The following is a 57,671-nucleotide window of genomic DNA, read 5'->3' on the forward strand; positions in this document are numbered from 1 at the left end:
TAATTGGCATAATAACGATGGATAGCGAAAGTCGCTGCAAAGGAGCGGGCCCTTTCTTCATTCCGGCTGGCTACCGCCTTTAACTCCCCGGTGTCTGAGGCCACTATCGCTGCCGCGATGACTTCAGAGATAAAACTCGTTCCCAGAATACCCCAGTTTAAACGTCTGACGACCATTGTCACTCCTTTCCCTGTATTAACTGGCTGCACGCCCGCATCGCAATTCCTGTCTATTAAGTCATTGCAAAGGATGGCAGTATACCTTCTTAGGCTGCCCGCCACTAGCCAATTGAATCACGTAAACTTTATTGAAAATAACTATGGTTATTACCTGCATTTTTTGCTAATCTTCGCAATTCAACGATGGTGGCCCTTTTGGTCCCCTCGCGACGATAGACTGTGAACCCCGTCAGGCCCGGAAGGGAGCAGCGGTAACAGTTGATTCGGGCGCCGGGGTGTGGCTTCTAGGGCCGCCGCCCTAATTGCGAATGTCAATATGAGCTACCTAGCACTAGCACGTAAATGGCGGCCACGAACTTTTTCTCAACTGGTTGGTCAAGACCATATTAATCAGGCTTTGGTGAATTCCCTTAATCAACAGCGTTTGCACCATGCCTATTTATTTACTGGTACCCGCGGCGTAGGTAAGACCAGCGTTGCCCGGCTCATGGCCAAGGCCTTGAATTGTGAACGGGGCGTTAGTGCAGAGCCCTGTCTGCAATGTGAACCCTGTCTTGCCATTGAGGAAGGACGGTTCATTGACTTAATTGAAGTCGATGCCGCCTCCAAAACCCGGGTCGAAGACACACGCGACCTTCTTGATAACGTCCAATACGCGCCCACCAGCGGCCGCTTTAAAATTTACCTTATTGATGAAGTGCACATGCTGTCGCAGCATAGTTTCAATGCCCTGTTAAAAACACTGGAAGAACCGCCGGCCCATGTTAAATTCCTTTTGGCAACGACCGATCCGCAAAAATTACCCGTCACGATTCTGTCCCGCTGCCTGCAATTTAATCTTCATCATCTATCACCTGAATTAATCAGTCAGCAATTGCAATCCATTGTCGACCAGGAAAAGCAACCCTGCGAACCGCAAGCCCTTGCCTTACTGGCCAAAGCGGCGAAAGGCAGTATGCGGGATGCCTTAAGCCTGCTTGATCAGGTCATTGCCAGCGCCGATAACCTGCTCACAGCCCAAAAGGTGAGGTCGCTTCTGGGTTATACGCAACAAGATTATGCCCTTCAGCTTTTGCAGGCATTGATTCACCATGAGGCCCCAGCTCTGATTCAGTTAAGCCGCACCATTGCGCGCGAAGGCGGGCATTTTTCTTATGTGCTGAATGAGATGCTGGACTACCTGCATCAGATGACCCTGTGTCAGGCTCTTGCAGGCGAACACCCCCTGCTGCAATGCCCTGAAACCATCAAGACATTGGCGCAAGAGGTATCGGCAGAAGATACCCAACTGTTTTATCAAATCGCCCTGAAAGGCCTGGAGGATATGCCGCTCGCGCCCACGCAAACCATAGGCTTTGAAATGACGTTGCTGCGAATGCTGGCCTTCAAGCCGGCAGGCAAAAGCCCTTTGCCTCCGCTGGCTCATGAGATACCCACTGCCTCAGAACAGCCGCTAGCGGTGATCGACCCGGGCAGCACATCCGTCGTACAGACCGCCCCGCCCCTGTCGCTGGAAATCCCGCCACTGTCTCCGTTTGAAGACAAGCCGCCTGTTCCTGATGAGCCGTCTTTTGATCAAGGCATGCCAGTGGTGAATGAAGTGGCCGCAACGGAAGAACCGCCATCGACAGAATCCAGCGACGTACGCTGGGACACGATTCTGCCGCGCTTAAAATTAAGCGGTCTTGCGCAAAACGCAGTGGACAATGCGGAATTGATCAGTAAGAATGGCCGCGACCTTGTTTTGCGGGTGGATAAGGGCCATCAATCGCTGTTTACCCCCGCCATTCAACAACGCATTGAGCAGGCCTTATCCCAGTTTTACGGTGAATCCATTAAGCTGACCCTGAATACAGACAGCCCTACGCAAGCCACGCCAGCCCAAAAAAAACAGCAGGCTCAGCAAATGCGCATGGAGATGGCCGAAAACAGCTTGCAGAACGATCCCTTTTTACTTGAGCTGCAACAGCAATTTTCAGCGGAAGTGGTTAAAAATTCTATTGTGCCCGCTGAAGATCCATTATAATTAAATTTACAACACGATTGAGAGGTAACGATGGATATTAATCAAAATCTGGGCAACCTGATGAAAGAAGCCCAAAAAATGCAACAACGCATGCAGGAAGCCCAGCAGCAATTAAGTCAATTAGTTGTTGAAGGGGAATCCGGCAGCGGCTCATTGAAAGTACGGGTTAAAATGAATGGCCGCCACGATGTGACCGAGGTCCGAATTGGCCAGGCGCTGATGGAAGAAGACGTTGAAATGGTAGAAGATTTAGTCGCAGCCGCATTCAACAATGCTGTCCGCAAAGTTGAAGTTGCTTCTAAAGAAAAGATCAGTCAACTCACAGCCGGGCTTAACATCCCTACTGACTTTCTGAAAGACAAAGACGGGGAATAATCGGCGTCATGAGTGCGTTGAATCGTCTAATCGATGCATTACGCTGCCTGCCGGGTGTTGGGCCAAAATCCGCGCAGCGTATGGTCTATCATCTGCTTAGGCATCAAAGGCAGCGCGGGGTGCATTTGGCCGCATGCCTGGAAGAAGCCATGCAGAAAATTAGCCACTGTCAACGCTGCAACAATTACACCGAAAACACGCTTTGCCACTTGTGCACCAATTCCAGTCGCGATTTCAGCCAGCTTTGCGTGGTTGAAAGCCCTGCCGATGTATCCGCCATTGAACAAAGCCATGCGTTTAGCGGCGGTTATTTTGTCTTGATGGGAAAAATTTCGCCGCTCGATGGCTTAGGGCCGGATGACATCGGTTTACCAAAACTCGTTGATTTAATCGCGCGTGAAAAGATTAATGAAGTCATCCTGGCATTAAGCCCCTCGGTGGAAGGACAAACCACGGTGCATTTTATTCATGAGTTGCTTAAACCCATTGGGGTGCGGATCAGTCAATTGGCGCATGGCATTCCTTCAGGCGGAGAACTGGAATTTCTTGATGGAAATACCATAGGTAGTGCCTTAAAGAATCGGGCAGCCGTGCATGTCTAGACTCAAAACCGCAGTCTCTGTGTGTTATTTTTTAATTTTTTGTACATTCAGCACACAGGCAGCGTTTAATAAAAATCTGTGGCCCATCTGGGAAGTTAATAATCCTCTCTCGACGGCAGTCATTGATCACAGCGACTGGCAAACCCTGCTGAATCAATGCGTCGTAACCAACGAAGAAGGAATTAACCTGGTTGATTATGCTCACCTGACACCTAAACAGCATGAACGGCTAAAACGCTACATTAATCAATTATCAAAAATCGATATTGACGCCTACAACCGCGACGAGCAACTGGCTTTCTGGATTAACTTATACAATGCCCTCACCGTCAACATCGTGGCTGATTACTACCCGGTAAGCAGCATAGAAGACATTAACATATCTCCGGGCCTGTTCAGCATTGGTCCCTGGGGGGCAAAGATAATTACCATCAACGGAACCCCCCTTTCTCTGGATGAAATTCATAATCGCATTATCCGTCCCATCTGGAATGATCCGCGCGCACATTACGCCATTAACAATGGCTCCATCGGCGCTGCGAACTTAAGTAAAAAGGCCTACCTGGGCAAAACCATTGAACAGCAGCTTAATAATGCCGCAACGGAATACATCAACTCCCTGCGGGGCGTTCAGGTCATCGAAGGCAAGCTCATCGTCTCGAAAATCTACGAATGGTTCAGTGATGATTTTGGGGGCACCAAACTGGATATCATTAATCACATTAAATACTATGCTCGCGAACCCTTAAAGAGTCAGCTAAAGCATGTCAATACCATTGAGAATTACATGTATAACTGGCATCTTAACAGCACAGTCGACCCATCGTGAAGAGAACAGACCCAACCGCGTATTGGCATTATTTCAATCATTTCTTTCTTTTTAATTTAGTCTTTTTAGGGTTGCAGTTTGCCTATATTTTAAGCCTGGGCAGCAGTTTTTTGCATGCTATCCCCTTGCCTTTCCAGGTCTACTTTGAAATGGCGCTTACAGGCGTTCTGCAAGTGGCGCTGCATGCACTGCTGGCTTTACTTCAGGCTTTCTGGCTATGGGCTATCCTGGCAGGCAAACGTCTGGAGGATAACCACCGTCTGCTCATGCTGCTCTACGCCCTGACCATTCTCTGGGTCCTTTGCCTTAATTGTTATTTCTTCCCTTTAAGTGAGTTCAGCCGCCTGTTTTTACCGCCCATCCCCCTGGCATTGATTCGAGGGCTGCTCCTTGCCTTGTCTGCTTTTTTCCTGCTGTTAACTTTGCTGGGTTTGACAAGACTCATCCGAAAACAGCCGCGCATGGCAGTTGCCTTGCTGACAACGGGGGTAGCCTTCTCACTTTTTATTTTTCTCCCTGAACATGAAACGGTCGCCGAAGGCCCCACCAGCACGCGACCGAATATCATTATCATTGGCGTTGATTCCTTCAGTGCTGAACGTCTCAATGCAACAGAAACACCGACGCTTTTTCATTTTATTAATCAAAGCGTACATTTTACTGACACCATCAGTCCCTTGGCCCGTACCTACCCCGCCTGGTCAAGTATTTTAACCGGCTTATACCCCATTCATCATCAGGCAAGAGAAAACTTAACGCCCGCCAAATTGGTTAACAGCTCGGCCAGTATTGTCTGGTCATTGCGGCAGGCAGGCTATTACAGTATTTTTGCCACGGATGACCGGCGGTTTAACACCCTGGATAAGGAGTTTGGTTTTCAGGAAATCATAGGCCCCAAAACGGGGATTAATGATGCGCTGATTGGTACGTTTAATGATTTTCCCCTGAGTAATCTGTTGGTTAATTTTAAATTAAGCCGCTGGCTTTTCCCCTACAATTACTTAAACCGTGCCAGCCATTACACCTATTATCCGGCCACTTTTGATAAGGCCCTGGCGGAACGCATTGAAGCGGCACAAACCCGGCAACCGGTTTTTCTGGCGGTGCATTTCACGCTGCCGCATTGGCCCTATGCCTGGGCACCGTCTTTACCAGCCGAGGTCGGGGACGAATACAGTGTCTTGGAGCGGGGTAACCTTTATCATGCCGCCGTTCGCCAGACTGATCAGCAAATCGGACGATTATTTGCACAGCTTCAGAAGGGGGGGTATCTTAAAAACAGTCTGGTTATTGTCTTAAGTGATCATGGCGAAGCCCTGTATGAAGAAGGCAGCCGTAAAACCAGTCTTGAGGGTTACCAGGGTAAAAAGCCCAGCCTGCTGGCCAGTTATTTTTCCCGCAAGACGTCAACCGAGTTGCAACGCAGTGCCGGTCATGGTTCGGATTTACTCAGTCCCTCCCAATACACCTGTCTGCTCGGCATGAAAATAATGAAAGATAACCGCCCCCTGACTCAGGCAAAAACCATCAGCACCCGTGTCGCCCTGATTGATTTAGCCCCAACCATTGCCGCCTTTGTCGGCCTGCCTGAAAAACTGAAAACAGATGGCCTTTCCCTGTTACCAAGCCTGTTAAGTTCCAGTGAGCCTCCAGCCAATCGGGTGTTCATGCTGGAAAGCGGCATGCTTCCCAATCAATTCATTTCTCGGGAAAAAGCAAGGCAATACGGGATTCTGTTATTTCGCGTTAATCCGGTCAATGGCTTGCTGGAACTGCGCGAAGACAAGCTTGAAAGCATTAATGCCATGAAAATATACGGTGTTATCCAGGGCGATTGGCTATTGGCCTTATACCCGGATGACCGACTTTATATACCGGTGCTTTTGCGCTTAAGTAATGGACAATGGACGGATAGCCTGCAGACACCTTTTGCCAAAGCCTCCCCTGCCCAGTCCCTGCTGCGGCAATTGCTGCAATTTTATGCTGACGATTTGGCAACTTACCCTGAAACCAGACCTAGCCTTCCACTTCCTTAAACAGGGCTTCCAGACGTGGGTTAATACGCGGTGAAGGTTCGGCATACAAGCTGATGACCCGTCTGAGCGCCTGCAAATTGCGCCGCCCCGGTTTCACCTTTTTTAACCCCACCTGGCGCTCATAAGGCACGGTGGTCATGCCGCGTTCATCAAGTGCTTCCCGCAGTGCCTCCATGATGGTTTCAAGCACACTGTAAACATAAAAAACCGTGTCCCTTTCCTGAAGCGTTAAAGGGGGAATATCATTAATCGCCTGCCCCTGACAAGCCGCATTCAGCGTACGCATCAGATAGGAACTGTCCTTATTGGCAAAATAACCGTACAAATCCAGGCAGTCAGTGGTCGACAATTGCTGATACAACTGCTTCATTTGTTGATTAAACAGCACATTCCCCTGGGTAACCGGAAAACCGCTTGCCAACGAAGCTTTAAGCGACATGGCCGCGTCAATGAGGCGATTGGGATTAAACCAGTATTTGTAAGCACGAAAAATGTCGAACAGCTTAGCCTGCCCCAAGCGTCCCTCCTGCTCAAGCCAGTGGGTTAGACGCCAGTCCTTGATGACCTCGGTAATCAATCCCTGGTATTTTTTTTCAGCTTCCACGGTTATTCCTTCCGGTAACTCGCTGCCATGAAATAGAAAATCGTGACCGCTGTGAATACCGCGCTGCCGCAAGGCCTGCAGTAATTGCTGATGAAAAAAAACAATGAACTGGTACAGGGTATTGAACCGATTTCTGACCGAAATCATTTTTTCCGCATGCAGTGAAAAATCATAGAGATGGCCAGGATTAATCCAATAATAAAAAATGCTGTTAATGAGTGACCGGAACTCCGGCAGAGCCAGGCGATGATCCAGTTCAATCAATTGCTGATCGTCAAGATGTAAAAACAGACTGCCTGACACCGTGCTTTTTTCACCCGCCGTGTTGGCAAACCGTGTCATCGCCCACAACCAGTCAGCTGGTGAATCAGCTCTTGTAATCTGGTCAAATAAAGTCAATAAAGGCAAGTGATCAGGCTCGTTTTCAGCGGGAGTTGCCTGCCCTCTCCCCGCGAGTAGACTGACCATGTCAAGGTAATGCCTTTTTACCCGGGCAAGCACAATCATTTCCTCGCTTTTTGTAGCCGGGGAAAGAAGCTGTTGCCTGCACTTAAGCAGGTGCAGATAGCTTTCTGAAACGGTTACACTGACGTTGGATGCTTCCCTGTCTTCAGGGAAGCTTCTATCAGGGGCCGCCATCAAAGTCATTAATTCATCGTAAAGCGCAGCCAATTGCTGGCAGGATGACGCAATGACTAAGTAACGCTCAGACGACAGATGTCCGCGGGTCATTAAGCGGTGCAACCTGACCTCGCCCTGACGAATAGTAAATTTAATCTTTGCTTTGTTGCGGCTGGCATTATCCACCAACCAGGTCAAACCCAATCGATTAAAAAGAGGCATCCCGTTCCTCCGGCATCTGATAAGGCTTAAACGCTCGCAGCGCGTTAATTTCATCATAGCAGGAAATGATTGGATTTACTTCCCATCTTCTTCTAGGATCTAAATAAAGCTGGCAGAGAAAAGATAAATGAACATGAAGCCCCCACGATTTGAGGAGTTTTTGGCCAAAAAAGTAGCTAACGGCCAACTGGCTCCGGAATTACTGCCCGAACTCGTTGGTAAGGAAAGTGCCAATCGCATCCTGGATAACAGCATGAATGCCCAGGGAGCACCGGCCATAGGCGGCGGACACATTGCCGTTCAACATGGTGCCATCAGTGAAATACTGGGTAAAATCCCGGATCAAAAAGATCGATTAAGCATGGAAAAGGAACTCGTGGATACTCTCAATCTGGAATCGTTTAACACCCAACAGGATAACCTTGAATCCACCCTTCAAAATCAGGATCCGGTTTCCGAGAACCTTGAGAATGAAGACAACGTAGACGATCATCAGTCGAAACCGCGCTAGCACCGGTTTAAAAAAATCGCCAAATAAAAACCTTCCGGTATATAATCGTGTCCGAAACAAAACACATCAACGAGATAGTACGGATGGAGAGATTGCATGCTGCCGCATCGTAAATACCTGCTGATTATTGACGATGCTCCCAAAGACCCACGACTGGAGGAGTATTTTGCCAAATTTAACTTCAGTCTGGTTCAGTACAGCGATACCCGGCAACTGGGTCAGGAAAACGAACCGCCGGAAGCCCTGCTTATTAACTGGCGGCTGCTTAAAGACAATGCCTTAACGATTGATATGCTCTACCACCGTTACCCGGCGCCTATTTTAGTCATCAGCGATAAAAGCAATGAAGAGATGTGTGTCAAAATGCTCGAAGCCGGGGCGGATGACTTTTTGGTAAAACTCATCCACCCGCGGGAATTGCATGCGCGCATCAGCGCCATCAGTCGCCGCGTGCAGCGCTTTGCCGATGAGTCCGAACAGGAAAAAGAAGTGCTGGCCTTCGCCAACTGGCGTCTTTACCCTTCTTCCCGGCAAATTTTTGATGAACATCACCAGGAACTGCAACTCAGCGCCGGTGAATATGATTTATTGCTGGCTTTTGTCAGGCAGCCGCAGCAGATCCTCGGCCGCGAATTCCTGCTGCAGATTACCAAAAACAGCGATCTGAACCCCTTTGACCGCCGCATTGACGTGCAAATCAGCCGCCTGCGTCAGAAAATCGAAACCGATGCAAAAAAGCCTGCACTGATAAAGACCATCCGTAATGGCGGCTACCTGTTTACCGCGCGCGTGCTGTCGCTTAAGGAAGGGACAGAAAGTAAATAATCCCTTCCTCACCGCGCAAGTCGGTTAGTGAGTCATTGCCGGTTGGCTGCCTTTTTCCAGACCCAACTGCTCCTTCAAATTATAACGGCCACCGACTTTCACCGTCTGAGTATAAACTACACCCATCTGCTCACGTGCTTCCATAAGTATCTCATGGAGCTCACCCAGCTGATCGACCACGCGTGCTTTCTTCTCAAAACAATTTAAATTGTCTTCTATGGCATCAATTAATGCCTGAGCAAAATGTTGCGGTGTGTCAATCGTATCGCCATTTTTGGCTTTGCGATCGTTATCCACCGGCGTGCCTGTTCCTTCACGGTCGCACAGCTGATAACGCTCAATTTGCATCAATAACCTCGAGGCGATAGCCACTCGGGCTTCCTGCAGATCCTTGTTGTAAAAAAATCCACGGTTAATCACCTGATAACGTTGTGATACGTCGCCGCCCTGGTCGTTTTCTGTCACAACTTCGTCCAACAATCGGGCGCGGCGGCTTAAATAATCTTCAAGTCTCACGATGAGCTGCTCTCTTACGTTTTCGAGCTGGAAAGCAGAGCCCACGTGATTTAAACTGGTTCCAAGATTCAGCTTCTGGCTCGCAAAGACTTTAGGGATATCTTCTTCAAATAAATTACATATGGCCGAATCCGAGATCTTTCCTTTGGTCACCACACCCAACTCCGTAAAGACGCGGGCACTGTACGCTACGGAGGCAATGACAGCGGAGACGGTTTTGGCGGACATGATCAGGTGTTGCGTTTGGGTTAGCAGTTGTTTACAGTCCCTCTGCTTTTCTACAGCCACTTTTTCAACGAGTTTTTCTTGACCCAACTGCTCGACGACGGCTAATTTTAATTCCATCAGTTTTGGGGTCGAGACATGATTAAACGAGCGCGATAACAGTTCTTTATCAGCTCGATAAAGATGTTCAAAGAGGGTGCGTCCAGTATTCATTCGCTCACCCATGGCAATCGATTCCAGATTGCTATTTTCCATCGTTAAATCAACCTTATGGTGCTTATAAAAAGCGTCATTGGTCTTTCTAACCAAATGAATGGTCAGATTATTGTCGCTCTTGAGCATGGGTTTTAATTTTTCCTCCAACTGCAAAAACGCCTCAAGCGATTTGGATGACGTATGGATTTTAGGCTGCAATTGTTTTTTGAAGGTGGAACGTGAAGTAAAAACATTGGGAAAATAGCGCACTTCACGGCTTTGAAATAATTGAAACAGGTTAGTCATTAATAGATCCATCTGATAAAGGGAAACCTATTCTACAAAACTTACGTGCAGCCGGCGAGCATGTTAACCAATTGACAAGTTGATCTGATTAATACCAGTTTCATTTTGTGGTAAACTACCTCCTTTCCAACTGGATGATGGCAAAATCGTGTTAAAAATCCAATGGCATCGCATGGTGCGTTCGCGGTATTACTGGCAAAAGGCAGCCCTGATCCTGTTGATTGCTGCACTTGGCATTTTTTCTTTTCGCGCTCTGTTTCACTCCAAAACCTCTGCTGAAGCGCCTGCCAATAAACTGGTCGAAATCGAGGTCGTAAAAAAGCAGACACTCAGACAAACCATTCACCTGTTGGGCACCATTCATCCTCAACACAGCACCGTGCTGGTGGCCAAAGAGTCCGGAATGCTGGATGCCCTGGTTCCTACCGGCCAAAAAATCAGCAAAGGCACCTTGATTGCCAAAATTGCCAATCCCGATCGTGAAAAAAACCTGCAATTGTCCACAGCGGCGGTTGAACTGGCCAAGACACAATATGAGCGCATCAGCCCCTTAATTAAAAAAGGCTACGTCAGCGCCAAAGAGGCGGAAGAAAAAAAGCAGCTCTGGATAGATGCCCAGAAAGAATTGTCCAAAACAAAGATTGAACTGGATAACTCCCGTTTTTATGCCCCCTTTGACGGCATCATTGGTGCCTACAAAAAACGTGAAGGGGCAGAGGTCAATGCCGGTGAAGCCGTCGTGAGCCTCTATGATCCCTCCTCGCTGATTGTGGATGTGGATATTCCCTGCAGTAATTTAAGCGGTATCCATGAAGGTCAGGCCGTTTATGTTCAGGGTAAAACCTACGCATTAAGCCATCTGCAAAAAATGCTCGAGGAAGACACCCACATGTGCCCTGCGGATGTCGCGATCCAGTGCGACGAGTGCCTGGTAGGCTCAACCGTTGACGTCGACTTAGTGGTGGCTGAAAAAAAAGACACCGTGGTCATTCCCTTTCAAGCCCTCTTTTTAAGAAACAGCAAACCTTTTGTTTACGTGGTCAAACAAAGCCGTATTGAGCTGGTTGCGGTAGAAACCGGACTTAAGCAGAAGGATCAAATTGAAATTGTCCAGGGATTAAAACCCGGACAACGACTGGTTATCCGAGGTCAGGAACGTCTTTACCCGGGCATGACTGTTGATGTTGTAAAACCTTCTGACGCCAAGGCCAGTGAGCCATCATGAAACTGACCAGTTATTTTATTAAACATCCCGTCATTGCCATCGTCTTAAACAGCATGATTGCTGTTTTGGGCCTGCTTTGTCTCTATAATCTTTCCGTGCGTGAGTACCCGGATATCAGTTTTCCCACCATCACGGTGTACGCAAGCTACCCCAATGCCAGTCCCGATCTCGTCGAAACCTCAGTGACCAACATTCTTGAAGATCGCTTGGCCGGGATTGAGGGTTTGGAAACCATTACCTCCCAATCCAGCGCCGGCAGTTCACAAATCACGCTGGTGTTTCGGCCCAATACATCCATGGACAGGGCTTTAAGTGCCACCCAGGATGCCGTCGGCCTGGCCAAAGCCCTGTTACCGGCCGAAGTGAAATCGCCCTCGGTGGAGCGCCAGCGCAAATCCAATGGTTTACCATTCATTGGCGTGTCTTTAGAATCCTCTGTTCGTGATTTCGGTGAATTAACCCATTACGCCAATCTTAATTTAAAAAATGTGTTTCGCAGCGTACAGGGCGTGGCAACTGTCGACGTCTGGGGACAGCCCTATACCTACAATATCAGCCTTAAGCCGGAAAAATTATTTGCTTTCGGTGTAAATACCGATGACGTTGTTAATGCGCTTGCCAAAAGCCGTATTTCTTTGCCTGCCGGAAATTACCGCAATAAAATTCCCAGCACCTTAAATTCGACGCTTACTACGCGTGAAGACTATGAAAATCTCCTGGTCAAAGCCCACCCCAAACACCCGGTTTTTTTAGGATCCTTAGCCGATGTGGCTCTGGAAACCGATAACAGCCAAATGCGGGTTCGAGTCAACGGCCATGCCGGACTGGTCTTATCCATTAATCGCGCTAATGATGCCAACCCCATTGAGGTATCCAAAGAGGTGCGCAAAGTCCTTCACGGCATCCAGCAGAGCCTGCCCGCGGATTTACAGGTCAAAGTCATTATCGATCAGTCGGATTTTATTAATGCCTCCCTGAAAAATATTCGCTCTGCCATTGGCGAGGCCATTTTTCTGGTGTTGATTATTGTCTTTTTATTTTTACGTAACCTGCGTGCCACCGTTATTCCACTGATTACTATTCCTGTTTCCCTGCTGGGCTCCCTTCTCTTTCTCAAACTCTTTGGCTTCTCCATTAACTTAATGACCCTGCTGGCCATGGTGTTGGCTATTGGGCTGGTCGTGGACGATGCAATCATTGTTCTTGAAAACATCTGGCGACATATTGAGGCAGGCTTATCGCCTTTCGATGCAGCCATCAGAGGCGCTAAAGAAATTGGTTTCGCCATTGTGGCCATGACCTTTACCTTAGCCAGCGTTTATCTTCCCATTGCGTTTATTCAGGGCATGCTTGGGCAATTGTTTATTGAATTTGCAGTGGCCCTGGCAGGCAGCGTTTTTATTTCAGGCCTTGTGGCTTTAACGCTCTCACCCTTGATGTGCGCGCGTTTCTTAAGTAAAGACGCCAAAAACTGGTGGCCGCAGTTTGATGTGTTTCTTGAAAAATTAGCTGCGCATTATGGCCATGCCCTTGAATTTATTCTGCATCGACAGAAGCTCACCTTTGCCGCCGCCTTAGTCTCGATTCTCGCCTGTGTGGGTTTTTATCAGTTAATCCCCCACGAAACCGCACCAAAGGAAGATCGCAGCCTGATTGGCATCTATACCCCTCCTGTTGCGGGTGACGATCTGGCCACCCTGGATAACAAGATTGCCAAACTGGAAACCAAAATTAATGAACTTCCGGAATCCACCAATCGTCTGACCTTCATTGGTGACTGGGGAGGCAGCATTGTGTTGCCTTTAAAACCCCACGCACAAAGGCATCGTACTGCCAGCCAACTGGTAGACGAGTTACGGCCTGCCTTTAATCACTACCCATCAATTGATCCCCATGTGTGGAGCTGGGATACAGGCTTACCCGGCATTGATGATGCCGGAAGCGGGACGGAACTGGCGTTGGTCATTTCCACCCCTGAAAGCTACAGGCAACTGTTTGATGAAACCGAAAAATTAAAAGCGACGCTGGATAAAACACAACTGTTTGCTGACGTGAGTTATGAACTGCGTCTCGACAGCATGGGTTACAATATTGACCTGAATTACAACCAGTTGGCCAAGCTGGGTTTAAGCGCCAGTCAGGTGGCCAAGACGATTGAAGTTTTTTTCAGCGGTGACAAATCGCAGACCTTCGAGAAAGATGGCGTTACTTATAATGTCACCATCAAGGGCAGTCAAGCGCCCTGGACACTCAACGAACTCTACCTGACAACCAGTGAAGGCAAGCGGGTGTCTCTGGGGGCAATCACCACCATGCAACCCAAGGCACAACCGGCAACGCTTGATCATTATCAACAAATGCGCTCAACCACGCTGCATGTGCAATTAAAAAAGGGCGACACCATGGCCCGTGCTGCGAAAACGCTCTGGACTCAGGCCAAAGAAAACCTGCCGTCTCACTATAAATTAACCTGGACTGGAGCGGCCAAAGCCTTGCAGGAGTCATCGCATGTCATGCTCTTCCTGCTGCTTTTATCGCTCGCTTTTATCTATGCCATCCTGTCGACACAGTTTGAGAATTTTATTGATCCCTTCATCATTCTGTTCACCGTACCGCTTGCCTGCTCAGGCGCCCTGCTGTTTACCTGGCTGTTCGGTCAATCGTTAAATATTTATACGCAGGTTGGTTTAATTACCTTGATTGGTTTGATCAGTAAACACGGTATCCTGATTGTAGAATTTGCCAATAAGCTACATCAAAACGGTGCGACTCTGCTCGATGCCATTCAACGGGCGGCCGTGCTGCGTTTAAGGCCGGTACTCATGACCACCGGCGCCATGGTTTTTGGTGCAATTCCGCTGGTTCTGTCGCATGATGCCGGCGCCGAATCGCGTCATGCCATCGGCACCGTACTGATAGGCGGGCTTTGTGTCGGGACTTTCTTTACCCTGTTTATTCTGCCGGCCGTGTACATCATTATTAAAGGCAAACGCCAGCCGGTAAAAACACAGTAATCGTCTCAGAAGCTTAAGTAAGATTGGGGATTTTGATCATCCGCACAGTCTTGATGGTGTTATCGCCCACTTTCAAGACTTCAATCTGATAGTGATCAATCTGCAAACAACATTCAGGCGGCGGGATATAACCCAGATGCTCGATAATGACCCCGCTTAAGGTGCGAGGCCCCAAAGCCGGCAATTGCCACCCCAGCAGGCGTTTCAGATGCCTCAATGTAATGCTTGCATCGACGATCACCGAGCCGTCATCCTGTTCAATGATATCCTTGCTTAAGGCAGCAATGTCCGTAGTAAACTCACCGACCACTTCCTCGAGGATATCTTCCATGGTGACTAAACCCTGCAGGTCGCCGTATTCATCCACCACAAAACAACTGCGTTTTTTCATTTTCTGAAAATTTAAAATCTGGGCATTGAGCGGCGTGGCTTCAGGAATAAAATAAGGTTCATCAGCGGCCTTGATGAGACTCTCCTTGTCCAGACGCTCCTCAACCATCAGGTTAAATAAATCACGCACGTGAACCACCCCAATTAAATGATCAATGGTATCGCGATAAAGAGGCAATCGTGTGTGTTGCGCCGTTTCCAATTGGTCAAGCAACTCGTGCCAGGATTGATTTACATCAATGCCCACAATGTCGCTTTTCGGCACCATGATGTCTTCCACTGTCGCCTGCTCTAAATCCAGTAGACTAATCAGCATGCTTTTATGTTCCGTCGGCATTAATCCCCCGGCTTCATGCACCACCGAACGCAGTTCTTCACTGGATAAGAGTTCTTTCTGGGCTTTATCGATGGAAATACCAAAACAGCGCAGCAGGGTATTGGTTATCCAGGTGACGGTTTTCACGAAAGGTGCGAGCAGTGTCTGCAGTATCATCAGGGGCAGGGCGCAGCTGAAAGCGACGGCCTGCGGATGCAATGCCGCCAGGGTTTTGGGTGCCAGTTCAGAAAAAACAAGAATAACCAGCGTCAGAATAGCGGTTGCAATCGCCACCCCCGCATCGCCATAAAGACGCTGGCCGACTAAAGTGGCCAGCATGGAGGCAATGATATTGGCTACCGTATTGCCGATTAAAATGATGCTGAGCAAACGGTCAGGACGAGCTAACAGGTTGTTAACCCGGATAGCCTGCTTATGCTTTTTCTTAACCATGTGGCGCAGGCGATAGCGGTTCAATGACATAATGCCAATCTCTGATCCGGAAAAAAATGCCGACAGAATGACTAACAGCAATAGCAGGATGAACAATGTCGTCAGTGATAACTGCCCCATGGTTTCTCTTGGTAAGTAAAATCAAACCGACATCATAACAAAAAGAATCCAGCTTGGCAGAGAGTATTTTTTACGGGCGGCAAACCACAATAAAGTGCTTTATACTGTGCCGTATCCTTGTGGTATAATAACCCACTTTTTTCTACAGGGTCATTGTCATGTTTGAGAATTTAACCGAGCGGTTGACGCATGCCTTTAAAACGCTTAGCGGCCAGAGCCGTTTCACGGAGGAAAATACCCAGCAGGCTTTACGGGAAGTCCGCCTCTCTTTACTGGAAGCTGACGTGGCCCTGCCGGTTGTTAAGGATTTCATCGCCCAGATTAAAGAAAAAGCCCTGGGACAGGACGTGGATGTCAACTTAAAGCCGGATCAGGCGCTTATCAAGATCGTGCATGATGAGTTGGTACATCTTCTTGGCGATACCCGCGCGGAATTGAATTTCAAAACCCAACCGCCCGCTGTTTTTCTGATGGCGGGTCTTCAGGGCTCCGGTAAAACCACCACCACCGCCAAGCTGGCGCGTTATCTGAAAGAAACAGAAAACAAAAAAGTCATGCTCGTCAGTGTTGACGTGTACCGCCCTGCCGCGATTGAGCAGTTACGGTTGCTGGCAGAACAGTTGGATGTGGCTTTTTTCCCGGCTGAAAGCCATGAGCAGCCCGTTTCCATTGCGCAAAAAGCCCTGGATAGTGCACGTAAAAATTACGTGGATGTTGTCATTTTTGATACCGCCGGCCGCTTGCACATTGATACGGAAATGATGTCTGAAATCAAGGCCATCCATAAAGCCATCAACCCGGTTGAAACCTTGTTTGTCGTCGACAGCATGACGGGGCAGGATGCGGCCAATACTGCGAAAGCATTCCATGAAGCCCTGCCGTTGACCGGGGTTATTCTCACCAAAACCGACGGGGATGCCCGTGGCGGCGCCGCGTTATCTGTCAAACAGATTACCGGGCAACCCATTAAATTCATGGGGAGCGGCGAGAAAATCGACGCCCTTGAGCCGTTCCATCCCGATCGCGTCGCGCAACGCATTCTCGGCATGGGCGACATCCTTACCCTGATTGAAGAAGTTGAGCGTAAAGCCGATAAGGCCACCAGTGAAAAACTGGCTAAAAAACTTAAAAAAGGCAAAAGCTTTGATTTGGAAGACTTCAAACAGCAACTGTTGCAGATGAATAACATGGGCGGCATTGCCGGCATGATGAGCAAACTTCCGGGTTTAAGCCAATTACCCAAACAGGCGCTCAATCAGGTCAATGATAAAGCCATGGCACAAACCATTGCCATCATTAACTCCATGACCCCCAAAGAACGGCGTATCCCCAAAATCATCGTAGGTTCCAGAAAACGGCGTATTGCCCAGGGTTCAGGGACTCAGATTCAGGATGTTAATCGCCTGCTGAAGCAGTATGAACAGATGCAAAAAATGATGAAAAAATTCACCAAACCCGGTGCAATGCAGAAAATGATGCGCGGTATGGGCGGATTAGCCGGTATGAAAGGCATGTTTCCGGATGATTTTAAATAATTTTAGGAAGCCCTTCCCATACGGAGTTAATTTTCGTACAATACACGGCATTTTTACGTAACCACTCTTAACGAGGAAAACAATGGTCGTTATACGTTTATCACGAGGCGGCGCCAAAAAGCGTCCTTTTTATCACATGGTTGTTACCGATAGCCGCAGACGTCGCGATGGTAATTACATTGAACGCATTGGTTATTACAACCCGGTTGCTCGTGGCCAGGAAATCCCTTTACACGTCGAAATGGATAAGTTGGCTCATTGGCAAAGCGTTGGTGCACAATTATCTGATCGTGTCAGCCAACTGATTAAGCAACACAAGAAGAGCAAAGCCGCTGAGTAACGTGAAAAAAACGATTGATTGGGTTGTTATCGGCCGCTTCGGCCGAGCTCACGGTGTGAAAGGATTGATTACTGTTCATTCATTTACTGAACCCCGTGATAATGTATTGCGTTATACCGACTGGCATATCCAACGCAATAATCAATGGCAACCTGTTAATTTGCTACGCGTTGATGTCACTGACAAGCAGATTCTTGCCCTCGTTGAAGGGTACTCTGATCGGGAACAGGTAGCCAGTCTGACCAATCTCGACATTGCTGTAAGCAGTGAACAGCTGCCTGAATTACCTTCGGGTGATTATTACTGGCATCAGTTGATTGGCCTGCAGGTGATGAATCAGCAGGGCGTTAATTTTGGCATGGTGAGTGACATGATGCCGACAGGCTCAAATGATGTAATGGTGGTTCATGGTGAAAAACGCCATTTAATCCCCTACATCCCGGGCCGGTATGTTGTAGCGGTTGATTTAGAGAAACACGTGATTCTTGTTGATTGGGATGCTGATTTTTAATGATTCATCTCGGCGTCATCACATTAATGCCGGAGATGTTTGCGGTTCTTGAACATGGCGTCGTAGGCCGTGCCATCAGTCAGGGAATTGCCAGCGTCAATTATTGGAATCCACGTGACTGGGCTTCGAGGCCTTACCGGCAAGTCGATGACAAGCCTTACGGTGGCGGCCCGGGCATGGTCATGATGTACGAGCCATTGGCTTTGGCAATAACACATGCCAGAAAGCAGATGCCAACGCCGTGCAAAACGATTTATTTGAGTCCCCAGGGGCGAGCCGTTAACCAGGGCGACTTGAATACGATAGCCAGCGAGCAGCAATCCTTGCTCTTTATTGCTGGCCGATACGAAGGAATTGATGAACGAATCATCGATAAACACGTGGACGAAGAATGGTCCATCGGTGATTTTGTATTAAGCGGTGGTGAATTGGCAGCCATGATTTTTATTGATGCCATTGTGAGACTGCTGCCGGGGAGCTTAGGCCATGCCGGTTCAGCTGAGCAGGATTCGTTCATGAATGGCTTGCTGGATTATCCTCACTACACCAGGCCGGCAACCATAGACGGCATGAGCGTACCGTCCGTCTTGTTGAACGGCAATCATCGCGATATTGAGCGGTGGCGACGCAAACACGCTTTGGGGAATACCTGGCTGAAACGGCCGGGTTTATTGGAAACGATTAAATTAAATGAATTCGACCGGCAGTTACTGGCCGAATTTAAATGCGAACACGGTGAGCCTGATTAATAGGGAACACCCATTTGAGGAGTAACCATGACTAACATCATCGATGAACTGAATGCCGAGCAAATGAAAGGCAAAAACATTCCTGAATTCAGCCCAGGGGATACTGTTCTGGTGCAGGTAAAAGTAAAAGAAGGAAGCCGTGAGCGTCTTCAGGCCTTTGAAGGCATCGTGATTGCTAAACGCAACCGTGGTCTGAACTCCGCGTTTACTGTTCGAAAAATCTCTCACAATGTCGGTGTAGAGCGTGTATTCCAGACTTACAGCCCCATCGTTGACAGCATTACTGTTAAACGCCGTGGCGACGTCCGACGTGCTAAACTTTATTACCTACGTGACCTGGCTGGTCGTGCTGCCCGTATTAAAGAAAAACTGACTGGTAAGAAAGAAGGTTAATTGCAAAGGCATCCTGTCCCTACAGGATGCCTTTCTTCCTGCCATGCTCAGTTTGACTGCCTATCAAACCCCGGTTGGCTGGCTAAATGTCCAGTACGATGAGCATTTTGTTTTCGGAGCTGTCTTCAGCCACACTCCGTTTGACAACGCAGCCTCCACAACAACCCCATTGTGCCTGACCATTGCCCAGGAGCTTGATAATTATTTCAGCGATCCGCACTACCGCTTCCAGCTTCCTTTAAAACCCCTGGGAACCCCTTATCAACACCGCGTGTGGAACGCCCTGCTGGTTATTCCAGTAGGCCGCACAGTCACTTACGGGGAACTGGCCAATACACTGCAGTCCAGTCCGCGTGCGATTGGACAAGCCTGTAAAAACAATCCCCTGGCACTGTTCATCCCCTGCCACCGTGTGGTAGGCAAGGATAATCCCGGGGGTTACATGGGGCATGCTAATGCCTTGAGTTACAAGCATGATTTATTGTCGCACGAAGGCTATAGCTGAGGCCCTTGTTCCGTGTCTGTTTTTGTTTCTTTGGGCAACTCAACCTCCGCATTGTTGATCAAATGGGTAAACCAGCTTCCAATAAATAAATGCAGGGATGTTCTGGTATTGTCGAGAAAATCCTCCAGCACGTTTTTAGGCGCCAATTTGGATAAATACAAATTTTCTTCCCAGATATCCGGTCTCATTTCCCGTAGTTTATTAACATAGCCTTTAAGCAGATTCTCGCAGTCATCACTGCCTATTTTCCTTTTGAATTGATCAAGTAAAGCCTGGGCGACACCGGCCCTGAGTGCAAACGCCTTATCGCTTTGATTCTTTAATTCTTCGACATAAGCCTCACACAACTCCAACTGCTGCAAGCGCTGCCGCGTCATTTGGATTTTTTTACAAAACGGGTTGCTTTTGGCGAGCAGGCCTAATTCGTCGCCTTTTTTACGCAATCGATCACGGTTTATTGAGGCCGTGAACGTCTCGGTTTCCTGTGACACCAATTGTTCAATCGCTTTGAGATTATGCGTTAAGGGCTGTTGTTGATACTCACTCAGGATTTGCAAATCCTCATAGACTAAGCATTGCATGGCGGCACTGACAAGAATGGTGGCAGCATAATCCAGCGTTCCTGGCAGCATCGAGGGTTGCTCATTGATTAAGGCATATAACACGACAATGGCGGAGAGATCGTCTGCTTTTGTAAAGCCATGGTTGATTAAGTCATAAATAGCCACGGGCAACAGGTGATCTGCCGACATCTGTTCATTTTTTCCGCCATACGATTGCTCAAGGAAGGAGACCCATTCCAGCGCGCTTAACAGCTCCCCCTGCCGCAATAAGGCTAAGTATTCTTCCGTCGATCCGAGCATTCCATCTCCAATTAGGTCGTCAGCAAGCTCTTAAAAAATAATCTATAGTCATAAAAGAGCCTTTCAAATCTTAAGCGTGCCCGTAGGTTAATAATAAGAACAGGCAAGGAGCAAGCCGCATGAAAACATTAAGTCTCGCAGGTATTTTAATCACATTGCCCCTAAGTACCGCAATGGCCAATTGCGATCTGACCCGTTTCCGCTGGGATTGTGACATTCCCATGCAAGTGAAACCGTCGCATGCAGCACAATCGTTAGTCTATTGCGGCAACACGTACGGCTACATAACGCCTGCGCAATTTGATGTGTTGACCCGCTACCATCGCCGCAGCGTCAATATGGTATTAAAAATTAATGGCGAATACGTCGACAGCCCCTGCGTCCCAGCACGAAAATACCCTTATTGGGATTAACAGGCTGTTATTTATGGCGTTTATGTGTAAAATTTCAGTACTTCATGAATGCCTGAGGGTGCTGTGATTGATTTTACCAAACTGACTGACGAGTTGCATGAGCAGGGTTACAGTCTTGTTGAGAATTTTCTACCCGAGACCACTCACCAGCAACTGCTCTTGCTGGCAAAAAAGATGGCCGAAACGGGTGAATTTAGGCAGGCCCGCATTGGACGCCAACTGGATGCCCTGCACGATCAAAGCATACGGCGGGACAAAATTCGCTGGCTTCACGATACACCCGAGCATGAGGCCATCGAAGCCTATTATAGCGCCATTCACCGGTTAGCCAGCACGCTGAATCAGGCTTTCTACTTGGGCCTGGCTCACTTCGAAACCCATTTTGCGATTTATCAACCCGGGGATTTTTATCGCCGGCACGTGGATCAATTCATCAACACACGCGATAGGCGCCTCTCTTGTGTTTATTATTTAAACAACGACTGGCAAACCACCTGGGGAGGGGAATTGAAGCTTTATAATGCCAAGAATGAACTCCTGCAAACAGTGGTGCCCTCAGGCAACCGTTTCATCTGTTTTGACAGCCAACTCCCCCACGAGGTCTGTGTAACCCATCAACCCCGTTATAGCCTCGCAGGTTGGCTTAAAACACGAAGCACCGTCCCCGCTTAATTTATAAAATCAAAGAAACCTGATATTCTCGTGTGTATCAGAATTCTCTTCTTTGCAAGCGATACCATGCACGCCCTTGAAATAAACGAACTGCGTAAAACGTATGCCAACGGGGTAGAGGCTTTAAAAGGCATTAATCTTACGGTAAAAAAAGGCGACTTTTTTGCCCTGCTTGGTGCGAATGGCGCAGGCAAATCGACCACCATTGGTTTGATTACCACCCTGGTTACCAAGACCTCGGGTAAAATTTCCATCTATGGCCATGATCTGGATGAAAAACCGGATTTAGCTAAAGCCTGCCTTGGCCTGGTGCCGCAGGAATTCAATCTGAACATCTTTGAAGCCTGTGATCAGATCCTTATCAATCAGGCCGGCTTTTACGGCATCGGCCGTAAACAGGCCAGGCAGCAGGCAGACATTCTTTTACAGCAACTGGGGTTGTGGGAAAAACGCCACAGCATTGTCCGGCATCTTTCCGGAGGCATGAAACGGCGGTTGATGATTGCCCGGGCATTGATTCATCAACCCAAGGTTTTGATTCTGGATGAACCTACCGCCGGCGTTGATATTGAAATTCGCCGCAGCATGTGGGATTTCCTGACCCAAACCAATGCCCAGGGAACAACCATTATTTTAACCACCCATTACCTTGAAGAAGCAGAACAACTGTGTAAAAACATTGCCATCATTGATCAGGGTCAGATTATCGAAAACACGTCCATGAGAGCGTTGCTGAAGACGCTTCACCATCAAACCTTTGTATTGAACACCGAATCGCCCATTACCGAGCTGCCCTCTCTTGAGCCTTTCAGTGCGACCCTGATTGATAACCACACCTTCGAATTGCGGGTAGACAATCAGGTGTCACTTAACGACGTATTTTCAGTATTGAGCGAACGGGGTTTGCGTATCCACAGTTTACGTAACAAAACCAATCGCCTGGAAGAACTTTTTCTGGATTTAATTAACCATGACCATTAATCGTCAATTTGTCGCGTTGTATACCCTGGTTCGCCGAGAATTAGTCCGTATGTTCCGCATCGCAAGCCAGGTCTTTTTGCCGCCGGTCATTACCACCGCTCTGTATTTTTTAATTTTCGGAACCTTGATTGGCAATCGGATAGGCCCTGTCGGCGGCGTCCTGTACACCACGTTTATTGCTCCGGGCTTAATCATGATGTCGGTGATTACCAATGCCTACGGCAACGTCTCTACCTCGCTGTTCAGCTCGCGATTCCAGAAAAGCGTGGAAGAGATGCTGGTCAGCCCCATGCATGACAGCCTGTTGCTGCTGGGCTATGTCCTGGGTGGTATTCTCAGAGGGATTATCGTGGCGCTGCTTGTCTACCTCGTTTCCTGTTTTTTTGTCCGGATAGAACTTTACAGTCTCAGCATGACTTGCCTCGTGGTTATCCTGGTGTCCGCTATTTTTTCACTGGCCGGTTTTACCAATGCCATGGTCGCCCGCAATTTCGATGACGTCATGATTATCCCGACCTTCGTTTTAACGCCGCTGACCTACCTGGGCGGTGTTTTTTATTCAACGAGCATGCTGCCTGGCATCTGGCAGACGATTTCTCACTTTAACCCCATTTTTTACATGGTGAATGCCCTGCGTCACGCCATGATTAATCAGGAAGAAATACCCATGACCGAAGCCCTGTTAATCATTCTGTCCATGCTGGCATTCCTGACCGTGCTCAACCTTTACATGCTTAAAAAGGGGACTGGGCTACGGGATTAACCCGAGCGTGAAGAGGATCGGATGCTTGACAGTTTTTCAATTCGTGCATGGGCAATTTTTTCATTGCCTTTTTGTTGCCTTGAAAATCGGATATGCACATCGCACAAGCCATGCTCTCTATTAAAAAACAAACCATTGTAGTTTTCTCTGGCAAAACTCTGACCACGATTTAAAGTAAATTCCAGGGTAATCGCTTTGAACGCCTCAATGATCCTGGTTTTAGCGGCCAGCACCAGACGCTCCTGGCATTCGGGAGTAAACTGTCGGCTATACCAGGATTCAAGCTCAGGCGTATCGAGAAGCAACCAGGCTTCCGGCGTCGGGTGATCCATGATTTTGCAAATGATGCGTTTTTGTAAAAACTGCATTTTGGCAATGATTTTATTCTGACAAAAATTGCGCTGCAGTAAACCATCGCCGGTACCATCATTCGATTTACGTTCGATGATGGTCAGGCAATGTCCGCGAAGCGCAATACCGTCGAATTCCTGTCTGGCTTTTGTTTCCGGATCCATCACCGTAAAGGATTTATACAGACTCAAGGACAGCTTTTGGGTAAAATCCATGATCGTGTGCAACAGCCCTTCCGTGATCTCGTTCTTGTCGATACCGCACAGTCTGGCTATTGCTTCCTTTTGCAGTACTTCGAATTGCGAATTGCCCTCGCTCGACTCATCGTATTCACCGCCCGCTGCCGTAAGCACAGCGGAGGTCAATGTGCTTATCGTCTCTTCTTCATCTGAATCGTAATCCAAAAAAGTATCGACTAAAGCAACACCAGCCTCTGTATCCATATCCGGATAGGTATAAACCAGAGGCCCAACCATTTTAAAATGAGTCAGACTATTCACCCATTCCTGAAGGCCTCTTGCATCGGAGGATAAAGGGTCTAACTCAAGAAAAGCCTGATGATAGTGCTGAAAACGCATTGCTGGAGATGGTAATTCTTTTTCCAACTGCTCGATTTGCAACGCCATTTCGTTCTTTAAACCCTGATTTGCCCTCTGAAGCAGGGCCATCTCACCCGCCAGATGTTTCCGGCAGTAAGCCATCGCTTTATCGAGCAATTTGCCGTATTCTTTTTGCAGATGGCTGCGTATTCCCTCTTTCTCCCGGGTTACCAGTTTCCTGATAGCGGAGTAGTTGTATTCACATTGCAGCAGTCTGTGGTTGACAAAATCAACGAAATGGCGGGAGTAGTGGGCATACTCCCCGGAAAATCCGGTATGATACGCCAACAAGTTAAGCTGATCATCGAGGACTGCCAGCTCCTGGCGAAGAAAGTTTTTCTCTGTCTGCAGGGATTGCATCTGTTCACGTAACAGGTTTTCCGTCACAGCTTCTCCCTCTAATTCCTGCTGATACCCTTTAAGAACCTGAATTTCCTTACCAATTTTACCCAATCGCTCGTTTAAAAATTTTCTGTATTTAAACCGCTCCTTGTCTTGTTCCGATAACGAAGTAATATGCGCCTGCAGTAATTCCAGCGTCGTGTAATAGGCTCTATAAACAGCTGCCTCATCGTCATTGCTTTTTAAAGAAAAATTTTCCAGGTCTTCATTGAGTAGTTTTTTGCGTTTTTCATTAATTTTTTCATACTGTCTTAAGGCCGTTTTAAACGGTTGAAGACTTTCTGCAGGATTCTCCAGGGACTGACCGGTCAAGTGAGCCCAGGCGTTATTGAGGATTTTGATGTCAGCTTTGATTTCTTTGATTTCCCGGACAATTGCACCGAAGTCTTCCTGCATCGTGAGCAGTTCACCCAGCTTGAGGACTCTTTTCTCAAGCTCGGACAAGGCATAACTTACTTTCAAAAAAAGGGCTTTTTTCTCTGAAAAATGTTCTAAAACCAACAGTTCGTTATAAATGCAACTAAAATAGCGGAATACCGCCGGAGAGAGGCGATCACTCCATCGCTGCTGAAGTGTTGACTCTTCATCCAGTTCTTCTTTTACCCACTCAGGCCTTATGCCTGACACGAGGTCATCAAACTGTTCATGTATTCGTGCAGGGCCTTCGCTCTGAAGTTCATCGTTCCAGTCTGTTTCTTCCAATGGCGGCTCTTTAACGACCACAGTGTAACCGGCCTCGATAAACAGGGTTTTTGCTTTGCCAAACGCCTGATCGGCTAAAGAATTTTTCTTGTCATGATCTTTCAGCAAGACCACTGTCGCACCGGGAGGATAATGGGTTTTGACATACCCCAGGACGATCGGCAAGGCATCAACACCCAGCGATGCTAAAATGGCATAATTGTCCTTAATCGCGTCGATAACCGCCACACTGGCCGCCGTTTCAACCCCTTCCGCAACATAGACCACATCCCGAGAAACACCCGGGTTGACAATGGCCGCTTTACCGGGACGCGAGAGGGTGGTGGCGCCAATGTACTTTTTGCAATAAAACTGGCGGGATTTACCCTGCGCTTTCTGGCCATCAGCCCCAACTTGAATGAGTTGTACGCCAATCAGGCGATTATCGAGGTCATGAACAGGGGTAACCACGTAATCGCGATACGGTTTATTCTCATCCAGTTCCTTAATGCCCAGGGGACCACGTAAATGTTTAAATGAAAGGCTTCTGGCCACTGCCGCAGGAATGCGCCGCGTGTCGACTAAGTATTTTTCTGCCGGGGTGTTGGTAATCGGCTGAGACGATTCCCATAACTGCTTTGCCAAGGCCAACTTTTTTTCATCAATGATGAATGCCTGTAATTCAGTAATGGATTTAATACGCATGATGGAGCAAATGATGACCAAATTGGCTTCTAATATCTCATATACAGATTAAGAAAAGCTTAAACCGTCCGCAATTGATCATAACCGGCTCTATTCTCTTCCCTAGGGGATTGACGCTCTTGTTTCGACTGGTATATGGTAAGTAAATGATCTTTAAATTTAACTTTAATCCACTTTGGACTCCGTTTAACGCATCTACACCCCGGGAATTGTTATAGAAAGAATTTTATAAAGCATCAGGAGGTCACCATGGGAATTTTGGACTCCCTCATCAGTGCAGTCGTCAGTCCAGGCAGCGGCCACGCCATCACCGGCGGACTAGGCTTAATACTTGGAACAGGATTTGGCGCCTACCTTCATTCACTGAAAGCCGATTGCGACAAGAAAAATTTAGTCCTTACCTTGGAGCATCTCCCCAAAACCCATGCAGAGACGTTGAATGAAAACTGCAAAGCAATCATCGAGAGCATGCTCCAGGAACTGGATGCCCTCGATAAAGGCTGCGAATTACAACTTCAATTAGGCAGTGCACTGCGTGAACACATCGACACGTTCTGCTATTTACGCCAACGAAACGGCAGTGCATTTTTTCATATTCCCAAACTGCATGAAGGGGTTAAATCGCTGGATCTGAATCCTTCGTCCGCTTATGCCATTGAAAAAACAATTAATGAATATTTTGAAACCTACCTGAATGTTAACCGTCAGGTAATCAATTCAGAAAATCGTGCTGCCGCCGTGGCAGCGGTGCAAATCATGCGCAACACATCCATCATTCTGGTGCAGATGATGAAATCATTGGCGAGTTTACCTGGCTATGAGAATGAATTACGCCTGCTTAAGCTTAAAGACATCATGAAGAATTTCTACACCAACATTCTTCATAACAAACTGCTGACCGGTAATTTCAATAAAAATCTTCACGAATACCTCATCACCACGACGAAACAACGGGAAGTCCTGGCTTTGCGTGTCCAGGGGCATTATGACCAACTGATTGACCAATTGATCCTTGAGCAACGCGACATCAGCATCCAGCAATTGGCTCAGCAATCCTCCATTCAGTTGCATGGTTTGACCAGTACTTTTCTGGAATTGGTTGCCCGTTTATTCGATAGTCAGGCGGGCAAGGAATTTACAGAAATCACCACGTATAAAATGGCGCAGGGAATGTTAAGAGCCGATACCGCTCAAGCCACTGGCGCACTGCCCTTCCCTGATAAAGGGATTTATGCCCTGCTTAAGCCTTTTGCCGTCATCGCAGAGAATTTAAATCAATTAAGTAATCAGGAAGATTTGCTTTCCTTTGTCCAATACCAGGACATTTTCAATGATCCCGCCTTACTCAAAGCCATGGCCAACTGGAACCAGAAGTACCATTACCGCACCTTAAGCGCCGAAGAGCAGGCGCTTCTCGCGGAGGACCTGGCCATGATTTGCAAATTGCTGTTCGTCTGCCAGGCCCTTGAAAAAGACTTTTTTCAATCCGCCGTCAATTACGGCCACCGCGGTTTGCTGGCGCGCGGTGAGTATCAGGCAAAGCGTTTCATTATCTCTTTTTTTTACGAAGCGGCCCTGCAGCGCATTGAACATTTTTTTACACGTCATCCGGCTTTCACGGAGTTGCTGCAACACATTAACGATCCGAAATGGCTCGAAACGCAGGGCATTCCCATGACAGGAAATGGCCAGTCGTTTGTCATCAAAACGGAAGCGGCTTCGGATAAGAGCCTGATAAAACAGAATAAAGTGGTTACTAACTCCGTATTCCGGCGCTGCATTCAGATGTTGAATAGCCTGCGGGTGAGAATGGATTACATCCACAATGCGTTTTTAGACAGGCATTACCTGGATGCGCCTTTGGACATGGAGGCTTCACCTGTTAAGACTCCCGAAAATCGCGTGTACCAGTTTAATGTCGTGCGATTACTGGAGGAGTTCGGCCTGGTGGATAGTCTGGGGATCAATCTGTCCAGCAAAACCCCGCCCAACCCCTCCATGGATAAAAACCTGCTGATCTCCCTGCAATTGACTTATTTTCAAATTCAGCAGGCTGAGAAGCTTTTGCGTGATCTTTCCGGCAAACTGCGCTTGCGGACAATCTATAACCCGACGCGGTTAACCAGCACTTACCAACTGCAATTTGACGATAAACTGGTGGAGATTGATGCGGTACTGTATGACTACCTAAGAAACATTACCAATGCTCATTTTGGCTGGATTGATGTGCCCCAAAATCGTTTGCTTAATTTAGTCACGCAGGAGCAGGAGTTTCATTTTCACGAGGCGAAAGGCAGCAATCTTGCGGCTTACATGACCTTGTATCATCAGTTAAGCCGTCTTTATGATTTAACCAAACAGCAAGTCGCAAGCCAAACCAACGAAGCCATCGAAGCTTTTTTGAGTCGGCTGCATGATGTGCTCGCTAACCGGCAGGTGGTGATTGACCACGTGACGCTTGAATCAGAAAACCTTAAACAATTGGCGGCGAACAATATTCGCTTAAAGTCCGAACACACCCAAAACCAGCAACAAATCGAGGCATTGAGCCAGGATGTCAGGCTTCTGCATGGTCAGTTGCAAACGACGCAGGCAACCATTGCGGAGTTAAAAGAAAAGACCGAGCAGAATCTTGCCCACATCGAAAAAATTGAAACGATTAATGGCAATATCTACAGCTTGTTGCTGGACGAGTTTAAGGACAACATCAATGACCTCAATGAGATTAACAAGGATTTAAATGGCAAGCTGGATGAAATTCAGCAGTTGCTGCGCGGCCATCAATCCAGTCAGATTCAAATGGCCAGCGAAGAAATTTATACCCTGAAACAGAATATGCGAACGCGCATTGACATCATTCTGCAACGGTTTAATCGTTACGAGAAAAGCTTTGAATGCGCCAATGATGAAATCAGGAAAGCATTCAGCCGTCTTAAGAGTAATATTTCCCAGGAAAAATTAATCATCGAAAAGCTGGAATCCCAGCTCAATCTGGCCTTAAGGCAGTTGGAAGAACAGCGGCAGAAAGCGCAGTTTTTTAGCGCAAAGCAAGGGCAAATTAAAGTCATTGTCAGTGATTTTAAAACCTTGTTTGCTCATCTTGAAACCACATTTCAACCGCGGCTCAATTTTTTCAGTTCCTACCGCGGTATAAAAACCAAAAATTTAATGACTTTCATCGAAATTCTCCTTGCCAATCAGCGGCATCTGAAAGCCAATATCGACAGTTACCGCAGCAGGACGGATTTTAACCGGACCATTGATGAACTGCTGAATCAAAGCCAGGTGATTAATTGTTATCATGGGCTTTTCAACCACAGCGTGTCTAAACAAGTCTTTAAGGACATCATCGACCAGTTTCAACGAGGCACGCTGGTGCAGACATTGAAAACACAAGGGATAGCCTACCACGATGCCAATATCAAGCTGAGCTATGATGGGGAACTGGTATATAAAAATGAGCGCATGGCCTGCCCGGTGCAGCCCTAGGCGCGCGGTGTTTTTCGCTTAAATCCCAGCGCTTCCAGCCGTTCATCAATGGCAGGATGGGTAGAGAACGCACTGCTTAACGATTTCACCGGATCAAAGCTTGAAGGATCAAACAGGTATGAAGCCTGACGCACCTGCTCATGAGGGGTATTCCCATACTCCTCGTTGTATTCCTCGGCGTGCTGTTCATGATCCTGACTAATCTTCAGTAAGGCGCGGGCCATGGGTTCGTTATCACGCATTAATTCCACCGCGCCTGAATCAGCCATGTATTCCCTCGTGCGGCTTAAAAAGAGTGTTAACAACACCGTCAGGATGGGCAGAACATAACGCAGGACCACAATGATAAGCACCAGGCGATTGTCTCCCCGGCGATCGCGGCGGTAAATGACGGAATAAAACAGCATGTCAATCACAATCAGCAAAATATTGCTCAATATGGCAACCATTAAGGTTAATTTAATGTCGAGATGGCGGATATGACTTAGTTCATGAGCCATGACCGCCTGCATTTCCGCCCTGTCAAGCTTTTCCATCAGGCCGCGGGTAATCGCCACCATGGCTGATTTTTCACTGTAACCGCTGGCAAAGGCATTCATGTAATTGGCCTCTATAATAAACACCTTGGGCATGTATTGTAATCCGGCCGAGACTTTCATCTCTTCAACGACGTTATACAGTTGCTTTTCCTCAAGATTCGCTGCCGTTTCGGGCGTAATTTCACGGTATTCTGTTCCCATCAACATGATGCGATCATAGAGCGCGTAAGCGGCAAAAAGAGAAATGGCAGCCACCGCCCCCATGGTTATGGTCGCATACGGTACCGCCTTAAGGGTCAGCAGCGCACTTAAGCATTGTTCTAATGAAAGGCCGGGGTACGTGGATTGCAGGATGACGACATCGACTAACAGCCCAACGCCCACGTAAATGGCGATGAACAGGAGAATCACGGTGCGGGTTTTCCGCTGGTTGCGCCTCAACTGTTCGCGCCAGTTACCGGTCGTGGCGTGGTAATCGGACAGGGCCATGGTCTAACTCAGAACTTAACCGTATAGGCTTCGTTCGCTTTAATTTGTTCCTCAGGCAAAGCCCAATACTCAAATTGCTTGTCGAGGGCTGCCGGAAAAAAATTAACCACCATCGCTTCAACAAAGGATTTCTTTTTGGCGTAATAGCGTTCAATGCTGTCATTGTAGGCTTGTTTGGCATAGGACAATTTATTTTCGGTATTGACGATTTCTTCCTGAAGCTGCAATACATTCTGATTGGCTTTCAAATCCGGGTATTGCTCAAAAACCACATTGAGCCCTGATGCAATTTGTGAAATACCATTTTCAGCAGCAATCCTGGCCTGCTCATCGCCAGCCGCTTTAGCCGCCTGCGCCTGGTTACGCAGAGCCACCACGTCTTTCAACGTGGTTTGTTCATAATCCATGTATTTTTTAACTGTTTCGATTAGCGATTCGAAGACTTTGAAACGTCGATCAAGCTGGATATCAATCTGGCGTTTGTTGTTGTTAATGGCTTCAATCATGCCGATTAGCGCGTTATAAATACCAATCACCCAAAAGGCAATAATCACCACAATAACCAGGAGTACGATTAGGAATTTGCCCATCTTTTGCATTCCTTTAATTATTACTGTTCAATAAGTTATAGCTCAAATACCAGAAAAATAAAATGGTTTAACCCATTGTTGCGTGGTCATTGGCGATGTGAAGCGCACCCTTGCGTCCGGCAGACTGGCCTGGGAGGCAGGTTAATCAGGTTATCGACACCTGACAGGCATTCATACCCGACTTTTCTGGGGCGCCGACAGCAAGGGCTTTAAAAAATGACCTGTATAGGATTGGGGAGAGGCGGCAATCATTTCCGGTGTACCCACCGCGATGATTTGACCGCCTTTACTGCCCCCTTCCGGACCTAAATCGATGATCCAGTCGGCGGTTTTAATGACATCGAGATTATGTTCAATGATCACGACGGTATTGCCCTGATCCCTTAATCTGAATAAAACAGCCAATAGCTGTTTGGTATCATGAAAATGCAGCCCGGTGGTCGGCTCATCCAGAATGTACAGGGTATTGCCTGTGTCGCGCTTGGATAATTCCCGCGCGAGCTTAATGCGCTGGGCCTCGCCTCCGGATAAGGTTGTCGCGCTCTGGCCCAGGCGAATATAAGATAATCCAACATCAATCAGTGTCTGGCATTTGCGGGCCAGTACCGGAATGGCATCAAAAAACACCCGGGCATCTTCCACGGTTAAATCAAGAATTTCATGGATGTTTTTGCCTTTGTACTGGATCTCAAGCGTTTCACGGTTGTAACGCTTGCCTTTGCAGACATCGCAGGCGACATAGATGTCCGGCAGAAAATGCATCTCAACCTTGATTAAGCCGTCGCCCTGGCAGGCCTCGCAGCGCCCGCCCCGGACATTAAAACTGAACCGGCCCGGCTGATACCCGCGGGCCCGGGCTTCAGGCGTGCCTGAAAACAACTCGCGGATGGGTGTAAAGAGACCGGTGTAAGTCGCGGGATTGGAGCGCGGCGTGCGGCCGATAGGGCTTTGATCGATATCAATCACCTTGTCACAGTGCTCAAGCCCGGTAAGCGATTCAATCGTGCAGGGTGTCAGCAGGTTTGCGCGGTTTAGGCGATTGGCCGCCAGAGGATAGAGCGTGTCATTAATTAAACTGGATTTGCCGGATCCCGATACGCCGGTGATGCAGGTGATTAATCCTGCCGGAATACTGGCATCCAGGTTTTTTAAGTTATTACAGGTCACGCCTTTCAGGTGGATCATGCGTTTTTTATCCACGCTCACCCGTTTTTCCGGCACTGGAATGGACTCCTTCCCTGCCAGGTATCGCCCTGTCAGGGAGGCTTTATTGGCCATGATCTCCTCTGGCTTGCCGCTCGCCACGATCATGCCGCCATGCACCCCGGCTCCGGGCCCCACATCCAGCACGTAATCAGCCGCCCGGATGGCCTCTTCATCATGCTCCACCACGATAACCGTGTTGCCGAGATTACGAAGATGCAACAGGGTTTTAAGCAGACGGTCATTGTCGCGTTGATGGAGACCGATGGAAGGTTCATCAAGGATGTACATCACGCCAACCAATCCCGAACCAATCTGGCTGGCCAGGCGAATGCGTTGCGCCTCTCCCCCTGACAAGGTTTCGGCACTGCGTGCCAATGAGAGGTAATCAAGCCCGACATTCACGAGAAAGCCTAAGCGCTCCACGATTTCCTTATTGATTTTAGCGGCAATTTCTCCTTTATAGCCGTCCAGTTGCAGGCCTTTAAAAAATTCATAGGCGTTTTCTATCGAATAGGCAGAAATCTCCGGCAGGTTTTTATTATCCACAAACACATGCCGGGCCTCTTCCCGCAATCGCGCCCCCTGACAGGTCTGGCATGGGCGTGAGGAGAGGTACTTGGCCAATTCCTCACGAACCATGGAGGACTCTGACTCATGATAGCGGCGCTGCATGTTGGGAATGATGCCCTCAAACGCATGCCGTCTTGACAAAAAATCGCCATGCGGACGCTGGTAGCGAAACTCAATGACCTCGCTGCCGCTACCGTAAAGAATAATTTGCCGTATTTTTTCCGGCAAATCGAGAAACGGGGTTTCCACATCAAACTGATAATGCTGTGCCAGGGATTCCAGCATGGGAAAATAATAGGTGGTTTTCCTGTCCCAACCGCGAATGGCGCCATCGGCCAGGCTCAACGTGTCATCATGAACCACGCGCTCAGGGTCAAAATACTGATCCACGCCGAGGCCGTCGCAATCGGGACAGGCTCCCATAGGATTATTAAATGAAAACAGCCGCGGCTCGAGCTCGCTTAAACTGTAACCGCACTCAGGACAGGCAAATTTGGAAGAGAACACCATCTCAGTAAAATCGTTGTCCAGCGACGCAACAATGGCGATGCCTTCCGCCAGATTAAGTGCATTTTCGAACGATTCGCTTAACCGTTGCGCAATATCGGCGCGCACTTTAAAGCGATCGACCACAACCTCAATGCTGTGTTTTTGCCGCAGCGCCAGTTTCGGCGGATCGTCAAGCTCACACAATTCCCCGTCAATGCGGGCACGAACATAACCCTGGGCCTGCAATTGCTGAAGCAACTGCAGATGTTCCCCTTTCCGTTCGCGAACCACCGGCGCTAAAATCATGGCTTTGTTGTCTGCCGGCATGGACAAGACCTGATCCACCATCTGGCTGACGGTTTGAGCATGCAGGCTGATGTGATGCGTGGGGCAACGGGGCTCCCCTACCCGGGCAAATAAAAGACGCAGGTAATCATAAATCTCAGTAATAGTCCCCACGGTGGAACGGGGATTATGCGATGTGGCTTTCTGTTCGATGGATATGGCAGGCGACAGGCCTTCGATGGCATCCACATCCGGTTTTTCCATCATGGATAAAAATTGGCGGGCATAAGCCGACAGCGATTCCACGTAACGGCGTTGCCCTTCGGCATACAGGGTGTCAAAGGCCAGCGAGGATTTGCCGGAGCCCGATAACCCGGTAATGACGGTGAGCTTGTCGCGCGGAATGGTCACGTCAATGTTTTTCAGGTTATGGGTTCTCGCGCCGCGAATGATAATGGAATGCATGGAAGTGCCGGATTAATTGAAAAAAATACAGAATTATATCTCTGCTATAATTCCTAAACCAATGTTTATTTTTGCCAATAGTAGTTAATTATTAGCCAAAGTTGCTGTAATTGTTACAAGGAAGCCATCGTGAAGAGTAGCCTATTGCGCAATTTTTTTCTACTATTCCTTCTTTCCCTGCCCGGTTTTTCTTCGGCTAATGCCCAGGATGATGAGGTTGCCGCCTGGGCACAGACCACCCTGTTGAACACATTAACCCTGGATTACGACAGCTACGAAGAGGACATTGCCGCCAACCGCATCAACTACACCCAAAATGCCCGGGAGGCGCTGCGCGGCTTTCTTGGCAATTACCTTTCCGTCATTGAAGAAAACCAGCTCTCCCTGCACCCGCAGGCTTTGGGTAACGCACAAATTATCAACGAAGGTTATTTTTCCGGCATTCATTTCTGGCGGATTAATCAAGCCATTGCCATACCCGAATTAAGCATCCAGATTGCCTTTTCCATTGTGGTGGTTAAAGTGAATGGCGACCCGCCCTACCTGGTGCAAAGCGTCAGCATGATTAAGCAGCCTTATCCTTAACGGCGATGGTGTTGGAACCTGGCTAAAAAATGTTATACTGGCAAAATAGCCCTTGCCCTTCGAATTCCCTATGCGCGCACTCATCCATTTAATTGCAAGCACCCTACTGCTGTTGTCCGTGAATTTCGCTCATGCGGAAACGAACCTGAAAGAGATTGAGCAAACATTAAGCGACTCCGTCATAACTGCCAAAATTACCGCGAAATTCACCAAAAACCGTGATCTCAATCCGCTGAAAATCTCGGTAAGCACCCGCGATGGCGTTGTGACCTTAAACGACCACGTGAACGATCGGGAAGCCTTCGTTAACGCCCTGCGCCTTACCAAAAACACCAAAGGCGTAAAGTCTGTTGAAATTGAAAATTTAATCATTCAGCCGGTCAACACCTCGTTTACCGATGCCTACATCACCGCCAAAGTGGAAGCGGCCATACTGAAGGCAAAGGTGTTCGATGACGAAACCATTCCCTTGGTGGGGATTAACGCCACAACAAGCAATGGCGCCGTGACCCTTTCCGGCCGCGTTAAAACCAATAAATCAATCATCGCCATTGTGAAACGGGTGAACGCGGTCAAAGGGGTAAAAAAGATTATTTCCAATCTGGAAGTCAACAGGGAAAGCTAAAACAGAGTGTAGGACACAGGCATGAAACCAATAACCCGCTTCCGTATGTTTCTTTGGCAATTCAGCCATTTCAAGGTGCCGTTAATCGGTTATTTAAAGCCCAGGCTGTTATCCATCGATGATGCGCAGGTGGTGGTCAAACTTCCATTAACCCGACGCAGCAAAAACCACTTGAATTCCATGTATTTTGGCGCCCTGTCCGTCGGGGCTGACCTGGCTGGCGGCCTGCATGGTTTTTATTATGCTGAAAAAAGCAAGGTTAAAATCTCTTTGGTTTTTAAATCCTTTCAGGCGCAATTCATCAAGCGGCCAGAAGCAGATGTTTATTTTGTCTGCAACCAGGGCGAGGTGGTCAGGCAGATGATTGATGAATCGCGGCAGAGCGGTGAGCGAATTAATAAGCCGCTTCCCATTGAAACCTTTGTCCATTATGACAGGGAACCGGAGGAGGTTGCACGGTTTATCCTTGAACTGTCGCTTAAAGTGGTTGGTTGAGCCTATCTCATGGCTGGTAAAAAATTACTCCTGGGGTGCCTTTTGGCTACTGGAGTAACACTTATCTATGGACTTGTCTTTGCCATGCAGTTTAACAAATGCATACGCCTTGATATCTCCGCCTTTTATTCAACCTCCCAGGCCCTGTCCCAGGGGCTTGACCCCTATCAGAATTTTATTCCGAATTATTTACCCCTCGCCAAAAAGCTGCCGGCCAACCTTAACCCGCCCATTTTTTTACTCCTCTTCAGACCCTTTTCCCAACTCCCTTATGAGTATGCAGTCCCTGCCTGGTCATTGTTTATTTTTGCCTTGGGCATTGCGGGTGCCTGGCTTACGTTCACGCTGGCCTTTCCCAAGCCCTTTGTCAAAAGGCACGGGCTGCTGTTGCTGGCTGTTTACCTGTTATTGTTCAGCACGCTCATGGATACCGCCATTGTTCAGATGGGTTCTGTGATTTTTTTCATGGTAATGGCGGGCTATTTCGCCTATACCGGCGGTCATGATCGTCTTGCCGGTTGTTTGTGGGGATGCATTACCGCCATCAAGCTCTTCCCGGGTTTATTGCTTGTTTTTGCATTCAGGCAACGACGGTACGCCGTCTGTCTGGCCATGGCCTTCAGTTTCATCGTTCTCTGGCTCATTCCCCTGTTTACCCACGGCGCCATTCTTTATGAGCAATATTTCACGATGATGAAGCGGGTATTATGGTATGGCGACAGTTGGAATGCGTCCATCCATGGTTACCTGTACCGGTTATTGATTGACAATGCTCACCCTGAACCCTGGCTTCTAGCCCTTACAAAGAGCCTCTGCCTGTTGTTTTTTGCCCTGATTTTTTACTGGTACTGCAAAGTCATCAAACCCGGGAATCATTCAGCGAACCCGCACTATGCGTTTTGTTTAACCCTGCTGCTCATGCTGCTGTTAAGTCCTTTTGGCTGGCTGTATTATTTTTCCCTGCTGCTTTTTCCCTTAGCCTTAAGCTGGCAGACACTGGTCACCTGCAGGGACATCCCGCCGCATCTGACTGCCCTCTGGTTTTTGGGCTTTTTTTTAGTGAACGTGCCACTGGATTATGTGATGTTTACCAAAATGCCGGATTTAGCAAGCCGAATGACGTGGTACTCGCTTTTTTTCTACGGCCTGGTATTACTGATTTATGTGGTGTGGCGTCTTCTAGGTCGAACCTACCCCAAGACAGGACAGAGTCTGCATAAGATCCGCGAGCTGGTCGTGCCGCTTTTTCTAATCCTTGCTCTGGGTGCGGTCATCCCTGTGGTTTTTTATGGTGTAAGTCTGCTTAAGACCCCTTAGCTAGCCTGGGTTACTGAAATAAAAACTGTTCTTACCCTCGCTTTTAACCTTGTACAACGCCGCATCGGCCTTCTGCAATAAGGCCTCCGCTGTTTTAGCGGCAAAAGGATACACGGCAATGCCAATACTCACTGACACATTCACTTCGATACCGTCAATAACCAGGGGGTGAGGAATGGATTCAATCAATCGCTTCGCCAGCAACGAGAGCGCGGAATAGGAGCTGAAATCGGTCACAATCAGCAAAAACTCATCCCCGGCCAAGCGTGCTAAATAATCGTGGCCGCGAATCGATTGTTTAAAGCATTGACTGACCTCCACCAGCAATTGATCGCCCAGGTGATGGCCGTAGGTGTCGTTGACTTCTTTAAAATCATCAAGATCAAGAAACATGAGGCCAACCTCGCTTTTGTTGCGCGTGGCGCGGCTGATGGCCAACTCGAGCATGTCCATGCAGGCCCGGCGATTGGGCAATTTGGTCAGTTCATCATGCAGGGCTAAATGCTGAAGCTGGGAATAAGCCATTTTGCGCTCGACCGCCAGACTCATCTGTGAGGCCAGCAGGTCAATCATGTCCAAATCTTCAATGGGAGCAGCATGGCTTTCGTCACTTAAAAATTCAAATACCGCATAAATCTCATCCGCCACGATAAGGGGAAAAGCCAATGCCCCGCTGAATTTAAAATGAGAGCAGTGCGCCTGTTCCAGTGAAAAGGGATCGGCGCTGGTGGCGGACAGCCAGATCGCTTTTCGTCCCTGATAGACCTGACCCACAATGCCTTCTTTTTTACTGAGTTTAAGACTTTTCAGTGAGGCGCTGCAGGCTTCTTCTCCTGTCACTGTCTGGTGCCAGACCGACTCGACATGCAGGCTGTCATCATTGACGTAATACACCATGCCTACCGCAAACCGGATGGCCTGGCTGATTGTCGCAGCACAGAATTTAAAGGCATCCTGGATGGTGTCGGTCACCAGAATCGTGCGGGTCGTCTTGTAAATGAGATCGAGCTCAAGGTTTTTAAGTGACAACTTTTCCTGGGTAAATTTCAATGGCGTAATGTCAATGTGGGTACCGACCACACGGCGTATTCGGCCATCAGGATCGACGATGCCCTGTCCGCGGCAGAGAATCCACACCGCTTTGCCGTTACGATGGCGATATCGGACTTCCTGATGAAGGGGGTATTTGCCTTTGGACACGATGTGTTTTTTGAGATTGCTCTCAAGCAATTTAAAGTCGTCAGGGAATGCGTTGTCGCGGAAAAAATCCAGGGTCGGAGTATAATGATCCCGCTCATAGCCTAAGGAACGCAACAATTTACTGGATAAGATACACTCTTTGGTTTCAAGATTAATATCCCACCAGCCATCCGTGGTTTCATCAAGGATAAGATCATAAATGGCCTTGTTTTCCTGAAACAGATTTTCACTGTATTTTTTGGACGCCAGCTCTTCCTGCAGGGCTTTGATATTGGAAATATCGCGAAAACTGAACAGATAACCGATGGTCTGATTATCCGTACCCATAAATGGACTGACTTTAAGCATCATCCGGCTGGTGGAATCAAATTGATTGACCAAATCCAGTTCAAGGTTATTAATCACTCCCGTGGCGGCAATCCGATTCATGATGTTTTTTTCAAGCATGGTGTTTTTGATATTCAACACTTCAAAAACGGATTGGCCTAACAGATTTTTTTTACGGATAACACCCATCGTGCGCATAAAGGTCTGATTGCATTCCATCACCCGGCAGGTGCAATCCACAAACAGGTAGAGATCAGGCGAGTTATCATAAATACGTTGATACCTGGACTCCACTTCCAGCAGACGACGGCTCTTGTCCGTAATGGAGGTTTTTAACTGGGTGTTGTCCATGGCCACTTTATTACGCAGTAAATTAACCAAAGCCAGCAAGGCGGTGATGACTAACCCGAGCAAAATGGTAATAATCGGCAGCCAGGGTCTGTTTTCTGCCACGTACCCGGGCGAAGGCCAGAGTTTAAAAACCAGTGGCTCTGTCAAAAAATCCAACTGCAGCAGGTCGGTATGGGCCCAACGATGAATAAAGGCCGGGCTTCCCTCATTGATTTGAATGAAGAGAGCAAGAGGGCCATAATGGACCTCCACGCCGGTTAGGTTGGAATCAGCCCGTTTTACTGCCCCCGACACAATGCGCTGCAGATTATAAAACATCCATCCCGGGGGACCTTTAGTGTGGTCAAAACATAAATAGGGAACACCGCCGCCCGCTGCATGCTCAACGACCGTGACAGTCATGCCCTGTGTTTTTAATCCTTTCTGACAAAGGCCGATTAAATGCAGTAAATCCGGTTTTGACAGGTCATCCATTGGCCCGTGCTGAAACATGGCTTCCTTACCCCAGGCAATGGCTGCGAGTGTAGGCATGTCTTTCAAATAATTCCCCGCATCCTCGCTGATGGCCTCATTGTTGAACACATGATGGTCCAAACGGGAAAAAAAACGTCGGGTAGCCCAAAAGCTGTCATGCAGGCTGACTTCAATTTCCTTGGCAATCAGCCGCGTATCGGCTGCAATTTTCCGCCGCAATTGTTCTGCCGCATCGTCTAAAAAATTCTGCCAGAGTAAAATAAAAAACAGGAACCCGGTCACCAGAATGGCCATGGTCTGCACCATGCCATGCCTTGAATAAAATTTAAAGTGACGGTAATAGAAGAGGATGGACAGTGACAGGCTGAGCAGCATAAAACAAAAAGCAGACTGGGCTCCCATACCGGGGTAACCCGCCCAGTTGTAAATGATTTGGATATCCAGCACATAACCAAACAGCGCGGCCAGACTAAGGCACAACACCAGGGTGACCAGCACCAGTTGCAGGAGTTTGGTCCATGGTTTTTTAAATAAACAGTACAGAAGAATCGCCGCATTCAGCAAGACAATGCAAAAGGCGGTATTAGGTCCCATGCGGATAGGATACCCCTTGTCAATGGCGGTTTGGGGGATGACAAGCCAATAATCAAGCCCCAGATCCCAACCGCTTGCGTACTCTAACAGGGTAAAAATACCGATAAGGCCCGACAAAAGACTTAAAAGCATTGCCAGACGCTTTTTAAGCGCAAGTGCAAAAACAGCAGAAGACGTCAGGGTAATGCAAAGTGCGGTATTGAAGCGCATCACCAGAGAGCCTGCGCCAAGCGCAGCAAATTGCGGCGCACGCGTTATCCAGCCAACCATGATCACAACCGCGATCAAATAGGCCGCCGCTGCCAGCGCGTAGCAGAAATAATATCGCTTTGACCTTAATCCATTCGCCGCCAAAACAGCATCCTTAAAGGAAATGATATCCGTCCGCTTCCAGGTAAGTATAGCCGCACAGGAAGCACTTCAGGCCCTCTTCATACCTAGCAATAACAGTGCCAGCTATTCTTTTATTCTCATCACAGCATTTGACAATTAGGGGCCTGAAGTCTAACGTTTTAATAACCAAGCCACTGTTTTTCAATAATTTAAACAATGATTGATCTCTGTATCAACACACAACCTGATGATGAGAGCTGCGGCCCCACCAGTCTGCAGGCTATTTATCGCTATTATGGACTGGATATCCCCCTTGACCAGGTTATTAAGGACGTGGAGCGTTCGCATTCCGGCGGAACGCTTGCGCCCATGCTGGGTAAGCATGCGCTCCTGCATGGGTTTGACACCATCATTTATATAAACAACCTCAATATTTTTGATCCCACCTGGTTTGAACAGGGTGAAGCAAAGAGCACGCTTCTGCTGCAGAAACTAAATACCCAGATGCGTTATAAACGCACGGCGGGAGTCCTGCAGGCCAGCAAGGCCTACATGGAATACGTGTCATTGGGCGGCATTCTGCGTTTTCGCACACTGAGCGTTCAGCTTCTGAAGGATTATTTCAAACAGGGCATCCCCATTTTGACTGGCTTAAGCGCCACTTATTTATACCGCAGCGCCAGAGAACGCTATACTAGTAAAGGCGAAGCTTATTACGATGATATTCGCGGAACGCCATGCGGGCATTTCGTTGTGCTCTGTGGTTACGATGCTAAAAAAAGGCTTATCGTGGTTGCCGATCCGCATCGTGAAAACCCGCTCTCACATGACAATTATTACAAAGTGAGCAGTCATCGCTTGATTAACGCCATCATGCTTGGTGTACTGACCTATGATGCCAATTTACTTATCATTCAACCAAAGAGCACCCAATGCAAACTATAATCGTTACGGATGATCCTGACAGTTGGGCGTTTTTAAGCCCCTTAGCCGCCATCGTTCACGCGTCGGAATACCTGTCCAGCGAAAATTTTCTGCAAAATAATTCCCTGCGCGTCATTAACCTCTGCCAATCCTATCAGCATCAAACCATTGGCTATTATGTTTCTCTTCTGGCGCATGCGCGGGATCACAAGGCCATTCCTTCAGTGCACAGCATTCAGGATGTCATGAACACCAGTTTGTCAAAGCTGATTTCTCAGGAAGTGGATGAAGAAATACAGCACAGCCTGCAGGATATCAAAGGCACCGAATTTGTCTTCAGTCTGTATTTCGGTCAGAACATGGCCAAATGCCATGCCGATCTGGCCAGAAAACTGCATGGTTTATTCCCTTTGCCGCTTATCCGCTTCACATTGGAAAAGCGCAAGCAATGGCGGATTAAAAACCTGCAGCCCCTGTCGTTAAGCGGGGTTCCGGCACACCATTGCGATTTCATGCGCCAGGCAGCAGAAAGCTACCTGTCAAAAAAACGGTTCCATCAGTGGCGTAAAAAACAACGTTATCATGATTTGGCTATTTTAGTTGATCCCACCGAACCCAATGCCCCATCCAACAAAAAAGCATTGGATTTCTTTGCCAATACCGGCGAGGACATGGGACTCAACGTTGATTTCATCGAGAAAAGCGACAGCAAATCCATTGCCGAATACGATGCGCTGTTCATTCGCGCCACCACCTCCGTCAATCACTACACTTACCGTATGGCACGCCGGGCTGCGCAGGAAAATATCGTGGTCATCGATGATCCGCAATCCATTATTAAATGCAGTAATAAAGTCTACCTTGCCGAATTAATGCGAAGCCATCAGATCCTGACACCGGAGACTACCTTCATCAGCAAATACGACAAGGAATTGCCGCCGATTGAATTCCCCTGTGTATTAAAACGTCCGGACAGTGCCTTCTCTCACGGGGTCATCAAACTCGATGACTCCAAATCTTTGCAAAAGTCGCTGAATCAATTTTTCAAAAGCTCGGATCTAGTCCTGATTCAACGGTTTATCCCCACAGAATTCGACTGGCGTATCGGCGTGCTGGATAACAAACCCATTTTTGCCTGCCGTTATTTCATGGCCAGGGATCACTGGCAAATCTATAACTGGGATGCCCTCAGTGATAAATCGCAAGGCAATATCGATGTTCAGGGTAACTTTGCCATCCAGGGCAATCATGAAACGGTTCCCATTACCGATGTCCCGGACGGAGTCATCAAAACAGCCCTGAAAACCACCCGGCTTATTGGCGATGGGTTGTATGGAGTTGACATTAAAAGTCAGGGTGACAAACATTATGTGATTGAAGTCAATGACAACCCCAACATTGATTTTGGTATTGAAGACCAGATTCTCGGTGAAAACCTCTATCAACAAATCATGACCGTCTTTTTACAACGCATTCGCAGGAAGCATGGCTATGGGTAATTACTCGCTTTTTTCAGTCATCGGGATTGAAATTGAATACATGCTGGTTGATAAGGCCACATTAAACGTACGTCCGCAAAGCGATACCATCCTTCAAGCCTTAAGCCGCGGTGAACTCACCAATGAAGTGGCCCTGGAGAACATTGCCGTCAGCAATGAACTGGTGATGCATGTGCTTGAATTTAAAAACAATGGCCCGGCGCCCGTCTCACCGGACATTGTCACGCATTTTAAGGACGCGATTCAACGCTTGCAGCCGCTTCTTGAGGAACAGCAACTCATGCTGCTGCCTACGGGTGCGCACCCCTGGATGAATCCTGCACTGGAAACCCAACGCTGGCCGCATGGCAATCGCGAAATCTATCAGCAGTATGATCAGATTTTTAATTGCCATGGCCATGGCTGGGCTAATCTGCAAAGCATGCATGTCAATCTGCCTTTTGCCAATGACGATGAGTTCAACCTGCTGCATAACAGCATCCGCCTGCTATTGCCTCTGCTGCCGTCCGTCGCCGCAAGCACCCCTTTTCTGGATGGCAAGCTCACGGGCATGCAGGACAGCCGCCTTTATTTTTACGATAAAAACCAGCAAAGAATACCCGAAATTACCGGACTTGTGGTGCCTGAATTTGTCCAATCCGAAGCAGAGTACCACCGTGACATTCTGACACCGATGTATGAGGCGATACGGCCTTATGATCCCAAAGGCATTCTCCAGCACGAATGGCTGAACTCGCGCGGTGCGATTGCCAAATTTGAGTATGGCGCCATTGAAATCCGCCTTATTGATTCCCAGGAATGCGTGCAGGCGGATTATGCGATTGCCAGTGCCATTGTGGCTATCCTGAAACACTGGGTGAACCATTCCCATTATTTTCTGGATAATCCCTGTGACACGGCAATTCTGGCGGCACTTTACCAGCAAAGCCTGCATGATGGCCTGGATACGCCCATCGAAAGCCGCGAGTTGAGCAGGCAATGGCAATTATCGCGAGGGGTTAAAACCTGCCGCGATGTCTGGGCGGTATTGATTGAGCAGGTCAGCGCCGATCTGGATTACCCATGCCAGACGGCGTTGGAAACGATACTAAGTCAGGGGAATCTCAGCCAGCGGATGGTACGCGCCTGCGGTAATGACATCAGCCATCACACCTTAAAGCGCTTATACCGTCAACTGGGAGATTGTTTATTAACTAACCAACAACTGCACGCACTATGAAACCAATCGCCGTGGTTTTAAGTTGTGAACATGCCGTTAACCATGTCCCTGAGGAGTACAGGCCGCATTTCATGGCGCATGAGCATTTGCTCAACTCGCACCGGGGCATTGATTTTGGCGCCGAAGCCATCGCCAGCTACCTGCGCGACGCGCTGGCCTGCGAGCTCGTCTCAGCCAAAGCCACACGCTTGTTAATCGATTGTAACCGCAGCCTGCACCATCGCCATTGCTTTTCTGAAATCACCTACCCTTTGCCAATCAATGAAAAGGAATTGATACGGCAACGATATTACCTGCCTTTTCGGCAGGATGTTGAAGCGCGGATTCATAGCCATCTGCAAGCGGGTAAACAGGTGTGGCATTTGTCGGTCCACAGCTTTACACCCATTCTTAATGAAATAACCCGCAATACTGAAATTGGATTATTGTATGATCCCAAACGTCTGCTTGAAAGAAATCTGGCAAGGCATTGGCAACAACAGATTAAATACCTCGACAAAGGTCTGCGGGTCCGCCTGAATTACCCTTACCGCGGTGTCAGCGATGGTTTTGCCGCGTCCCTGCGTAAAAAATACCCGGCTTCCGATTACCTCGGTCTTGAGATTGAAAGCAATCAGGCCCTGGTGCATGAAAACCACGCCATTGCCCATCTGGCCTGCGTGTTATCAACCAGCCTCCGAATCATGCTCGACAATTGGCAATCCATCAGCCATCAAACACTCCCGCAAACTATTCAGGGCGATTGAGTTGTTTTAAGTGGCAACGAACAGGGCCATTATCCACTTGCAGGGCATTACCGCCTGCATCCGTCATGAATTGCCCGTCATAACCTGACTGATTGGCCGTCTTCTGAGCTGAAATAAAAAGACGGGGACGGCTGCTGTCCTCGCTGTCAACCGCCATGAGCAGCAGGTTATTATCCCGCAGGCTGTAGAGACTGACCTTGACCGGGTAGACGAAATCAATCGAAGGCATCTCTCCCGCCTTCTCAGGTAAGGCAAAAATCACGCGCTCACTGACACCCTGAAGCACACACTCCATGGTCTTTGTGCCCGCAAAAACTGGAAAACCTAAGAACACCATAAGAACAGCCAATCCTTTTTTCATCGCCCAGGTTCCTTCTGTCAGGGTTTTTTTCGTGAACGGCCTCGTCTTGAGGGAAAGAGTGAATTGAGTAGTTTCCGCCAGATATCCCGAATCAGTTGACGCAATAAGGTGTTTTTACTCAATTGCTCCAGCATGGATGGCTCTTGCCGTGAACTGTCACTGCTTATTTCACCCGGAGCAGTTTCTGCCGATGCCGTGCGGTTTTTTGCCGAGCCCAGTCTTTCAGCCGCTGATTGAGTGGATTGGCGTTGGCCATAGACAGAAAAAAGCGACGATTGATGAATGATGGTCTGGACCTGTGCCTCAGTCAGGATGCCCATGCGCGACTCCGGCGCACGGATCAAACACTGGATTAAGGGCGTGGGTTGGCCGTTGCCATCCAGTGCGCTGACCAGCGCTTCCCCGATACCCAGGGACGTTAACAACTGCTCTGTCGCATAATGGGTTGACGGCGGAAAATTTTGCGCCACCAGCTTCATCGCCTGCCTGTCTTTGGCGGTAAATGCACGCAGGGCATGCTGGATTTTTAATCCTAATTGACTCAAGACGGCTTCCGGAATGTCATTAGGCGTCTGGGTACAAAAGACAAGGCCAATGCCTTTGGAGCGGATTAATTTAACCATGGTCTCCAGTAAATTCAACAAGGCTTTACTGGCGTGATTAAAAATAAGATGGGCTTCGTCAATAAAAAGCACCAGTTTAGGCTTGGGCGGATCGCCAAGCTCCGGGGATTGACGGTACACATCCGACAGCAATTTAATCATGAAGGTAGAAAATAACAACGGTTTATCCTGCATGTCCATTAAACGCAGTATGGACACAATCCCGAGCCCCTCGGCGGTTGTTCGAAAAAGATCCGTGACCTTAAAAGCCGGTTCGCCAAAAAAATCGTCGCCGCCCTGCGCTTCCAATTCGATGATTTTGCGCATAATCGATCCGATGGAAGCAGACGACACGCCGCCATAACGGGCCTCCACGTCAGCATTCCCTTCATCCGACTGCATGTATTGCAGGATGGCTTTAAAATCATTTAAATCATTCAGCGGTAATTGACGGTCTTTGGCGTATTCAAAAAGAATGGTCGCCACGCCGGTCTGCGTCTCATTGACATCCAGCATGCGCGAGAACAGCAAGGCGCCAAAATCACTGACTTTACCGCGAAGCGGCACACCCTGAACCCCGCGGTCCAAGGTGAAGAGCTCCACCGGAAACCCCCGGGGAGTAAACGCAAGGTTGAGAGAATGGCTGCGGTTTTTTAAAAATGCATTGGACTCCCCGGGCACGGCCAGGCCGGAGACATCGCCCTTGATGTCCATGACAAGGCTGGGTACGCCGGCTAATGATAACTGCTCACAAAGCACCTGGATGGTTTTGGTTTTACCGCTGCCGGTGGCACCGGCAATGAGGCCATGGCGATTGAGCGATTTCAACACCAGATTTACCGGCGCATCCTGAAGGAGCTTCCCATCCAGCATAATCCCGCCCAGTTGAAGGGCAGGCAGCTCGCCGGCCTGATAGGGCACACGCAAATCATCGTACATGGCAACCGTCCTTGTTGAACGCGTTATGAGTTAGGGTCATTGATGAGTCTGTTTTAAAATCAATGCCTGAAAGGTCCATTACCCTTTGTCCTGACAATCAGGACAAAGACCATAAATATTGAGCGCATGATCAGTCATCTTAAAATGCGCCTGTTTCGCAATGGCTTCCTGACGCTGCTCGATGATGTCATCAATGAATTCTTCCACCCGCCCGCATTTGACGCAGACCAGATGATCATGGTGCTCGCCCTGACTTAATTCGAACACGGAATGACCGCCTTCAAAATTATGACGGGAGACCAGCCCTGCGGCTTCAAACTGGGTTAATACTCGATAAACGGTCGCCAGGCCGACATCTTCACCCATTTCTATCAAGGCTTTGTAAACATTTTCCGCACTCATGTGATGATCGCGGGATTGTTCCAGAATCTGTAAAACCTTGACACGAGGCATGGTTATTTTTAGTCCGGCATCTTTTAATTGCTGGCTTTCTTCCATTCGTACTCCTACCTGGCTGAATTGCATGGGTCGCAGGTGTCTTTCTATTAATGACATGCTATTATGGCGAAATTTTTCAACACAGGCAAAAATTATGCGCTTCCGATTGTTTATTTTTACCGTCCTGATTTCCCTGCTGGTTTCCGGCTGTGCATCCTATGATTTTTCAAGGCGTATCGTGCAGCAGGGGAATTTGTTACCGCAATCTAAAATTTCACGATTGACGATAGGCATGAGCAAACAGGATGCAGCCACGCTCATGGGAACCAGCCTGTTAAGCCCTACCTTTAATAATAACCGCTGGGATTATGCCTACACCTGGCGCAAAGGCAGCAACGCCCCTATTGTAAGAAATGTCAGCCTTTATTTTGCCAATGGACGTCTGGTTCGAATTGAACATCATCCTTAACCGGCTAACCGCGCTGGCGGTTCCTGCCTCCGGCGTGTTTTGCCCGCTCCCGCCGTTTCTGTTTGGGGTCAATCGTCAAAGGACGATACACCTCAATACGGTCCCCCTCCCTTAAACGCGTCGCCGTCGTCACCGGCTTTGAAAAAATACCGAGTGGCAATTGCTGTGTTTCAGGATATTGAATATACAGCTGAGACTGCGACACCGCATCGCCTACGCTCGCCCCTGAGGGGAGGGTCAGTTTTTTATGAAAAACTCCCCCTGCGTCATCCATGTAAATGATTTCGACATTAACCATACAAGGACGCGGCCCGATCACAAAAAGCATCCACCATTTTCTCTGTCACCTGCTCAAACACAGGGCCTAAGAACATGGAAAACATTCGCCCGGCGAATTCAAACTCGAGGTCAAATGAGATCCGGCAGCCTTCCGGTGTTTCATCGAAACGCCAGAACCCCTCAAGGTGACTGAACGGACCATCCACCAGACGTATTTCAATCATTTTATTTTTCTGCAGCCGATTGCGGGTGGTAAAGGATTTGCTCATGCCGGCGGCCGAGATGACCAAGGTCGCCTGCACTTCATCTTCATCACGATGGTGCACCTGGCTTTGGGCGCAATAAGGTAAAAATTCGGCATAATGTTCCACGTCATTGACCAGATTGAACATCTGCTCACAACTGTAGGGGATTACTCGTGATTTTTTTACAATCGTCATTTCAAATGCCCCCTGTGTGCTGAATAAGCCACTGCGACAAATCCACTATTTCATTGGCACAAACGCTATGCTCCATAGGGTATTCGTGAGCGGAAATGGCAGAAAATCCCTTCTGATCGAGCCATTTGATGGTTTCTTTCGTCCAAAGCGGCCAGACAATGGGGTCATAAGTCCCATAGGCGAGAAAAAGCGGCGTTGTCCCGGGTAATTGCGGTTCACATTCTTTTGCCAGAGGCAGGTAGGCAGACAGTGAAATAACGCCGGCAAGTGGCCTGGTCATGCGCAAGGCCGTATGCAGCGCCATGGCTCCGCCCTGCGAGAATCCGGCCAGATAAATCTGCTCACTGGTAAACCCTGTCGCCAGTTGCTGCTCAACCGCCGCAATGATCATTTTCTCCGAGGTTAAAATGCCCTCCTTGTCTTCACGCGCGGCAAAATCCATGGCCAGGATATCATACCAGGCGCGCATAACCATGCCGCTATTGATGGTAATCGGCCGTACCGGCGCATCCAGAAAAACATGCCGCAGCATCAATTCATTAACCTGCAATTGCTCAGCCAGCCCGACCATGTCATTTGCATCGGCACCGAGGCCATGCATCCAGATGACACAGGCCTGCGCCGGGTGTTTCGGATCGATATGAAACACTGTTACCCCTAATTCAGCAAAAGGCAAATTATCACCAAAGAACTGATGTATAGCAAGGTTGCGGCCTCTGTTGTCCTGTAAATTTTAGACAGATGCATCAAATAGCGCGACAGAATAACGTTACTTTAGCGTTATCCGTGAATTGCTGTTTGTTCATCAATGAAATATAGGGTACAATATTGCTCAATTAATGAACATACGTTTTATTTTTAGAGCGAAGCCTGATGCCTTTAAAACCCGAACAGCTTAAAAAATATCAAGTGGACATCCAAAGAATAGTCCCCGGCGTGGTCAACCTTCATTTAAGTGAATCGCAATGGCAGGATTTAAGCGATCGCCTGCCCACAGGCCAATCGCAACAGCAGGCTATCCAGGTAAAAAAACTGACGTTTACGCGCATTGTTCTTGCTTTATCCAAAGTCACCGGCCAGCACCCCAATCCCATCATTCGGCAAATCAGCAATAAACAACCGTCGCGCGCCTGTAAAAAAGAACCTGACCCGCAGACAGTCTCTCTACCCAGGAAAAGAAAGATAGACAAAGTCCTTAATCCTGAGGATAACCAGTTTGTATCCGAGAAGAAAAAACTGACGACCCCTTTAAAAAAGACAGGGGTTACCGGCAAGGATTCACTCCAACAGGTGACACCGAAGCATGGCTATACCCGTGAGGCTCTCACACCTGGCGGGACTCGCGTACGGCTTTTTTTCAGTAATTCCCAGGGCAGTCTTTATAAAAAGGTCACCCCCGTTGGCAACCGCACTAATCAGGGAAAAGTGGATCTGTCCAAAGCCAGAAAACGTCTGTTTGACGAGAAATTACCCACCACCCTCTATAAAGAACGTCCCAAAGCCCAGCGTTTTGTGGCCACACTCAATACAATGCTCCCCGAGGGTCAGAACCGCCTGTGCAGTCAAAAGCAGTTAACGCAGGCAACCTGCAAGGATATTTTTATTGCTCATGGTCATGATGAAGCCAACACAACCCATGGCAATCAATACCACTGGTCGCATTTAGTCGCCCATTTCCTGGGCGGCGACCACAGCATTGACAATTTAATTCCCGCCACCCGACAATGCAATCTCAGCATTCTGCAAATCGTCGAGCGGGAAATTGCGGAACGATTAAAATCAGGCGTTCCTTCCATTACTATTACGGTCACGCCCCATTATGACCAGGACGATTCGTTAATCCCCTCGGAAATCATTTATCGCCTGGAGTGGCTTAAAAAAGACTGCATGAATGAATTCCATCAGGAGGAAATACGTTTCAATCCAGCGTCTTACGGATTCCCTACCCGCTCCATGCAGGCTTCCATTGATCAGCTGCGTAAGGCAGCGGAAGAAGAACACCCCCTGGAAAGTACAGACTCCGAAACGAACCAGCATAGCGCTTTGTTAAAGGTTTCTTTATAATCAAAGGTATTCGCTCCCTTTGAGATAAAGATGACACTGTTCCGACATGGCGTATTGCTGGCAGTAATGACCCTTCTTCTGGCCGCTTGTGGGCAGAAGGGCCCACTGTACCTGCCTGACACCCCCCCACACTCATCGAAAGTGCATTAGCAGCGAGTCCGTTATGGCCATTAAGTTCACGAAAATGCACGGTCTTGGCAATGATTTCATGGTCATTGACGCCATTCATCAGACACCCGATTTACGCCCCCAAACCATTGCCCGCCTCGCTGCGCGTCATACCGGCGTTGGCTTTGATCAATGCCTCATTGTTGAAAAAAGCAAAAGCCCGGATACGGATTTTTTTTATCGTATTTTTAATGCTGACGGCCACGAAGTCGGGCAATGCGGCAATGGCGCCCGCTGCCTGGCGCGTTTTCTTCATCATTATGGCTTAACCGACAAAAAACGCATCACTGTAGCCACCCCCACCACCCGCATGGAGCTTCTCCTCAATGAGGATAAGACTGTCACGGTCGGTATGGGTAAGCCCAGGCTTAATCCGGCAGAGATCCCACTGTTTGCCGTGGAAAAATCACCGCATTACCCCATCCCGCTAATGGATGGTACCCACCTGCAGGTGCACGCTGTCAACGTCGGCAATCCACACGCGGTTCTGGTGGTGGATGATGTGGACAACAGCCCGGTGGCTGCCTTAGGTAAGGAAATTTGTGAACATCGTTTATTCCCTGAGCAGGTGAATGTGGGTTTTATGGAAATTGTCACTCCAAAAGAAATCCGGCTGCGCGTCTATGAGCGCGGCTGCGGCGAAACCAGCGCCTGCGGCAGCGGCGCCGTTGCGGCTGTTGCCGCAGGACGTCTTTTCCATCGTCTTGAACCCACCGTGAAGGTCAACCTGCAAGGCGGTGAGTTAACCGTGGAATGGCCTGATATAAATAGTCCCATACAGCTGACCGGCCCCGCCGTTTTCGTGTATGAAGGAGTTTTGTTATGCGCATAGTGATTCTCGGCGCCGGTCAGGTTGGCGGTACCCTGGCACGCAATTTAACGCGCGAAAACAATGACATTACCGTGGTGGACCTGGACGAGGAACGTCTGCGGGAATTGCATCACCGCCTGGACATTCAAACGGTGCAGGGTTCCGCCGCACACCCCAATATTCTGATTGCTGCCGGCATTGAGCAGGCCGATATGCTGATTGCAGTGACCAACAGCGATGAAATCAACATGATGGGTTGCCAGATTGCCTACAGCCTGTTTCGCACCCCCACAAAAATTGCCCGCATCCGCTCGCAATATTATTTTGATTACCCGCAGTTGTTCTGCAACGACCATGTACCGGTGGATGTGTGCATCAGCCCCGAAAAACTGGTCACCGAACACATTGAGAATCTCATTGATTACCCCGGCGCCACCCAGGTGCTTGATTTTGCAGATGGCCGCCTGTTATTGATCACCATCAAGCCCAAACCCGGCGGGGTGATGGTCGGCAAAACCATCCAGCAGCTTTATCAGCATCTGGAACTTATCGATGTCCGCGTGGTGGCTATTTTCCGCGACAAGGAAACCTTGATGCCGGAAGAAAACTGCGAGATCAAAATTGGTGATGATGTCCTGTTCATCGCGCCCCCGCAGGCCATTCAGCAGGTCTTGATTGCCCTGGGCCGTTACACCCATCCGAACCGCCGCATTATTATTGCCGGTGGCGGCCATATCGGCACAAAGCTCGCACAAACCCTTGAAGACCGCTACCGCATCAAAGTCATTGACCATAACATGACGCGCGCCATGGATCTTGCCGGGCAACTGAACAAAGGCACCGTTTTACAGGGTGATATCGCCGACCGCGATCTGCTGCTGAATGAAAACATTGAATTTACCGATGTGTTTTGTGCCGTAACCAATGACGATGAAGCCAACATCATGTCCTGTCTTCAGGCTAAACGCTTAGGCGCCCGCCACACCATGGCTCTGGTCAACCGCAACGCGTATGTCGAATTGATTGAAGACAGCAGCATCGATCATGCCATTTCCCCGCAATTGATTACCATTGGCAGTATTCTGACTAAATTGCGGCGGGGAAATATGATCAAGGTTCACCGCCTGAACAATGGCGAGCAGGAAGCCATTGAATTGGTTATCCATGGCGACCAGCAGACATCGAAAGTCATTGGCCGGAAACTCAATGAAATCGATCTGCCGCAGGGTTGCTCTGTCATGGCGGTGGTCCGGGAAGATAAAATCCTGATGAGTGATCCCAAACTGACGCTTGAGGCCGGCGATCATGTGGTGATTTTATTATTAAAAAAACGTTACCTGCGCCAGGTCGAGTCGCTGTTTCAAGTCAGCTTAACCTTTATGAGTTAAAAGGGATTAGATCTCACCATGCAAATTAAAACCATACTGCGCCTGATCGGTTTATTGTTAATGATGTTCAGCTTCAGCATGGTGACACCCCTGCTGATTAACGTCATCTTTCATGAAGATTTCTGGAAGCCCTTTGTTACCGCATTTGCCTGCACTTTTTTTACCGGAGCCCTGCTTGCCTTTTTGTTTAATGGCCAGCAAACCGAGCTTAAAATACGCGACGGCTTCCTGATTGTCGCCCTGTTCTGGGTTGTGCTTTGTTCATTTGCCTCCCTGCCCTTTATTTTTGCCATCAGTCATCACGATCACAGCATCACCGATGCGATTTTTGAATCGGTTTCAGGTTTTACCACCACGGGCGCCAGCATCATTCCCCATTTGGACACGCTACCGCATGCCCTCTTGTTTTACCGTCAACAACTGCAGTTTTTGGGGGGTATGGGTATTGTGGTTCTGGCTGTGGCCATTCTCCCCATGCTGGGTGTCGGGGGCATGCAGCTTTACCGTGCTGAAACGCCAGGCCCAATGAAGGACAGCAAATTAACACCGCGCATTGCCCAGACTGCCAAAGCACTGTGGTCTATTTATGTCCTGTTAACGCTCTTGTGCATGCTTTGCTACTGGTTCGCCGGCATGGATTGGTTCGATGCGCTGGGAGAAAGTTTTGCCACCGTGTCCACCGGCGGCTTTTCCATGCATGACGCCAGTTTTGCTTATTATGAAAGTGATTTGATTGAACTCATCGCCTGTCTTTTTATGTTGCTTGGCGGTTCCAGTTTCGCCCTGCATTTTATGATCCTTAAAAAACGAAGCCTCAGGCATTATTGGGAAGACGAAGAGTTTCGCAGTTACATCGCGTTTTTAATCATTGTCATTGGTTTTGTGACCTGGAGCCTGGTGATCAACGGCTTCTTTGATGAAAAGCACCATGCCCTCATCAAGAGCACCTTTAATATTATCTCCATGGCCACCACAACTGGCTTCATTTCTGCCCCATTCAGCACCTGGCCCACTTACGTGCCTGTTTTAATCATGCTGGCGGCCCTGATTGGCGGTTGTGCCGCATCCACCAGCGGCGGCATTAAAGTGATTCGCGCGCTGCTCATTTATAAACAAAGCCGGCGCGAGATGTACCATTTGCTCCATCCCAACGCCATCATCCCCATTAAATTCGGTAAGCAGATTTTGCCGGAATCCATTCTGCAATCGATGTGGGGTTTTATTTCTGTCTTTCTAGGGTTGTTTATTTTCCTGATGCTGCTGTTTATGGCCCTCGGCAATGATTTCATGACGTCGTTTTCATCCATGATTGCCGGCATGGCAAATGCCGGTGCCGGCTTAGGCGCTGTCAGCCAAAATTTTGCAGGCTTAACCCGCGCCAGCAAATGGGTTCTGATTTTTGCCATGATTGCAGGCCGCCTTGAAATCTTTTCCCTGCTTATTATTTTTTCCCGTCAATTCTGGCAGAAATAAGCCTCTGATTTTTATTCATTAACATGACAGATTGATTTTTTTTTTGAAGGCGTTATGCTGATGCTACTTGTCAAGGATTGAGCCCGGGGTGCTTTTCGATCGTTCCCCGCTGTTCAAGGCACAGGAGGCCACGTCCATGGGCGAACAATTTCTTAGCGTTTTTCTGTCAAAAAAAACAATCAGCGAATTACGCCAGCTTCTGCTCACCGAAAAGCCTTCCGTTGACGATCTGAAGCAACTCATTGCCCAACTCGACAAAGCGCAGGCCTACGACCATCTCCGTGTCTTGCTGGTTTTAGTCCGGGAGCTTGTCAGTGAGGAGAGCAAACAAAAGCAACTGCTGAACGGTTTAAATTCAATTTTATTGGCCCATGCCTGTCAACACAATGACAACCAGGATATGGTGAGCCGCCTAAATGAACTGAGAACGTTGGCATCACCCGACGATGCGCTGTGGTCAATGGTCCTGGAGGAGCTGCTGCAATGGATCAAGCAATCACGCACGTCCGAAGAAATCAAAGACGTATTAAGCCGCCTCCCTGCCTCTGTCTGTGAAAAATTCTACCAACGCCTGCTTGAAACGGCTTCAGGCAAAGAGCACTGGGTCTCGTCATTCATTCAGTTTGTTTTGTCTTCTGCCGAAGACCTTAAAAAAAGCCAGCATCTTGAAGCCTTAGCCCGATGTTTGATTCTCTCTCCTCTCCCGTGTACAACCGAGGATTTAAAATCACTAAGCCTGTTATTAAGCACCCGGCAACTGATTGACGTGACCTTTCATTTGCGCGCCCTGGCGTCCACTTATACCAGTAAAGACACCCCCAGCCATTCATCGCCGCTGAAGCACCTTTATTTAAGCCATTACGAAGAATTGCTGATGTGCTTAACCATTCGAGCGACCGCGTCGGAATCGGAGTATCAGCAATTAACAGAGAACAATGCGGAACTGGCGAATTTACTGATGTCCAAGCAGTTAAAATTGCTGGACTCCGTGGAAGAACAACGGAACCTGATTTTTAAATTGCTGAAACACTGTGCCCATTTCAACTGGCAGGATAAGCCGTTTCATGCCTTTATCCTTGGGCAGATTGTCGACGTGCTGCAAGCCCTGTCCAAGGAACAGGCCGCGCTCGGTTTTAGCCACTACTTTCTTTACCACCACAACCGAAATTATTATGACGTCGTCCGCCTTCTTGATGCTCTTTTTGAAAGAAAACCCGATGATGAACTTATTCTATACTGCCTGAAGCAGCATAATGATGCGGATAACTTCTTCATTATTAATTACCTGACCGCCAGCCGAACACGCGACAATAAACTGCTTCGCGGTTGCCTGGACATGCTGGATATCAGCCAGCTGCTTAATTTTTGTGGCCCGCTTGCAGCTTTGGCGCATCTTTACCGTCACGAGCAACCTTATTACCTTAAAATCTATTGTGAAATGGTGATCCGCAAAATCACACTGGCGAACAAGGTAAAAAGCGGCTTCCCTGAACTGGTGGCTGCCATTCCTGATCAGGCCTGGGATGAAATGGTGGATTTAGTCTTTAATCAGTTAAAGGATCAACCTAAAGTACAATATGAGTGGCTCATGGCCTTGCTGGGCAGCCGTGTGGACAAGACCAAATTAATGCCTTATTGCCGCCTGCTCCTTAATCAGGGAATTTATGCTAATCAAAAGCAGGACATCTTAAAACAATTGTCCTGCCAGGAATTATTTGATTTCTACCTCTATCTGGTGCGAAATCAGGCGGGCGAAGACGAATTTGCCTGCTTTGTCGAACTGTTCAAAGAAACGGACCGACAAACGGTATTGCTTTACATTCTTTCGAATACCCCGCTTATCAGCCGCACCTTCCTTGGCAAGCTGCTGGATTCGATTGAAATTAAAAACATCATTTATCTTGTGGGGGAACTGGTTGATTTAGCCCAAAAGGATGCCGAATACAAGGCTACGCTGGAACAGGTACTGCTTCATTTCTGCAACAGGCTGCAGCTGACCTATGACGGTAATGCGCCCGTGCATCACTGGACTCTGTGTCAAAACAGCTCGCTTATTGCTGAACAGTTACTGTTAAGCCCCGTTTGTTTTCTTTCGCTTTGCTCGCGCTCGTCTTACCTGCAAAACTTCACACCGTCCCTGTTGCAGGGTATTGTTTGCCAGGATGTAGCGACTGATCTTAAGTTACGGATAACCCGTGTGTTGGATATCGCCAGGCTCAATGAAGCCTCAGCGGATACGATAGCGCTCAATTTACTCTGTCATTTTCGTGAGTCTCCGGTTGTTCTGCATGAGTTGTTTAGCCACCTATCGCTCATTGAAAGCAGTTTAAGTGAGGAGGGAAGAAGAAATTATAAGTATTTAAAGGCCAGTTGCTGGGCTTTGTTAAAACCCAAAGAACAGGGTAAAGCCGTCGATGACGAAAGTTCTGTCAAAATCCTGCTTACGTCTCAATTGAATGCTCCCCATTGTTTTGACGGCGTATTGACCACACTGGCTAACAACCTTGCCCAAAACAAGGACGTGCATTTAAGCGCGCTGTACCTTACTCAGATTGAACCCAAGAATTTTGATCAAATCAAGCCCGACGTGATGGTCTCTGTTTTACTGCATTCCATGGATGACCGAACGCAGGAAAACTGGAAAAAAACCGCCCAGTATCTGCTGTCCCAATCGCCGGAGAATGCCGTCGCTTTTGTGAAATGCCTGGTCAGTGAATTAAAAAAAATCAAAAATAACCCTTTACTGGTGAATCAGTGTTTCCAGTTTGTCAGCCAGTTGCCCCAGTTTGCAACCCTTCTGCCCTTATTCGATGACGAACTCCTGCAGTGGTTGGTTATGGAAAGCAGTGAGGATTACCTGAAGAGCAATTTCTGCGCATGGCTGAACACATTAACTGACAAGGGGCGTCTTAAAGACATTGCCCTGGGGCCTTTAATTTCCCTGTTGCCAGCCGATTCGCAATGGCTCAATGGCGTGTTGCAACAACCAGGCTTAACCCCTTATCTGCCTGCCATTTTTATCGAATTGACACGCCATGAGCGGTGCGAGGTACATTGCATCTGTTTGTATCAACAGATTAATAAACTGGGTTCATCTGAAAAACGCAAAGCCATCGACGCCATGCAACAGCGCCTGGGGCAATCAGGACACAGACTCTCCATTGCCGCTCCTGTATTAACCATGCTCATCCTTGATTTAACCGATATCCAGTTTCACAATTTAAGTGACAAGTCCCTCATTTCTCAGCAACTGAAGCTCTTTCAACACTGGATGAGTAATCAGAATGAAAACCCTTATTTCATGAAGGAGCTTGAAAGCGAGCTGTTTAATCTCATCAATTTTCTTAACGAACGCGACATCCAGTGGCCCCGATT

The 57,671-nt window shown here is 48.4% G+C and carries 51 protein-coding genes and 1 other RNA gene (2 of these 52 cut by a window edge); 36 read left to right on the forward strand and 16 right to left on the reverse strand.

The genetic code is table 11. The features are described from left to right. Nucleotides 1–176, reverse strand: the 5' portion of a protein-coding gene (locus tag Lrub_RS12245; protein WP_058532395.1) for a Gfo/Idh/MocA family protein. 826 nt of this gene lie to the left of the window's left edge; only the first 176 of its 1,002 coding nucleotides appear in the window; its start codon is at nucleotides 174–176; its stop codon lies beyond the left edge, outside the window. Nucleotides 177–372: 196 nt separating this feature from the next. On the opposite strand from Lrub_RS12245, the gene ffs reads away from it, so the two are divergent. The 6 genes from ffs (at nucleotide 373) to Lrub_RS12270 (ending at nucleotide 6,047) form a co-directional block, all read left to right on the forward strand. Further along, an RNA gene (gene ffs, locus Lrub_RS14450) (signal recognition particle sRNA small type) lies at nucleotides 373–469 on the forward strand. Between the two features lie 26 nt (nucleotides 470–495). Then, the gene (gene dnaX, locus Lrub_RS12250; RefSeq protein WP_058532396.1) at nucleotides 496–2,205 is read left to right on the forward strand and encodes a DNA polymerase III subunit gamma/tau; all 1,710 of its coding nucleotides are present in this window, start codon (nucleotides 496–498) and stop codon (nucleotides 2,203–2,205) included. A 30-nt stretch (nucleotides 2,206–2,235) separates the two neighbouring features. Beyond that, entirely contained in the window at nucleotides 2,236–2,580 is a 345-nt protein-coding gene (locus Lrub_RS12255; protein WP_058532397.1) for a YbaB/EbfC family nucleoid-associated protein, read from the forward strand. Between the two features lie 8 nt (nucleotides 2,581–2,588). Beyond that, on the forward strand, nucleotides 2,589–3,182 hold the full coding sequence (recR, locus tag Lrub_RS12260) for a recombination mediator RecR (protein ID WP_058532398.1): 594 nt from the start codon (nucleotides 2,589–2,591) through the stop codon (nucleotides 3,180–3,182). Next, complete coding sequence (locus Lrub_RS12265) at nucleotides 3,175–4,011, forward strand: DUF547 domain-containing protein (protein ID WP_058532399.1); 837 nt, start codon at nucleotides 3,175–3,177, stop codon at nucleotides 4,009–4,011. Before recR ends, Lrub_RS12265 begins: the two co-directional genes overlap by 8 nt. Next, nucleotides 4,008–6,047: a sulfatase-like hydrolase/transferase gene (locus Lrub_RS12270; protein WP_058532400.1), complete on the forward strand. Its 2,040-nt coding sequence runs from the start codon at nucleotides 4,008–4,010 to the stop codon at nucleotides 6,045–6,047. Before Lrub_RS12265 ends, Lrub_RS12270 begins: the two co-directional genes overlap by 4 nt. On the opposite strand, the gene Lrub_RS12275 is transcribed toward Lrub_RS12270, so the two are convergent. After that, nucleotides 6,028–7,494: a hypothetical protein gene (locus Lrub_RS12275; protein ID WP_058532401.1), complete on the reverse strand. Its 1,467-nt coding sequence runs from the start codon at nucleotides 7,492–7,494 to the stop codon at nucleotides 6,028–6,030. The genes Lrub_RS12270 and Lrub_RS12275 overlap by 20 nt on opposite strands. A gap of 133 nt (nucleotides 7,495–7,627) precedes the next feature. On the opposite strand from Lrub_RS12275, the gene Lrub_RS12280 reads away from it, so the two are divergent. Both Lrub_RS12280 and Lrub_RS12285 read left to right on the forward strand, forming a co-directional pair. Further along, complete coding sequence (locus tag Lrub_RS12280) at nucleotides 7,628–8,005, forward strand: hypothetical protein (protein ID WP_133134156.1); 378 nt, start codon at nucleotides 7,628–7,630, stop codon at nucleotides 8,003–8,005. A 99-nt stretch (nucleotides 8,006–8,104) separates the two neighbouring features. Next, nucleotides 8,105–8,830 carry a response regulator transcription factor gene (locus Lrub_RS12285; RefSeq protein WP_164480558.1) on the forward strand — a complete coding sequence of 242 codons (726 nt, stop codon included), beginning with the start codon at nucleotides 8,105–8,107 and terminating at the stop codon, nucleotides 8,828–8,830. Between the two features lie 24 nt (nucleotides 8,831–8,854). Here Lrub_RS12285 and Lrub_RS12290 read toward each other — a convergent pair whose 3' ends face one another. Next, on the reverse strand, nucleotides 8,855–10,072 hold the full coding sequence (locus tag Lrub_RS12290) for a hypothetical protein (protein ID WP_058532404.1): 1,218 nt from the start codon (nucleotides 10,070–10,072) through the stop codon (nucleotides 8,855–8,857). Between the two features lie 148 nt (nucleotides 10,073–10,220). Here Lrub_RS12290 and Lrub_RS12295 point away from each other — a divergent pair, with 148 nt between their 5' ends. Together Lrub_RS12295 and lpeB are read left to right on the forward strand one after the other, a co-directional pair. After that, nucleotides 10,221–11,297 carry an efflux RND transporter periplasmic adaptor subunit gene (locus Lrub_RS12295; RefSeq protein WP_133134157.1) on the forward strand — a complete coding sequence of 359 codons (1,077 nt, stop codon included), beginning with the start codon at nucleotides 10,221–10,223 and terminating at the stop codon, nucleotides 11,295–11,297. Further along, nucleotides 11,294–14,311 (forward strand): multidrug efflux RND transporter permease subunit LpeB, encoded by a 3,018-nt coding sequence (lpeB, locus tag Lrub_RS12300; protein WP_058532405.1) that lies wholly within the window; start codon nucleotides 11,294–11,296, stop codon nucleotides 14,309–14,311. The genes Lrub_RS12295 and lpeB overlap by 4 nt, the downstream gene beginning before the upstream one ends. 13 nt (nucleotides 14,312–14,324) lie before the next feature. Here the strand turns inward: lpeB and Lrub_RS12305 are convergent, their stop codons facing one another. Beyond that, nucleotides 14,325–15,590 (reverse strand): HlyC/CorC family transporter, encoded by a 1,266-nt coding sequence (locus tag Lrub_RS12305; RefSeq protein WP_058532406.1) that lies wholly within the window; start codon nucleotides 15,588–15,590, stop codon nucleotides 14,325–14,327. Nucleotides 15,591–15,748: 158 nt separating this feature from the next. Here Lrub_RS12305 and ffh point away from each other — a divergent pair, with 158 nt between their 5' ends. From ffh to Lrub_RS12335, 6 genes are all read left to right on the forward strand, one after another. Then, complete coding sequence (gene ffh / locus Lrub_RS12310) at nucleotides 15,749–17,125, forward strand: signal recognition particle protein (protein ID WP_058532407.1); 1,377 nt, start codon at nucleotides 15,749–15,751, stop codon at nucleotides 17,123–17,125. 82 nt (nucleotides 17,126–17,207) lie between these two features. Continuing rightward, complete coding sequence (gene rpsP / locus Lrub_RS12315) at nucleotides 17,208–17,465, forward strand: 30S ribosomal protein S16 (protein ID WP_058532408.1); 258 nt, start codon at nucleotides 17,208–17,210, stop codon at nucleotides 17,463–17,465. A 1-nt stretch (nucleotide 17,466) separates the two neighbouring features. Further along, nucleotides 17,467–17,976 (forward strand): ribosome maturation factor RimM, encoded by a 510-nt coding sequence (gene rimM, locus Lrub_RS12320; RefSeq protein ID WP_058532409.1) that lies wholly within the window; start codon nucleotides 17,467–17,469, stop codon nucleotides 17,974–17,976. Then, on the forward strand, nucleotides 17,976–18,725 hold the full coding sequence (gene trmD, locus Lrub_RS12325) for a tRNA (guanosine(37)-N1)-methyltransferase TrmD (protein WP_058532410.1): 750 nt from the start codon (nucleotides 17,976–17,978) through the stop codon (nucleotides 18,723–18,725). The genes rimM and trmD overlap by 1 nt, the downstream gene beginning before the upstream one ends. A gap of 27 nt (nucleotides 18,726–18,752) precedes the next feature. Next, on the forward strand, nucleotides 18,753–19,118 hold the full coding sequence (gene rplS / locus Lrub_RS12330; protein WP_058532411.1) for a 50S ribosomal protein L19: 366 nt from the start codon (nucleotides 18,753–18,755) through the stop codon (nucleotides 19,116–19,118). A 43-nt stretch (nucleotides 19,119–19,161) separates the two neighbouring features. After that, nucleotides 19,162–19,623 (forward strand): methylated-DNA--[protein]-cysteine S-methyltransferase, encoded by a 462-nt coding sequence (locus Lrub_RS12335; protein ID WP_058532412.1) that lies wholly within the window; start codon nucleotides 19,162–19,164, stop codon nucleotides 19,621–19,623. Here the strand turns inward: Lrub_RS12335 and Lrub_RS12340 are convergent. Beyond that, nucleotides 19,614–20,486, reverse strand: coding sequence for a helical bundle domain-containing protein (locus Lrub_RS12340; RefSeq protein ID WP_058532413.1), 873 nt, complete (start codon nucleotides 20,484–20,486; stop codon nucleotides 19,614–19,616). The two genes, Lrub_RS12335 and Lrub_RS12340, sit on opposite strands and share 10 nt — an antisense overlap. Nucleotides 20,487–20,605: 119 nt before the next feature. Between Lrub_RS12340 and Lrub_RS12345 the strand changes: the two genes are divergently transcribed. The 4 genes from Lrub_RS12345 to Lrub_RS12360 all read left to right on the forward strand — a co-directional run bounded on the left by Lrub_RS12345 (nucleotide 20,606) and on the right by Lrub_RS12360 (nucleotide 23,315). Continuing rightward, complete coding sequence (locus Lrub_RS12345) at nucleotides 20,606–20,899, forward strand: hypothetical protein (protein ID WP_058532414.1); 294 nt, start codon at nucleotides 20,606–20,608, stop codon at nucleotides 20,897–20,899. Between the two features lie 48 nt (nucleotides 20,900–20,947). Beyond that, nucleotides 20,948–21,571, forward strand: a complete 624-nt coding sequence (locus Lrub_RS12350; RefSeq protein ID WP_058532415.1) for a 2OG-Fe(II) oxygenase — start codon at nucleotides 20,948–20,950, stop codon at nucleotides 21,569–21,571. Between the two features lie 66 nt (nucleotides 21,572–21,637). Further along, complete coding sequence (locus tag Lrub_RS12355) at nucleotides 21,638–22,552, forward strand: ABC transporter ATP-binding protein (RefSeq protein ID WP_058532416.1); 915 nt, start codon at nucleotides 21,638–21,640, stop codon at nucleotides 22,550–22,552. After that, nucleotides 22,542–23,315: an ABC transporter permease gene (locus tag Lrub_RS12360; protein WP_058532417.1), complete on the forward strand. Its 774-nt coding sequence runs from the start codon at nucleotides 22,542–22,544 to the stop codon at nucleotides 23,313–23,315. Before Lrub_RS12355 ends, Lrub_RS12360 begins: the two co-directional genes overlap by 11 nt. On the opposite strand, the gene Lrub_RS12365 is transcribed toward Lrub_RS12360, so the two are convergent. Next, a complete protein-coding gene (locus Lrub_RS12365; RefSeq protein ID WP_133134158.1) occupies nucleotides 23,312–26,053 on the reverse strand; it encodes a toprim domain-containing protein in 2,742 nt (913 codons plus the stop codon). The two genes, Lrub_RS12360 and Lrub_RS12365, sit on opposite strands and share 4 nt — an antisense overlap. A gap of 249 nt (nucleotides 26,054–26,302) precedes the next feature. On the opposite strand from Lrub_RS12365, the gene Lrub_RS12370 reads away from it, so the two are divergent. Further along, complete coding sequence (locus tag Lrub_RS12370) at nucleotides 26,303–29,542, forward strand: hypothetical protein (RefSeq protein ID WP_058532419.1); 3,240 nt, start codon at nucleotides 26,303–26,305, stop codon at nucleotides 29,540–29,542. On the opposite strand, the gene htpX is transcribed toward Lrub_RS12370, so the two are convergent. From htpX to uvrA, 3 genes are all read right to left on the reverse strand, one after another. Then, nucleotides 29,539–30,570, reverse strand: coding sequence for a zinc metalloprotease HtpX (gene htpX / locus Lrub_RS12375; protein WP_058532420.1), 1,032 nt, complete (start codon nucleotides 30,568–30,570; stop codon nucleotides 29,539–29,541). The two genes, Lrub_RS12370 and htpX, sit on opposite strands and share 4 nt — an antisense overlap. A gap of 8 nt (nucleotides 30,571–30,578) precedes the next feature. Next, nucleotides 30,579–31,160, reverse strand: a complete 582-nt coding sequence (locus Lrub_RS12380; protein ID WP_058532421.1) for a LemA family protein — start codon at nucleotides 31,158–31,160, stop codon at nucleotides 30,579–30,581. 171 nt (nucleotides 31,161–31,331) lie between these two features. After that, nucleotides 31,332–34,175: an excinuclease ABC subunit UvrA gene (gene uvrA / locus Lrub_RS12385; protein ID WP_058532422.1), complete on the reverse strand. Its 2,844-nt coding sequence runs from the start codon at nucleotides 34,173–34,175 to the stop codon at nucleotides 31,332–31,334. Nucleotides 34,176–34,304: 129 nt separating this feature from the next. Here uvrA and Lrub_RS12390 point away from each other — a divergent pair, with 129 nt between their 5' ends. From Lrub_RS12390 to Lrub_RS12405, 4 genes are all read left to right on the forward strand, one after another. Beyond that, a complete protein-coding gene (locus tag Lrub_RS12390) occupies nucleotides 34,305–34,760 on the forward strand; it encodes a DotI/IcmL/TraM family protein (protein ID WP_162263144.1) in 456 nt (151 codons plus the stop codon). A gap of 70 nt (nucleotides 34,761–34,830) precedes the next feature. Further along, on the forward strand, nucleotides 34,831–35,385 hold the full coding sequence (locus Lrub_RS12395; RefSeq protein WP_058532424.1) for a BON domain-containing protein: 555 nt from the start codon (nucleotides 34,831–34,833) through the stop codon (nucleotides 35,383–35,385). 21 nt (nucleotides 35,386–35,406) lie between these two features. Continuing rightward, a complete protein-coding gene (locus Lrub_RS12400) occupies nucleotides 35,407–35,880 on the forward strand; it encodes a PaaI family thioesterase (protein ID WP_058532425.1) in 474 nt (157 codons plus the stop codon). A 9-nt stretch (nucleotides 35,881–35,889) separates the two neighbouring features. Further along, complete coding sequence (locus Lrub_RS12405; protein WP_082651513.1) at nucleotides 35,890–37,197, forward strand: glycosyltransferase family 87 protein; 1,308 nt, start codon at nucleotides 35,890–35,892, stop codon at nucleotides 37,195–37,197. On the opposite strand, the gene Lrub_RS12410 is transcribed toward Lrub_RS12405, so the two are convergent. Then, nucleotides 37,198–40,497 (reverse strand): sensor domain-containing protein, encoded by a 3,300-nt coding sequence (locus Lrub_RS12410; protein ID WP_058532427.1) that lies wholly within the window; start codon nucleotides 40,495–40,497, stop codon nucleotides 37,198–37,200. A 195-nt stretch (nucleotides 40,498–40,692) separates the two neighbouring features. On the opposite strand from Lrub_RS12410, the gene Lrub_RS12415 reads away from it, so the two are divergent. The 4 genes from Lrub_RS12415 to Lrub_RS12430 are packed head-to-tail and all read left to right on the forward strand — an operon-like array spanning nucleotide 40,693 to nucleotide 44,864. Continuing rightward, nucleotides 40,693–41,421 carry a C39 family peptidase gene (locus tag Lrub_RS12415; RefSeq protein WP_058532428.1) on the forward strand — a complete coding sequence of 243 codons (729 nt, stop codon included), beginning with the start codon at nucleotides 40,693–40,695 and terminating at the stop codon, nucleotides 41,419–41,421. Then, complete coding sequence (locus Lrub_RS12420; RefSeq protein ID WP_058532429.1) at nucleotides 41,409–42,899, forward strand: RimK family protein; 1,491 nt, start codon at nucleotides 41,409–41,411, stop codon at nucleotides 42,897–42,899. Before Lrub_RS12415 ends, Lrub_RS12420 begins: the two co-directional genes overlap by 13 nt. Beyond that, on the forward strand, nucleotides 42,892–44,118 hold the full coding sequence (locus tag Lrub_RS12425) for a carboxylate-amine ligase (protein WP_058532430.1): 1,227 nt from the start codon (nucleotides 42,892–42,894) through the stop codon (nucleotides 44,116–44,118). The genes Lrub_RS12420 and Lrub_RS12425 overlap by 8 nt, the downstream gene beginning before the upstream one ends. Beyond that, the gene (locus Lrub_RS12430; protein WP_058532431.1) at nucleotides 44,115–44,864 is read left to right on the forward strand and encodes an N-formylglutamate amidohydrolase; all 750 of its coding nucleotides are present in this window, start codon (nucleotides 44,115–44,117) and stop codon (nucleotides 44,862–44,864) included. Before Lrub_RS12425 ends, Lrub_RS12430 begins: the two co-directional genes overlap by 4 nt. Here Lrub_RS12430 and Lrub_RS12435 read toward each other — a convergent pair. From Lrub_RS12435 to fur, 3 genes are all read right to left on the reverse strand, one after another. Further along, the gene (locus Lrub_RS12435; protein WP_058532432.1) at nucleotides 44,848–45,225 is read right to left on the reverse strand and encodes a hypothetical protein; all 378 of its coding nucleotides are present in this window, start codon (nucleotides 45,223–45,225) and stop codon (nucleotides 44,848–44,850) included. The genes Lrub_RS12430 and Lrub_RS12435 overlap by 17 nt on opposite strands. A gap of 17 nt (nucleotides 45,226–45,242) precedes the next feature. After that, complete coding sequence (locus Lrub_RS12440) at nucleotides 45,243–46,766, reverse strand: helicase HerA-like domain-containing protein (protein ID WP_058532433.1); 1,524 nt, start codon at nucleotides 46,764–46,766, stop codon at nucleotides 45,243–45,245. A gap of 78 nt (nucleotides 46,767–46,844) precedes the next feature. After that, the gene (fur, locus tag Lrub_RS12445; RefSeq protein ID WP_058532434.1) at nucleotides 46,845–47,264 is read right to left on the reverse strand and encodes a ferric iron uptake transcriptional regulator; all 420 of its coding nucleotides are present in this window, start codon (nucleotides 47,262–47,264) and stop codon (nucleotides 46,845–46,847) included. A 94-nt stretch (nucleotides 47,265–47,358) separates the two neighbouring features. Between fur and Lrub_RS12450 the strand changes: the two genes are divergently transcribed. Next, on the forward strand, nucleotides 47,359–47,673 hold the full coding sequence (locus Lrub_RS12450; RefSeq protein ID WP_058532435.1) for an outer membrane protein assembly factor BamE: 315 nt from the start codon (nucleotides 47,359–47,361) through the stop codon (nucleotides 47,671–47,673). Nucleotides 47,674–47,677: 4 nt separating this feature from the next. Here Lrub_RS12450 and Lrub_RS12455 read toward each other — a convergent pair whose 3' ends face one another. The 3 genes from Lrub_RS12455 to Lrub_RS12465 are packed head-to-tail and all read right to left on the reverse strand — an operon-like array spanning nucleotide 47,678 to nucleotide 49,041. Beyond that, nucleotides 47,678–47,971, reverse strand: coding sequence for an RnfH family protein (locus Lrub_RS12455; RefSeq protein WP_058532436.1), 294 nt, complete (start codon nucleotides 47,969–47,971; stop codon nucleotides 47,678–47,680). Further along, nucleotides 47,964–48,392, reverse strand: a complete 429-nt coding sequence (locus tag Lrub_RS12460) for a type II toxin-antitoxin system RatA family toxin (RefSeq protein ID WP_058532437.1) — start codon at nucleotides 48,390–48,392, stop codon at nucleotides 47,964–47,966. Before Lrub_RS12460 ends, Lrub_RS12455 begins: the two co-directional genes overlap by 8 nt. 1 nt (nucleotide 48,393) lies before the next feature. Next, nucleotides 48,394–49,041 (reverse strand): alpha/beta hydrolase, encoded by a 648-nt coding sequence (locus Lrub_RS12465; RefSeq protein WP_272946958.1) that lies wholly within the window; start codon nucleotides 49,039–49,041, stop codon nucleotides 48,394–48,396. 224 nt (nucleotides 49,042–49,265) lie between these two features. On the opposite strand from Lrub_RS12465, the gene Lrub_RS12470 reads away from it, so the two are divergent. From Lrub_RS12470 to Lrub_RS12490, 6 genes are all read left to right on the forward strand, one after another. Further along, entirely contained in the window at nucleotides 49,266–50,456 is a 1,191-nt protein-coding gene (locus Lrub_RS12470) for a DNA/RNA non-specific endonuclease (RefSeq protein WP_058532438.1), read from the forward strand. A gap of 30 nt (nucleotides 50,457–50,486) precedes the next feature. Further along, nucleotides 50,487–50,606 carry an LPS translocon maturation chaperone LptM gene (lptM, locus tag Lrub_RS14660; RefSeq protein ID WP_082651514.1) on the forward strand — a complete coding sequence of 40 codons (120 nt, stop codon included), beginning with the start codon at nucleotides 50,487–50,489 and terminating at the stop codon, nucleotides 50,604–50,606. Between the two features lie 13 nt (nucleotides 50,607–50,619). Further along, nucleotides 50,620–51,456, forward strand: a complete 837-nt coding sequence (gene dapF / locus Lrub_RS12475) for a diaminopimelate epimerase (protein WP_058532439.1) — start codon at nucleotides 50,620–50,622, stop codon at nucleotides 51,454–51,456. Then, on the forward strand, nucleotides 51,447–52,823 hold the full coding sequence (trkA, locus tag Lrub_RS12480; RefSeq protein WP_058532440.1) for a Trk system potassium transporter TrkA: 1,377 nt from the start codon (nucleotides 51,447–51,449) through the stop codon (nucleotides 52,821–52,823). The genes dapF and trkA overlap by 10 nt, the downstream gene beginning before the upstream one ends. Before the next feature lie 18 nt (nucleotides 52,824–52,841). Then, the gene (locus tag Lrub_RS12485) at nucleotides 52,842–54,296 is read left to right on the forward strand and encodes a TrkH family potassium uptake protein (RefSeq protein WP_058532441.1); all 1,455 of its coding nucleotides are present in this window, start codon (nucleotides 52,842–52,844) and stop codon (nucleotides 54,294–54,296) included. Nucleotides 54,297–54,384: 88 nt separating this feature from the next. Next, on the forward strand, nucleotides 54,385–57,671 hold the 5' portion of the coding sequence (locus tag Lrub_RS12490; protein ID WP_058532442.1) for a hypothetical protein. Its footprint extends 5,257 nt past the window's final position; the window shows 3,287 of its 8,544 coding nt (coding positions 1–3,287); the start codon lies at nucleotides 54,385–54,387; its stop codon lies off the right edge, out of view.

The organism is Legionella rubrilucens, from assembly GCF_001468125.1.
Taxonomy (GTDB): Bacteria; Pseudomonadota; Gammaproteobacteria; order Legionellales; family Legionellaceae; genus Legionella_C; species Legionella_C rubrilucens.

Coding starts and splice junctions, on each gene's coding strand:
- dnaX (WP_058532396.1), top strand. CDS start 496: ATGAGCTACCTAGCACTAGCACGTAAATGGCGGCCACGAACTTTTTCT.
- Lrub_RS12255 (WP_058532397.1), top strand. CDS start 2,236: ATGGATATTAATCAAAATCTGGGCAACCTGATGAAAGAAGCCCAAAAA.
- recR (WP_058532398.1), top strand. CDS start 2,589: ATGAGTGCGTTGAATCGTCTAATCGATGCATTACGCTGCCTGCCGGGT.
- Lrub_RS12265 (WP_058532399.1), top strand. CDS start 3,175: ATGTCTAGACTCAAAACCGCAGTCTCTGTGTGTTATTTTTTAATTTTT.
- Lrub_RS12275 (WP_058532401.1), bottom strand. CDS start 7,494: ATGCCTCTTTTTAATCGATTGGGTTTGACCTGGTTGGTGGATAATGCC.
- Lrub_RS12280 (WP_133134156.1), top strand. CDS start 7,628: ATGAAGCCCCCACGATTTGAGGAGTTTTTGGCCAAAAAAGTAGCTAAC.
- Lrub_RS12290 (WP_058532404.1), bottom strand. CDS start 10,072: ATGACTAACCTGTTTCAATTATTTCAAAGCCGTGAAGTGCGCTATTTT.
- lpeB (WP_058532405.1), top strand. CDS start 11,294: ATGAAACTGACCAGTTATTTTATTAAACATCCCGTCATTGCCATCGTC.
- Lrub_RS12305 (WP_058532406.1), bottom strand. CDS start 15,590: ATGGGGCAGTTATCACTGACGACATTGTTCATCCTGCTATTGCTGTTA.
- ffh (WP_058532407.1), top strand. CDS start 15,749: ATGTTTGAGAATTTAACCGAGCGGTTGACGCATGCCTTTAAAACGCTT.
- rpsP (WP_058532408.1), top strand. CDS start 17,208: ATGGTCGTTATACGTTTATCACGAGGCGGCGCCAAAAAGCGTCCTTTT.
- trmD (WP_058532410.1), top strand. CDS start 17,976: ATGATTCATCTCGGCGTCATCACATTAATGCCGGAGATGTTTGCGGTT.
- rplS (WP_058532411.1), top strand. CDS start 18,753: ATGACTAACATCATCGATGAACTGAATGCCGAGCAAATGAAAGGCAAA.
- Lrub_RS12335 (WP_058532412.1), top strand. CDS start 19,162: ATGCTCAGTTTGACTGCCTATCAAACCCCGGTTGGCTGGCTAAATGTC.
- Lrub_RS12340 (WP_058532413.1), bottom strand. CDS start 20,486: ATGCTCGGATCGACGGAAGAATACTTAGCCTTATTGCGGCAGGGGGAG.
- Lrub_RS12345 (WP_058532414.1), top strand. CDS start 20,606: ATGAAAACATTAAGTCTCGCAGGTATTTTAATCACATTGCCCCTAAGT.
- Lrub_RS12350 (WP_058532415.1), top strand. CDS start 20,948: ATGCCTGAGGGTGCTGTGATTGATTTTACCAAACTGACTGACGAGTTG.
- Lrub_RS12355 (WP_058532416.1), top strand. CDS start 21,638: ATGCACGCCCTTGAAATAAACGAACTGCGTAAAACGTATGCCAACGGG.
- Lrub_RS12360 (WP_058532417.1), top strand. CDS start 22,542: ATGACCATTAATCGTCAATTTGTCGCGTTGTATACCCTGGTTCGCCGA.
- Lrub_RS12365 (WP_133134158.1), bottom strand. CDS start 26,053: ATGCGTATTAAATCCATTACTGAATTACAGGCATTCATCATTGATGAA.
- Lrub_RS12370 (WP_058532419.1), top strand. CDS start 26,303: ATGGGAATTTTGGACTCCCTCATCAGTGCAGTCGTCAGTCCAGGCAGC.
- htpX (WP_058532420.1), bottom strand. CDS start 30,570: ATGGCCCTGTCCGATTACCACGCCACGACCGGTAACTGGCGCGAACAG.
- Lrub_RS12380 (WP_058532421.1), bottom strand. CDS start 31,160: ATGGGCAAATTCCTAATCGTACTCCTGGTTATTGTGGTGATTATTGCC.
- uvrA (WP_058532422.1), bottom strand. CDS start 34,175: ATGCATTCCATTATCATTCGCGGCGCGAGAACCCATAACCTGAAAAAC.
- Lrub_RS12395 (WP_058532424.1), top strand. CDS start 34,831: ATGCGCGCACTCATCCATTTAATTGCAAGCACCCTACTGCTGTTGTCC.
- Lrub_RS12400 (WP_058532425.1), top strand. CDS start 35,407: ATGAAACCAATAACCCGCTTCCGTATGTTTCTTTGGCAATTCAGCCAT.
- Lrub_RS12405 (WP_082651513.1), top strand. CDS start 35,890: ATGGCTGGTAAAAAATTACTCCTGGGGTGCCTTTTGGCTACTGGAGTA.
- Lrub_RS12415 (WP_058532428.1), top strand. CDS start 40,693: ATGATTGATCTCTGTATCAACACACAACCTGATGATGAGAGCTGCGGC.
- Lrub_RS12420 (WP_058532429.1), top strand. CDS start 41,409: ATGCAAACTATAATCGTTACGGATGATCCTGACAGTTGGGCGTTTTTA.
- Lrub_RS12425 (WP_058532430.1), top strand. CDS start 42,892: ATGGGTAATTACTCGCTTTTTTCAGTCATCGGGATTGAAATTGAATAC.
- Lrub_RS12430 (WP_058532431.1), top strand. CDS start 44,115: ATGAAACCAATCGCCGTGGTTTTAAGTTGTGAACATGCCGTTAACCAT.
- Lrub_RS12435 (WP_058532432.1), bottom strand. CDS start 45,225: ATGAAAAAAGGATTGGCTGTTCTTATGGTGTTCTTAGGTTTTCCAGTT.
- Lrub_RS12440 (WP_058532433.1), bottom strand. CDS start 46,766: ATGTACGATGATTTGCGTGTGCCCTATCAGGCCGGCGAGCTGCCTGCC.
- fur (WP_058532434.1), bottom strand. CDS start 47,264: ATGGAAGAAAGCCAGCAATTAAAAGATGCCGGACTAAAAATAACCATG.
- Lrub_RS12450 (WP_058532435.1), top strand. CDS start 47,359: ATGCGCTTCCGATTGTTTATTTTTACCGTCCTGATTTCCCTGCTGGTT.
- Lrub_RS12455 (WP_058532436.1), bottom strand. CDS start 47,971: ATGGTTAATGTCGAAATCATTTACATGGATGACGCAGGGGGAGTTTTT.
- Lrub_RS12460 (WP_058532437.1), bottom strand. CDS start 48,392: ATGACGATTGTAAAAAAATCACGAGTAATCCCCTACAGTTGTGAGCAG.
- Lrub_RS12470 (WP_058532438.1), top strand. CDS start 49,266: ATGCCTTTAAAACCCGAACAGCTTAAAAAATATCAAGTGGACATCCAA.
- lptM (WP_082651514.1), top strand. CDS start 50,487: ATGACACTGTTCCGACATGGCGTATTGCTGGCAGTAATGACCCTTCTT.
- dapF (WP_058532439.1), top strand. CDS start 50,620: ATGGCCATTAAGTTCACGAAAATGCACGGTCTTGGCAATGATTTCATG.
- trkA (WP_058532440.1), top strand. CDS start 51,447: ATGCGCATAGTGATTCTCGGCGCCGGTCAGGTTGGCGGTACCCTGGCA.
- Lrub_RS12485 (WP_058532441.1), top strand. CDS start 52,842: ATGCAAATTAAAACCATACTGCGCCTGATCGGTTTATTGTTAATGATG.